Source organism: Streptomyces sp. NPDC015346, from assembly GCF_043078785.1.
In the GTDB taxonomy this organism is placed as follows: domain Bacteria; phylum Actinomycetota; class Actinomycetes; order Streptomycetales; family Streptomycetaceae; genus Streptomyces.
The window spans coordinates 173,015-229,431 of sequence record NZ_JBIBTW010000006.1 but is presented as its reverse complement, the minus strand read 5'-3'; the positions used below and the strand labels follow the sequence as shown (position 1 = coordinate 229,431).

Genomic DNA, 56,417 nt, shown 5'->3' with positions numbered 1-56,417 from the left:
CGGCCCGAACGGCAACGGCATCGGATCGAACTCCTGGGTCGTCTCCGGGCGGTACACGACCTCCGGCAAGCCGCTGCTCGCCAACGACCCGCACCTCGCGCCGATGCTGCCCTCCCTCTGGTACCAGATGGGCCTGCACTGCCGCTCCGTCTCGGCCACCTGCCGCTACGACGTCGCCGGCTACACCTTCTCCGGCACGCCCGGCGTGATCATCGGCCACAACGACACCATCGCCTGGGGCCTCACCAACCTCGGCGCCGACGTCACCGACCTCTACCTCGAGAAGGTCAGCGACACCGGATACCTCGTCGACGGCCGGACCAAGCCGTTCACGACCCGCGACGAGATCATCAAGATCGCGGGCGGTGGGACTCGTAAGATCACCGTCCGCTCGACCGGCCACGGTCCGGTGGTCTCCGACCGCTCCTCCGAGCTGGAGAAGGTCGGCCAGAAGGCCCCCGTCGGCAACGCGGCCCCCGACCGGGGCACCGGCTACGCCGTCTCCCTCCAGTGGACCGCCCTGCAGCCCGGCAAGTCCATGGACGCGATCTTCGAGCTCAACCGCGCCAAGAACTTCCAGCAGTTCCGCGCCGCGGCCGAGCACTTCGAGGTCCCCTCGCAGAACCTGATCTACGCCGACGCCGAGAACATCGGCTACCAGGCCCCCGGCAAGATCCCCGTGCGCGCCAAGGGCACCGGCACCGTGCCGGCGCCGGGCTGGGACTCCTCGTACCGGTGGAAGGGGTACGTCCCCTTCGACGAGCTGCCGTACGAGGAGAACCCGAAGCGCGGCTACATCGTCACGGCCAACCAGGCGGTCGCCGGCGAGAAGTACCCCCACTTCCTGACGGCGGACTGGGGATACGGCTCCCGCAGCCAGCGGATCAACGACCTCATCGAGTCCAAGATCAAGGACGGCGGGAAGATCTCGCCGGACGACATGCGGACCATGCAGATCGACAACCGCAGCGAGATCGCGACCCTGCTCAACCCGCTCCTGTTGAAGATCGACATCTCGGACCGGTACGTCCGCGAGGCGCAGAAGCTGCTGGAGGGCTGGGACTACACCCAGGAGCCCGACTCGGCCGCCGCCGCGTACTTCAACGCGGTCTGGCGCAACGTCCTCAAGCTCGCCTTCGGCGACAAGCTGCCCAAGGAGCTGCGGGCCGAGGGCGACTGCATCAACGTCCGTCCTGTCGACCCCACCGGTCCCGTCGACGAGCAGAACAGGCTGGTACGGGAGTGCGGCCAGCGCGACGCCGACTCGGCGCAGCCGGACGGCGGCGACCGCTGGTACGAGGTGGTCCGCCCGCTCCTCAAGGACGAGGACAGCGAGTGGTGGAAGACCGACGCCAACCGCACGGACCAGGCCACCGAGAACCGTGACCAGCTCCTCGCCCGGGCCATGGAGGACGCCCGCTGGGAGTTGACCGCCAAGCTCGGCAAGGACGTCTCCACCTGGAGCTGGGGCCGGCTGCACCAGCTGACCCTGGAGAACCAGACCCTCGGCACAGCGGGACCGGACTTCGTCAAGACGCTCCTCAACCGCGGACCCTGGAACCTCGGCGGCGGCGAGGCCGCGGTCAACGCGACCGGCTGGAACGCGGCCGGCGGCTACGAGGTCATCTGGGTGCCCTCGATGCGGATGGTCGTCAACGTCGGCGACTGGGACAGGTCCCGCTGGATCAACCTGTCCGGCGCCTCGGGACACGCGTACCACCCGCACTACACCGACCAGACCGACAAGTGGGCGAGCGGCGAGCTGCTCGACTGGTCCTTCGGCAAGGCGGCGGTCGACGCGTCGACCAAGGAGACGCTGGTGCTCAAGCCGTAGGCGCTCCCCGGGACCTACGGCGTGAAATGCCGGACGCCGTCCGGGGTCACCACCGCGTGCACGGGGTGGTCGTGCGGTTCCTCCGGGACCCGGGCGACCACCTCGTCCGCGTAGAGGAGGACGACGAGCGCCGGACGGGCGTCGGCGCGGGCGAGGCGGGCGAGGACGCGGTCGTACGAGCCGCCGCCCCGGCCGAGCCGCATCCCGCGCTCGTCGACCGCGAGGCCGGGCAGCAGCACCACGTCCGCCTCGCACACCGCCTCAGGACCGAGCCGCGGCCCGGTCGGCTCAAGGAGACCGCGGCCGGCCTTCGCCAGGCCCTCGGCGCCCTCGTACACGCCCCAGTCGAGATCGTTGTCGGGCAGCAGGACCGGGAGGAGCACGCGTACACCGCGGGCGCGCAGTACGTCGAGCAACGCGCGCGTGCCCGGCTCCCGGCCCACCGACACGTACGCGGCGACGGTCGACGCCTCCGCCAGCTCGGCCAGCTCCCGCGCCCCCCTGGCGAACAGCTCGGCCGCGGTCCGGACGTCCTCCGGGGACAGCAGCGCGCGAGCGGCGAGCAGTTGGCGCCGCAGGGCGGCCTTTTCGGACATGTCGGCCATCACCGTCGACTCACGTGAACTCACTTACCTCTCGTAATTGTCTTTATCCACACGAAGTTAATGGGAGGCCCATCTTCCTCTCATACCGAACGGCTATGGTGCTCCGCATGACTCAGTCGTCCCCCAGGATCAGCAAGGCTGTCATCCCGGCCGCCGGCCTCGGCACGCGCTTCCTCCCGGCCACCAAGGCGACGCCGAAGGAGATGCTGCCGGTCGTCGACAAGCCCGCGATCCAGTACGTCGTCGAGGAGGCCGTCGCGGCCGGACTCTCCGACGTTCTCATGATCACCGGTCGGAACAAGCGTCCTCTGGAGGATCACTTCGACCGGAACTACGAGCTGGAGGAGGTACTGGCCCGCAAGGGGGACGACGAGCGCCTCTCCAAGGTGCAGGAGCCCAGCGACCTCGCCACCATGCACTACGTCCGTCAGGGCGCCCCCAGGGGGCTCGGTCACGCCGTGCTCTGCGCGGCTCCGCACGTCGGGGACCAGCCCTTCGCCGTGCTGCTCGGCGACGACCTGATCGACCCGCGCGACCCGCTGCTCTCCCGGATGGTGGACATCCAGGAGCGGGAGGGCGGCAGCGTGATCGCGCTGATGGAGGTCGAGCCCGCGCAGGTCCACCTCTACGGCTGCGCCGCGGTCGAGGCGACGATCGACTCGGACGTCGTGAAGGTGACGGACCTGGTCGAGAAGCCGTCCCCGGAGGAAGCGCCCAGCAACTACGCGATCATCGGCCGCTATGTGCTGGATCCGGCCGTCTTCGGGATACTGCGCGAGACCGAGCCGGGCCGCGGTGGCGAGATCCAGCTGACCGACGCCCTGCAGAAACTCGCCAAGGACGAGAAGATCGGCGGGCCGGTCCACGGCGTGGTCTTCAAGGGCCGCCGTTATGACACCGGGGACCGCGGGGACTATCTGCGTGCCATTGTCAGACTCGCGTGCGAACGTGAAGATCTGGGGCCGGACTTCCGGGCCTGGCTCCGCAGGTATGTCAGCGAGGAGATGTAGCACCTTGAGCAGCAGTACGGCACCGGCGTCCAGCGACCCGTCCCACAGCTCGTCCCACGACGATCCGTCCCGGGGGGCCGGTCCGTCCCACGACCCCTGCGACGGGCCGTCCCGGGGGCTGTGGTCCGTGGACGAGCATCTGGACGACATCCTGGCGACGGTCTCCGCGCTCGAGCCCATCGAGCTGCAACTGCCCGACGCCCAGGGCTGTGTCCTGGTCGAGGACGTCACGGTGCCGGTCGCGCTGCCCCCGTTCGACAACAGCTCCATGGACGGGTACGCGGTCCGGGTCGCCGACGTCGCCGGGGCCACGGAGGAGTACCCGGCCGTGCTGACCGTGATCGGCGACGTCGCGGCCGGCGCCGGCGGCCTGCCCGTCGTCGGTCCGGGGCAGGCCGCCCGGATCATGACCGGCGCCCCGCTGCCGCCCGGCGCCGAGGCCGTCGTCCCGGTCGAGTGGACCGACGGCGGTACGGGCGGGGGAGCCGCCACCGCCATGCGCCCCGCCGGCGCCGCCCCCGAGGGGGCCGGCGGCGAGGTCCGCGTCCACCGGCCGGCCGCGGCCCGGGCGCACGTCCGGGCGCGCGGCAGTGACGTCCAGGCGGGCGACCTGGCCCTGGAGTCGGGCACGGTCCTCGGGCCGCCCCAGATCGGGCTGCTCGCCGCGATCGGCCGCGGCACGGTGCGGGTGCGGCCCCGCCCGCGCGTGGTCGTGATCTCCACCGGCAGCGAACTGGTCCAGCCCGGCGAGGAGTTGGGCGAAGGCCAGATCTACGACTCCAACAGCTTCGCGCTCGCCGCCGCCGCGCGCGACGCCGGAGCCATCGCCTACCGGGTCGGCGCCGTCACCGACGACGCCGAGACGCTCCGCGCCACCATCGAGGACCAGTTGATCCGCGCCGACCTGCTGGTCACCACGGGCGGGGTGAGCGTGGGCGCGTACGACGTCGTCAAGGAGGCGCTGACCACCGAGGGCCAGTTCGAGGGCCAGGTCGACTTCCGCAAGCTGGCCATGCAGCCGGGCAAGCCGCAGGGCTTCGGGACGATCGGCCCCGAGCACACCCCGCTGCTCGCCCTGCCGGGCAACCCCGTCTCCTCGTACGTCTCCTTCGAGCTGTTCGTGCGCCCCGCGATCCGGGCGCTCATGGGCCTCGACGACCTGCACCGCCCCCGGGTCACCGCCGTGCTCGCGGCGGACAAGGCGCTGACCTCCCCCTCCGGCCGCCGTCAGTTCCTGCGCGGCACGTACGACGCCGAGGCCGGCACGGTCACCCCCGTGGGCGGCGCCGGCTCCCACCTGATCGCCGCGCTCGCCCACGCGGACGCGCTGCTCGTCGTCCCCGAGGAGATGACCGAGGTGGCGCCCGGCAGCACACTGGAAGTGGTCCTCCTCGGCTGAGGAGGCCCTGGTGGCGGTACCGTGTCGTCCCACACAGCGACCGGGAGTGTCACGGCCATGAGCACGCAGCAAGGACTCACCCACATCGACGAGGCGGGTGCGGCCCGCATGGTCGACGTCTCCGCGAAGGACGTCACGGCGCGGACCGCGCGAGCCAGCGGCCGCGTCCTGGTCTCGCCGCGCGTGATCGAGCTGCTGCGGGGCGAGGGCGTACCCAAGGGTGACGCCCTCGCCACCGCCCGGATCGCCGGGATCATGGGAGCCAAGAAGACGCCGGACCTCATCCCGCTCTGCCACCCGCTGGCCGTCTCGGGCGTGACGCTCGACCTGACGGTCGCGGACGACGCCGTGGAGATCCTGGCGACCGTGAAGACCACGGACCGTACGGGCGTGGAGATGGAGGCCCTGACGGCCGTGTCGGTGGCCGCCCTGACGGTCGTCGACATGATCAAGGCGGTCGACAAGGGCGCGGTCATCTCCGACGTACGGGTGGAGGAGAAGACGGGCGGCAAGTCGGGCCGCTGGAGCCGGACGGATGCCGGGACCGATTCCGGGACGGAGGCCGCGTCGTGACGGTGGAGACAGGGCTGCGGGTGGAGGCGCGCGCTCGGCAGGTGGCCGGGGCGCACGAGACGCACGGACACGAGCGGGAGCCGTCCGGCGAGACCGCGCCCGCCGCGCCGGAGTCCGCGCCTTCCGTATCGGCTCCGGAGTCGGGCGGGGCGCTCTCCGCGCCCTACCGCGCCCTCGTCGTCACCGCCTCCAACCGCGCCGCGGCCGGGGTGTACGAGGACAAGGGCGGCCCGCTGCTCGCCGAGGGCCTGGCGCGGATGGGCTTCGCGGTCGACGGCCCGCAGGTCGTCCCGGACGGGGCGCCGGTCGAGGCCGCGCTGCGGGCCGGCGTAGAGGCGGGGTACGACGTCATCCTCACCACCGGCGGCACCGGCATCTCGCCGACCGACGCCACCCCCGAGGTCACCCGGCGGGTCCTCGACCACGAGATCCCCGGCATCCCCGAGGCGATCCGCGCGTACGGCCGCGAGAAGGTCCCGACCGCCGCCCTCTCCCGGGGCCTCGCGGGCGTCGCGCGGGGGACGCTGATCGTGAACCTGCCCGGCTCGGCGGGCGGGGTGCGCGACGGTCTCGCCGTCCTGGAGCCGCTGCTGCGCCACGGCGTCGACCAGATCCGCGGCGGCGACCACCCCAGACCGTCATGATCCCGTCCTGGCCCGTGGTCCTCTCCGACGGAGACGTCGTGCTCCGCCCGATAAAGCTGCGCGACCAGCGGGCCTGGCGTGAGGTGAACCGGCGCAACCGCGACTGGCTGCGTCCCTGGGAGGCGACCATTCCGCCGCCCGCCCCCGGAGCTCCGCTCGCGCAGCGCCCCACGTACCGGCAGATGGTCCGCCATCTTCGGGCGGAGGCGCAGGCCGGGCGGATGCTGCCGTTCGTGATCGAGTACCGCGGCGAGCTGGTCGGCCAGCTGACCGTCGCCGGGATCACCTGGGGCTCGATGTGCTCGGGCCATGTCGGCTACTGGGTGGACAGCGCGGTGGCCGGGCGCGGTGTCATGCCGACGGCCGTCGCGCTCGCCGTGGACCACTGCTTCCGTACGGTCGGACTGCACCGGATGGAAGTCTGCATTCGGCCCGAGAACATCCCCTCCCGGCGGGTCGTGGAGAAATTGGGATTCCGGGAGGAAGGGCTCCGTCCCCGCTACCTCCACATCGACGGGGCATGGCGGGACCACCTCGTCTTCGCGCTCACGGCGGAGGAGGTGCCGGAGGGCCTGCTGCGCCGGTGGCACCGGTCGCGTCCTTCCCACTCCACCCAATGAAATAAGTGTTCGAATTTGATCGGCAGTTGACGCTCATTGACGTCCAAGCGGTCGGAACAATCACAAAAAATTTCAGTGATATCAGCCAGATCGTGCGACACACCGGGCCAATTGGCCGATGGCTTCCCGCGAACCCCTCTACGGTGTGAGGCGTGAGCAGCAGCGGCCTCATCTACGCAGTCATCGTGGGGGCCTGGGCCGCCTACTTGGTGCCGATGTGGCTCCGCAGGCAGGACGAGCTCAACGAAGCCCGTCCGACGGAACGCTTCAGCACCGCCATCCGGCTGCTGTCCGGACGGGCGGGAATGGAGCGCCGGTACGCCAAGGAGCTGAGGGAACGGGACCGGGGGGCGGACGACGGCCAGCCCGACGTGGACCCGGACGCCGAGACGGAGCATTTGAGCTCGGTCGACGTCCGGGCCTTCTCCGCGCCCGCGGCCAGGACGGAAGCCCGCCTCGAGCTTCCCGAACCGGCCTCGGCACCGGCTCCGTCGCCCTCGTCTCCCCGGCGGCCTTCGAAGGCGGCGGCGGAGCGCGCCCGCCGAGGCAAGGTCCTCGCCCGGCGCCGGCGCACCACGGTCGTCCTCTTCCTCGCCTTCACCCTCGGCACGGTCGTCGCGGCGGTCGGCGGTCTCGCGTTCCTCTGGGCGCCGGCGGCCCCGGCGGTCCTCCTGAGCGCGTACATCGTGCATCTGCGGGCGCAGGAGCGGCGGCGCTTCGTCTACGTGATGGACCGGCGGCGCGCCGAGGCGGCGGCCGCCCGGCTGCGGGAGAGCCGTCCGCAGCGTCGGCAGCCCGCCGCGCAGGAGGACGGGGAGACGGCCCGTCCCGAGCCCGAACCCGCTCCCGCGCTCTCCCCCCAGGAGGCCGGCCGCCGGGCGCTCGTCGAGCAGACCGACCACGCCGAGTGGGTGGACCAGCAGCGCGACCGGGGCCCGGCCCGCGGCGACAGCTGGGAGCCGGTCCCGGTGCCGCTGCCCACCTACGTCACCGCCCCCGTCGCCCCGCGGGCGACCAGCGGCGTCGACATCACGGACCCGGAGACCTGGAGCTCGGCCCGCTCCTCCACGGCGGCGGACCCGACACCGGCGCCCGCGCCGACCGAGCCCCCGGCCCAGCGCCGGCGCACGGCCCCGAAGTCCCGCACGCGCGAGCACGGCCGCACCCCGCTCTTCGACCAGTACGCGGACGACGACCGCCCCCGCGCCGCCAACGAGTGACCCGGCCGGGGCCCCGGCCGGGCGCCTCGGCTGACCTGCGGGGGAGCGGATTTCCACGTACCCCGATCGGGATGCTAATGTTTCACACGTCGCAAGGGCCTGTGGCGCAGTCTGGTAGCGCACCTCGTTCGCATCGAGGGGGTCTGGGGTTCAAATCCCCACAGGTCCACAAACAATGAGGATCCCGTCCGATCGAAAGATCGGACGGGATCTTCGCGTTTCCCGGGTCGCTTCCGCTCAGTGCCGCGTCAGGAGGCCTGGGCCCGGTCGTAGAGCGCCTTCGCGTCGTTGCCGAAGTAGGGGCCGAACATGCGGTTGGGGAGGAAGGTGTAGCCGAAGCTGTTCACCGAGACCTGGAGGCCGGTGCCGGTGGCCTCGTTGAAGCCGGTGAACCAGGGGCCGCCGCTGGAGCCGCCCGTCATGTTGCAGGCGAGGCTGTGGTCCTGGGACAGGAGGAAGTCCTTCGAGGAGTTCCCCGCGCAGTGGATCAGCTTCGAGCCGTCGTACGGAGAGGCGGCCGGGAAGCCGAAGGCGTACATCGGCTTGTTGTAGCCGCCGTTGAACTGCAGGCCCTGGGCGCCGGTGACGGCGGACAGTTTCTGGCCGTTCAGCGGGGCGACGACCGCCGCGCCCACGTCGTAGTTGATGTCCTCGCTCGCCTCCCACTGCGGGGTGGTGAGCGTCTTCGTCGCCGTCCAGCGGCCGTACGGCGCGCTGCCGTTGTCGTACGCCGGGACGAAGACCCAGTCGGTGTGCCAGGAGCCCTGGTACTTCACGCAGTGGCCGGCCGTGATGACCGTGCTCGCGTTCTGGCTGGTGACCGCGTTGCCGGAGCAGGACGCCGTGCGGCCCTGGAAGGTGAAGAACACCCGGCCGGAGGTCTTCACGACTGCGCCGCCGCCCGTCCAGGGCCCGCCCGGCTGCGGGAAGGCGGTGGGGGCGACGTCGGTCGGGGCGACGGTGGTCGGCCGGGGCGAGCGGGCGACGTCCTTGAGGGCGCCCGGGGTGATCCGGAGGTCCAGCGGAGTCGCCGAGCGCATGCGGTCGGCGGTCCAGAAGGCGGAGGCCCGCCGCTGTTCCGCGGCGGTGACGGTGTGGGTGGGGGTCTGTGTCGCGTCGGCGGTGGTCTGGGCCGCTTGGGCTGTGGTGGTGGTCAGCGCGCCGGTGAGCAGGGCTCCGACGACCGACAGGACGGCCACGACTGTGCGTTGGCGTCTCACGCATGTCTCCTTCTGCCGAGGCAGGGTGGGGGATGAGAACGGTGCGGAATGACGTGCGTGAGAAGGCTGCCAGAGTGAACGGCGATTTGTCAGGGGCGCGTAAGGTGTTTCGCGAAGCAGCGGCTGTTCTCGTACGCGCGGTAGTGGCCGAATTTCGCGCACAGCTCGTAGCCGCTGGAGGTGTAGAGCGCGATCGCCTCCGGTTGGGCCGTCCCGGTCTCCAGGACCATCCGGATCCGTCCCGCCGCCCGGGCGTCCTCCTCCAGCATGGCGAGGACGCGACGCGCGAGGCCGAGACCGCGCGCCTCCGGGACGACGTACATGCGCTTCAGTTCGGCGTCGCCGTCCGCGTAGCCCATGCCGTTCGCGTCCTGCGTACGCCAGCCGCCCGACGCCACCGGGCGGTCCTCGGAGTCGTACGCGAGGAGGTAGAGACCGCGCGGCGGTACGAACATGCCGGGGTCGAGCGGGGTGACGTCGCCCTCCTCGTCGCCGTAGCGGGCGACGTACTCCAGCTGGACGGCGTCGTTGAGTTTGACGGCGTCGGGATGGTCGTAGCGGGTGGGGCGTATGCGCATGCGAAATACCGTACATGTGTGCGACAGGGTGGTGTCGGTATTCTCCCCGGATGCTCACTGTGACGTCCGTCAATGTCAATGGTCTCCGCGCCGCCGCCAAGAAGGGCTTCGTGGAGTGGCTCGCCGGCACCTCCGCCGATGCCGTCTGCCTCCAGGAGGTACGCGCCGAGGAGTCCCAGCTCCCCGTGGAGGTGCGGGCGCCCGAGGGCTGGTTCGCCGCGCACGCCCCGGCCGCCGCCAAGGGCCGGGCGGGTGTCTCCGTCTACACCCGGCGCGAGCCGGACCAGGTGCGGATCGGCTTCGGCTCCAGCGAGTTCGACGGCAGCGGCCGCTACATCGAGGCCGACCTGCCCGGCGTCACCGTCGCCAGCCTCTACCTGCCCTCCGGTGAGGTCGGCACCGAGCGGCAGGACGAGAAGATCCGCTTCATGGACGCCTTCCTCCCCTACCTGAAGGAGCTAAAGGAGCGCGCCGCCGCCGACGGCCGCGAGGTCGTCGTCTGCGGCGACTGGAACATCGCCCACCGCGAGGCCGACCTCAAGAACTGGAAGGCCAACCAGAAGAACGCCGGCTTCCTGCCCGAGGAGCGCGCCTGGCTCAGCCGCGTCTTCGACGAGACCGGGTACGTCGACGTGGTCCGCGCCCTCCACCCGGACCAGGCGGGGCCCTACTCCTGGTGGTCCTACCGCGGGCGCGCCTTCGACAACGACAGCGGCTGGCGCATCGACTACCAGGTCGCGACGGAGCGGCTCGCGGGGCGGGCCGTGAAGGCGTACGTCGAGCGGGCCGCCACCCACGCCGAGCGCTGGAGCGACCACGCGCCCGTCACGGCGGTCTACGAGCTGTAGGCGGCTCTAGTCCGGATCACGGCTGTTCACGCAGCCGCCGGTCCAGGGCCATCGACAGCTCCGCGTCGACCACGCTCTTGGCGAGCGGTCGGAGCCGCTGGATGTCCTTCTCCTCGGCGTGTTCGCGCAGCAGCTCGGTGAAGATGCCCGCCAGCGCGTCCGCGTGTTCGCGGACCGCGCGGCCCGCCTCCAGGACGGCCGCCAGCGGGATGCCCTCCTTGACCAGGGCGGCGGAGACGTCGAGGAGGCGGCGGCTGATGTGGACGATCGCGTCGCCGTCGGTGGCGAGGTAGCCGAGGTCGAGGGCGGCCAGCAGGTTCTCGGGGGTGACCTCGCCGGCGAAGTAGTCGGCCAGTTCCTGCGGGGTGAGCCGGACCGGCTCCTCCTCGGTCGGTTCGCCGAGGCCGAGGACCTCGCTGACGTCCTTGCCGCTCTCGAAGGCGGTGTTGAGATCGGCGATGCCGTTGAGGGTGTGGCCGCGCTCGAGCAGTGCCGCGATCGTGCGGAGTTTGGCCAGGTGGTGGTCGTCGTACCAGGCGATCCGGCCCTCGCGGCGGGGTGGTGCGATCAGGCCGCGCTCGCGGTAGAAGCGGAGGGTGCGCACGGTGATGCCGGCGGCCGCGGCGAGCTCTTCCATGCGGTACTCGCGTACGCCGGCCTGCCGTGCGGGCTCCCGCTCCGACTGCCGTACGGGCTCCGGTGCCGTCCCCCGCGCCGGCCGCCGCGCCGGTTCGTGTGCCGCCGCCTGCCGTCCCGCTTGTCCCGTCACGTCGTCCGATCCGTCTGCCACGTCCGCAAGCCTATGTTGTACCGCCGGTAACTTTCCCGTGCCCGACCCCTACCGCTCGGTATGCCGCTGCTCTACAGTCCCGATTGTGCCAGTGATTGCTGGCGGAATCTTGGCCGGGCGCACGGGAGGCGGCATGGCGAATCACGAGCATGTACGAGTGGCGGTGATCGGATCGGGGTTCGGTGGCCTGGGTGCCGCCGTGCGGCTGCGCCGGGAAGGGATCACGGACTTCGTCGTCCTGGAGAGGGCCGACTCCGTCGGCGGCACGTGGCGGGACAACAGCTACCCCGGCTGTGCCTGCGACGTCCCCTCGCATCTCTACTCCTTCTCCTTCGCGCCGAACCCCGACTGGCCCCGCACCTTCTCCGGACAGCGCCACATCCGCGCCTACCTGGAGCACGTCACCGACACCTTCCGGCTCCGCCCGCACCTGCGGCTGAACCACGAGGTGCGGATGATGCGCTGGGACGGCGACGCGCTGCGCTGGGAGATCGAGACCAGCCAGGGCTCCTTCAGCGCCGACATGGTCGTCTCCGCGACCGGCCCGCTCTCCGACCCGAAGATCCCCGAGATTCCCGGGCTCGCCGAGTTCCCCGGCAAGGTCTTCCACTCCGCGCGCTGGGACCACGACTACGACCTCACCGGCAAGCGCGTCGCCATGGTCGGCACCGGGGCCTCCGCCATCCAGATCGTGCCCGCGATCCAGCCGAAGGTCGGCAGGCTCACCCTCTTCCAGCGCACGCCCCCGTGGGTGATGCCGCGCATGGACCGCCCCATCACCGGTCTCGAGCGCCGGCTGCACCGCGCGCTCCCCGCCACCGGGACCCTGCGCCGCGGACTCCTCTGGGGCATCCGCGAACTGCAGGTCAGCGCCTTCACCAAGCGCCCGAACGAGCTCGGCCTCGTCGAGTCCCTCGCCAAGGCCAACATGGCCCGGGCGATCAAGGACCCGGCGCTGCGCGCCAAGCTGACCCCGTCGTACCGCATCGGCTGCAAGCGCATCCTGCTCTCCAGCGAGTACTACCCGGCGCTCGCCCGCCCCAACGTCGACGTCGTCGCCTCCGGTCTCAAGGAGATCCGCGGCAACACCGTCGTCGCGGCCGACGGCACCGAGACCGAGGTCGACGCGATCATCTTCGGTACGGGATTCCACGTCACCGACATGCCGATCGCCGAACGGGTCGTCGGCGCGGAGGGGCACACCCTCGCCGAGTCGTGGAAGGACGGCATGGAGTCGCTGCGCGGCGCCACCGCCGCCGGCTTCCCCAACTGGATGACGATCATCGGTCCCAACACGGGCCTCGGGAACTCCTCCATGATCCTAATGATCGAGTCGCAGCTGAACTACCTCGCCGACTACATGCGCCAGTTGAACCTGCTCTCGCACGACGGGCCCGGCGGGCGCGCCGCCCTTGCCGCCCGGCCGTCCGCCGTCGGGGCGTGGAACCGCAAGGTGCAGGCCCGCATGGAGCGGACCGTCTGGAAGGCGGGCGGCTGCAGCAGCTGGTATCTGGACGCCAACGGCCGCAACACCACGCTGTGGCCGGGCACGACGTCCGAGTTCCGGCGCGAGACCCGGCAGGTCGACCTGGCGGAGTACGAGGTCCTGCGCGCCCCGGCAGCCGGAATCGAGTCGGCCGCGCAGGAGCCGGCCGGAATCGAGTCGGCCGCGCAGGTGTCGGCCGCGCGAGAGTCGGCCGCGCAGGGGTTGGCCGGACCCGAGTCGGCGCCGAGCACCCCCTCCCGTAAGAAGGAGGCGGCCAAGTGAGCCGGCTCGCGAACGACGGCCGCCGGAGCCGGGCCGGCCGGGACGGCGGCGGTCGGGTGAGCCTGGTCGCGCACACCCGCGAGCTCACCGCCGTCTCCGCCGACGGCTCGCGGATCCACGTCGAGGTGTACGGGCCCGAAGGCGCCCCCACCGTCGTCCTGGCCCACGGCTGGACCTGTTCGATCGCCTTCTGGGCGGAGCAGATCCGGGCGCTCTCCACCGACCACCGCGTCATCGCCTACGACCAGCGCGGCCACGGCCGCAGCCCCGCCGTCGGCCGCTCCGGCTACTCGACGCGGGCGCTCGCCGACGACCTCGAAGCCGTGCTCGCCGCGACGCTCGCCCCCGGCGAGAAGGCGGTACTCGCCGGACACTCCATGGGCGGCATGACGCTCATGGCGGCCGCCGACCGGCCCGGCTTCCGCGCGCACGCCGCCGCCGCGCTCCTGTGCTCGACGGGCCCCGGCCGGCTGACGGCCGAGTCCCTCGTCGTACCGCTGCGCCCCGGTGGTCTGCGCACCCGCCTGACCAGGATGGTCCTGGGAGCGCGGGCGCCGCTGGGGCCGGTCACGCCCGTCTCCCGGAAGATACTCAAGTACGCCACGATGGGCCCGGGTTCGGCGCCCGAGCGGGTCGACACCTGCGCCCGGATCGTGCACGCCTGTCCCCGGGCGGCGCGGGTGGCCTGGTCGCACGTGCTCGGCGAGCTCGATCTCGACTCCGGGGTACGGGAGTTGCGCCTGCCGGTGGCCGTGCTCGTCGGCACGGCGGACCGGATGACCCCGCCCGTCCACGCGCGCGAGCTGGCGCGCTCGCTGCCCCAGTGCGTGGGGCTCGTCGAACTCGCCGGGATGGGACACATGACGCCGGTGGAGGCCCCGGAGGCCGTCACCGCGCAGATCCGCCAACTGGCCGTCACGTACCTGGGTGTGAAGGAGGACGCATGAGCAGGGTGAGTCTGGAAGGACAGGTGGCGGTCGTCACCGGAGCGGCCCGGGGCGTCGGTGAACTCCTCGCCCGCAAGCTCTCCGCCCGGGGCGCGAGGATCGCGCTGGTCGGCCTGGAGCCGGAGGAGCTGAAGCAGGTCGCCGCCCGGCTGCACACCGAGGCGGACTGGTGGCACGCGGACGTCACCGACCACGAGGCGATGGCCCGGGTGGCGGGCGAGGTCAAGCAGCGCTTCGGCAAGGTCGACATCGTCGTCGCCAACGCGGGTGTGGCGGCGGGCGGTCCGTTCGTGGACTCCGACCCGGTCGCCTGGCGCCGGGTCATCGAGGTCAACCTGATCGGCGGGGCGGTGACCGGCCGCGCGTTCCTGCCCGTCCTCATGGAGTCCCGCGGCTACTTCCTGCAGATCGCCTCGCTCGCGGCCATCACCCCGGCGCCGATGATGACGGCGTACTGCGCCTCCAAGTCGGGTGTCGAGGCCTTCGCGCACAGCCTGCGCGCCGAGGTCGGCTACAAGGGGGTGAAGGTCGGCGTCGGCTACCTCTCCTGGACCGACACCGACATGGTCAGGGGCGCCGACCAGGACGACGTCATGAAGGAGCTGCGGCAGCGGCTGCCCTGGCCGTCGAACCGGACGTACCCGCTGGGCCCGGCCGTCGACCGGATCGTGGCCGGCATCGAGCGCCGCTCGCCGCACGTGTACGCCCAGTGGTGGCTGCGCGGGATGCAGTCGGTACGCGGCTACCTGCCGGGGATCATCGCCACGGTCGGCCAACGCGAGATGAGGCGCTTCGAGCCCCGTCTGGGCAGTGTCTCCAAGGGTCTGGTGGGCGCGGGCGGGGCGGCCGACGAGCAGGCGCGTACGGAGCGTATTTGATCGAAATGCGTAGAGTGTCCGGCCGTGCCACGCTGGTCGAGGCCCCAGGGGCGACCGCCCCTTACCCCTCACACCCCATCTAGGAGTGAACCTTCATGGGCAAGGCAGAGCAGATCAAGGACAAGGCGCAGCAGGCCGCTGAGCAGGCGAAGCGGAAGATGGGCGACGCCAGGAACGAAGCGTCGCAGCGTGCCTCCCAGGCCAAGGGCCGCCCCTCCCCCGAGGAGGCGCGCCGAGCCCGCCAGGAGGAGCAGAACCGCTTCGACCGGGACTACGACGCCTGACGTCCGTCCTTCGAGGAGGCGCACCCGGGACGCCGGGTGCGCCTTCCGCGTTTCCCGGGGGATCTTGGTAATTCCGGGCCACGGTCGCGCCGCGCCCCGTAGCGTGCGGCCCATGCCCGTACTTGAGCGTCTGCGATCCGACCACGCCCCCGCCCTGCTCGCCTTCGAGCGGGAGAACCGGGGGTACTTCGCCGCCTCGGTGCCCGACCGGGGAGACGACTACTTCGCCGACTTCGAGCGGCGCCATCGGGCGCTGCTCGACGAGCAGGAGAGCGGTGCGATCCTCTTCCACGTCCTCGTGGGGGAGGACGGCGAGATCCTGGGACGCTTCAACCTCGTCGACGTCGACCCGGCGGACAGCTCGGCCGAACTGGGCTACCGGGTTGCCGAGAAGGCCGCCGGGCGAGGGCTCGCGACAGCCGGTGTACGGGAGGTCTGCCGGCTGGCCGTCGAGGTGTACGGGCTGCGGACACTGCGCGCGGCCACGACCCTCGACAACGCCGGATCGAGGGCCGTGCTCGGGCGGGTCGGCTTCGGAGCCGTCGGCAGCGTGACGCTCGACGGCCGGCCCGGCACCGCCTACGAGCTGGACCTGGGAACCGTCTTCGATCCGGCACCGCCCGGCGGCCTTCGGGCGGTGGTGTCGTCCTACGCGCCCGGCCTCGGGGGGAGTTTCGGGCGGGAGCGGTCCGGGACCGAGTCGTAGCCCGGGGGGACGGCCGCGGGGGTCTTCTCCAGCAGCGACAGGGCCACCTCGACCGCGTCGTCGAGCTGGGCGTGCCGGCCCTCGGCCCAGTCCAGCGGCGTGCGCAGGATCGCCAGGTCCGGCTCCACGCCGTGGTTCTCGACCGACCAGCCGTACTCGGGGAACCAGGCCGCGTTCATCGGCACCGTGATCTGGGTGCCGTCGCCCAGTCGGTGACGGCCCGTCATGCCGACGACACCGCCCCAGGTCCGCTGCCCGACCACCGGGCCGAGGCCGAGCAGCTTGAACGCGGCCGTGATCATGTCGCCGTCCGAGGAGGTGGCCTCATCGGCGAGGGCGACCACCGGGCCGCGCGGCGCGTTCGACGCGTACGACACGGGCTGCGCGTTCCTCGTGAGGTCCCAGCCCAGGATCTTGCGGGTGAGCTTCTCCACGACCAGCTCGCTGATGTGGCCGCCCGCGTTGCCGCGCACGTCCACGATCAGCGCCGGCCGGGAGACCTCCATCCGCAGGTCCCGGTTGAACTGCGCCCAGCCCGAGCCGCCCATGTCGGGGATGTGCAGGTAGCCGCACTTGCCGCCGCTGACCTCCCGTACCACCGCACGGCGCTTGGTCACCCAGTCCTGGTAGCGCAGCGGCCGTTCGTCGATGAGCGGCACGATCGCGACCCGGCGCGCCCGGCCCTCGCCCTCGGCCGGCTGGAAGGTCAGCTCGACCGTCGTACCGCCCGAGGCGGCGAGCAGCGGGTACGGGCCGCAGACCGGGTCCACCGGCCGGCCGTCGACGTGGGTGAGGATCGCGCCCTCGCGGATCCCGGTGCCCGCGAGCGGTGAACGCGCCTTGGAGTCGGAGGAGTCGCCGGGGAGGATCCGCTTGACCATCCAACCGCCGTCGCGCGGCACGAAGTTGGCGCCGAGCAGGCCCATCGGCCGCTGGTAGTGCGGCGGGCCCTCGTTGCGGCGCGCGGGCGAGACGTACGCGTGGGAGGTGCCCAGCTCGCCCAGGACCTCCCGGAGGAGATCGGCGAACTCGTCCGGGGAGGCGACCCGTTCGACCAGCGGCCGGTACTGGTCCAGGACGGCCGTCCAGTCCACGCCGCACATGTTCGGCTCCCAGAAGTAGGCGCGGATGATCCGGCCCGCCTCGTCGTACGCCTGGCGCCACTCCGCCTCCGGGTCGACCTCGTGCAGGATGCGGCGCAGGTCCATGAAGACGGTCGAGTCGCTGTCGCCGATCTCGGTCGACGGCACCGCCCGCAGGTCGCCCTCGTCGACCACGACGAGCCGGGTCCCGTCCCCGCTGACCGAGAACCAGTCCAGGTGCTGCACGAGTTCGCTCTTGCGGGCCTTCGTGATGTTGAAGTACTCCAGCGTCGGCCGGCCCGTGGTGTCGGCCGGGTTGGCGAAGGTCTCGCCGAGCGCGCCCGAGATCGGCCAGCGCAGCCAGACGAGCCCGCCGCCGCTGACCGGACGCAGCGCCGAGTACTTGGAGGCGGCGACCGGGAACGGCGTGACCCGGTCGGGCAGCCCTTCCACCTCGACGATCACGGTCCCCTCGCCGCTCTCCGGCTCGCTCTCGCCCGGGTCCAGGCCACCCGCCGCCGGGCGCCCGTCGGGCAGCAGCGCGAACGGGGACGGGGTCGCCGACGACAGCGGTACGAGGTAGGGGCGGCAGCCCAGCGGGAAGGAGAGGTCGCCGGTGTGCACGTCGTACACCGGGTCGAAGCCGCGCCAGGACAGGAAGGCGAGGTAGCGGCCGTCCCGTGTGAAGACCGGGTTCTCGTCCTCGAAGCGGCCGTTGGTGACGTCGATGACCGTGCGCGGGCCGGGGCCGGAGATCCGGGCCATCTTGATCTGGCGCAGCGAACGGCCGATCCCGGGGTGCGACCAGGTGAGCCAGGCGCCGTCCGGGGAGAACGCGAGATCGCGGACGGGCCCGTTGATCGAGCGGATCAGCTCCGTGACTTCGCCGTTGGAGTCCTCGGTGGCGTCGATGAGGAGGAGGCGGCCGTCGTGGGAGGCGAGGGCCAGGCGCTCGCCCTCCGGGTCGGACACCATCTCCTCGACCCGGCCGAGTTCACCGGAGGCGAGCCTTCGGGGCTCGCGGTCGCCGCTCGCCCGGGGCAGGTACGCGACCTCGATCGCGTCCTCGCCCTCGGCGTCGGTGACGTAGGCGACCTGGCCGCCGCTGCCCAGCATCTCGGGCAGCCGGACCCGTACCCCCGGCGTGTCGGTGATGGTGCGGGCCGGGCCGTCCCGGTGGGTGAGCCAGTACAGGCTGCCGCGCACCGAGACCGCGCTGGCCCTGCCCGTCTCGTCGACCGAGATCGCGTCGACGTGGTTGGCGGCCGGGACCTGGTAGCGGCGCCGGCCGGCGCGCGGGCCGCCGAGCCGTACCTCCAGCTTGCGCGGGACGGAGTCGCCGGTCAGCGCGTCGACGATCCACAGGTCGCCGGCGCACTGGTAGACCACCCGCCGGCCGTCGCTGGAGGCGTGCCGGGCGTAGAAGGCGTCGTGGTCGGTGTGGCGGCGCAGGTCGGTGCCGTCGGGCAGGCAGGAGTAGAGATTGCCGACGCCCTCGTGGTCGGAGAGGAACGCGATCCGGCCGGAGACGAACATCGGGGCGTCGAGGTGGCCGCCGATGTCCGGCAGCAGCTGCTCCCCGTGCAGCCACAGCCGCCCCATGGCGCCGCCCCGGTACCGCTTCCAGGCCGCCGGCTCGTGCGGCGGTTTTCCGGTGAGCAGCAGGGTGCGGCGCTCGGCGGAGGACGTGCCGGACGCGTGCGCCGTGCCGGACGCGTGCGCCGCGCCGGGCTCGGAGGACGCGCCATGCGTGCCGGGCGCGCCATACGTACCGGCCGCGCCATACGTACCGGACGCGCCGTCGAAGTCGGCGACCTCGATGTCCGAGACCGGGCCCCAGGGCAGGCGTTTGCCGGGGGAGCCGTCGGTGGGGACGGTGTAGGCCCAGGAGAAGTACGAGAAGGGCTGGCCGTGCGAGGACACGGCGAGGATGTCGGACCTGCCGTCCTTGTCGGGGGGCGACCAGCCGCACACGCGGGTGTCCGTCGAGCCCCAGTAGGTCAGCCGCCGTGAGGGCCCGCCGTCGACCGGCGCGAGATGGATCTCGGGGTCCAGACTTCGCCAGCTCGTGTACGCGATGCGGGTCCCGTCGGGCGAGAAGCGCGGGTGCCCGACCCGGGTCCGGTCGACGGTGAGCCGCCACGCCCGGCCGGGGCCGTGGCCCTCGGGCACGAGGGGGGCGACCCAGAGGTCGTCCTCGGCCGCGAAGCACAGCAGGTCGTCGTGGAGGTGCGGATAACGGAGATACGCGACGTCACTCACCTCCTCATGCTTTCCGCGTCAGGGGGCCGCGGCAACTCGTACGCGCGTGCGTGTGTGGTTCACGCCACGTACGAAACGGTTTCGTTTCGCTGAGCGCGCGGGTATCTTCGTACTGTACGAAACCGTTTCGTTCGGATGGAGACCGGTCATGGCTCGCAGCAGGCTCACCCCAGAGCGTGAGTCCGAGCTGTACGAAGCCGTGCTCGACCTCCTCCGTGAGGTCGGCTACGACGCCCTCACCATGGACGCCGTCGCCGCCCGCACTCACTCCAGCAAGGCCACCCTCTACCGTCAGTGGGGGAGCAAGCCGCAGCTCGTCGCCAGGGCCCTGCGCCACAACAAGCCCGTCAGTCTCGGAGAGATCGACACCGGCACGTTGCGCGGCGACTTCCACGCGATGCTGGAGCGGACCGACGACTGCCAGATGGAGAAGGACTCCGCGCTGATGCGGGGTCTGGCCCATGCCGTCCACGACAATCCCGACCTGCACCGGGCGCTGCGCGAGCTGCTCATCGAACCCGAGATGACCGGACTCGACGAAGTGCTGCGCCGAGCGGTGGACCGAGGCGAGGTCAGCGCCGACAACCTGGCTCTGAAGCTCGTCCCCCACATGCTGATCGGGGCGTTCGTCGCCCGCCCGCTGATCGAAGACCAGCCGGTCGACCACGCCTTCCTCAGCGCCTACGTCGACGCCGTCGTGCTCCCCTCACTCGGCGTCTCGCCCGGCGGCTGACCCGCAAGCCGCAAGCCGCAATCCGCAACCCGTACCGGCTCCCCGGCCGGTGTCACCGATACGTCCTCACCCGCACCCTCCTCATCCCGCACCCTCCTGACGCTGCGCACCGCTCACGCCGTCGGGCCGGCTCCCCATGCCCTGTCCCACTCACCAATGGGAGTACGCCCCCGTGGCCACGTTTCTCTACAAGCTGGGTCGCTCCGCCTTCCGGCGCCGACGGCTCGTCGCCCTTCTCTGGGTCGCGCTGCTCGCGCTCGCCGGAGCCGGTGCCACCACCGCGCCCGCCGCGACCTCCAGCTCCTTCTCGATACCCGGCACCGAGGCCCAGAAGGCCTTCGACCTGCTTGAGCAGCGCTTCCCCGGCGGCAACGCCGACGGGGCCACCGCCCGCGTCGTCTTCAAGGCCCCCGACGGCCAGAAGATGACCGACGCGCCGAACAAGGCCAAGGTCGAGAAGGTCGTCGGCGAGCTGAAGTCGGGCTCCGACCAGGTCGCCTCCGTCACCGACCCCTACACCGCCCGGGCGGTCTCCAAGGACGGCTCGACCGCCTACGTCTCCGTCAGCTACAAGGTCTCCGGCATGGAGCTGAGCGACGCGACCCGCGAGGCGCTGCAGAAGACCGGCCACGACGCCCAGGGGCGGGGACTGACCGTCGAGATCGGCGGCGACGCGCTCCAGACCGTCCCGGCGACCGGCGCGGGCGAGATCGTCGGCGTGGTCATCGCCGGCATCGTCCTGGTCATGACCTTCGGCTCGCTGGTCGCGGCCGGACTGCCGCTGCTCACCGCCATCATCGGCGTCGGCATCGGCGTCTCTTCGATCACCGCGCTCGCGAGCGTCCTGGACCTCGGCTCCACCACCTCCACGCTCGCGATGATGATCGGCCTCGCCGTCGGCATCGACTACGCGCTCTTCATCGTCTCCCGCTACCGCGCCGAGCTGGCCGAGGGCCGGGAGCGCGAGGACGCCGCGGGCCGCGCGGTCGGCACGGCCGGCTCCGCCGTCGTCTTCGCCGGTCTGACCGTCGTGATCGCGCTGGTCGGCCTGGCCGTCGTCAACATCCCGATGCTGACGAAGATGGGCTTCGCCGCCGCCGGTACGGTCCTGATCGCCGTCCTCATCGCGCTCACCCTGATCCCGGCCCTGCTCGGGTTCGCGGGCTCCAAGGTCATGGGCCGCAAGCAGCGCAAGAGCGCTGTCGACGTGACGAAGGCAGACTCCAAGCCGAACGCGGGCACCCGCTGGGCCCGGTTCGTGATCCGCCGCCCCGTCATGGTCCTGCTCGTCGGTGTCCTCGGCCTCGGCGCGATCGCGCTGCCCGCCGCCTCGCTGGAGATGGGCCTGCCCGACGACGGTTCCGCGCCCACCTCCACCAGCCAGCGGCGCGCCTACGACCTGCTGTCGGACGGGTTCGGTCCCGGGTTCAACGGGCCGCTGATGGTCGTCGTCGACGGGGACAGGGCCGCCGCCGACTCCACCGTCGAGAAGATCAAGGTCCTGGACGGGGTCGTGGCCGTCACGGCGCCCACACCCAACAAGGCCGGCGACACGGCGATGATCACGGTGGTCCCCAAGGACCGGCCCTCCTCGGTCGAGACGGAGGAGCTGGTCCACGACATCCGCGACGCGACCGGCGACAACGTCCTGGTCACCGGCGCCACCGCGATGAACATCGACTTCTCGCAGAAGATGAACGACGCGCTGCTGCCCTATCTGGCGCTGGTCGTCGGTCTCGCCTTCCTGCTCCTGATGGTGGTGTTCCGCTCGATCCTGGTGCCGCTGAAGGCGGCCCTCGGCTTCCTGCTCTCGGTGGTCGCCGCCCTCGGCGCGGTCGTCGCCGTCTTCCAGTGGGGCTGGCTCGGCGGCCTCTTCGGGGTCGAGCAGCCCGGACCGATCATGTCGATGATGCCGATCTTCATGGTGGGCGTCGTCTTCGGCCTGGCCATGGACTACGAGGTCTTCCTCGTCACCCGGATGCGGGAGGCGTACGTCCACGGGGAACGCCCCGGCGAGGCGATCGTCACCGGCTTCCGGCACAGCGCCCGGGTGGTCACCGCCGCCGCGGTGATCATGATCGCGGTGTTCTCCGGATTCATCGGCATGGACGACCAGATGATCAAGATGATCGGCTTCGGTCTGGCCATCGCGGTCCTCTTCGACGCCTTCGTGGTCCGGATGGCGATCGTCCCCGCGGTGCTCGCGCTGCTCGGGCACAAGGCCTGGTGGCTGCCGAAGTGGCTGGACAAGGTGCTGCCGAACGTGGACGTGGAGGGCGAGGGGCTGGCGAAGGCCACCGGCTCCCCGGACGCCACGCGGCGGGAACTGATCAACGTGTGAGCCCCGGGGCGGCCTCTTGAGCGGAGGGGCACACCCCGGAACGCGCCGGAACCCGTGGGGACGGGGAGCCGACGCGGCCCTACGCCGTCATCGTGTCGACGAGCTCGATGAGCTCGACGCGGTGACGGCGTAGGTGTGCCGGAGGAAGCGCACGAGGGCCGTCGAGTCGAACTGGACGACCGCGACACCGTCCGCCGTGTGGAACTCGACGATCGTCTGCACCCGTCCGCACGGCCAGATCCCGATGTCCCCGCGGCGGGCGGGGGCGCGCATCCCGGTTTCTAGGAGGGCGCGCGGAAAGGACCACTCGATGTTGCCGGGGAAGACGAAGCGCACGGTGGCGGGGGCGGCGTCCGCGTCGTAGCGCAGGGCGACCGGGACGGGTCGGGAGAGGGGGGCGTCGGTGATGATCCTGCCTTTGGCGTGATCCTCGATGGCGTGGTCTTCCGCGGCGGGCTGCATCGGCCGACTCCTCACACTCGTATTACTAGTCCCTAATGTCCCATATTTCGCGGACCATGCGTCGATCTCATGTGAGACGCCTCACGACAGGCCGACGCGTACGCGCCTCATCGCGACTCTCATCGCGCACTTCATCGCGACCTCATTTGTGATGTGTGCGCTCTTGCAAGCTCTTTGCAGGTGGCGCTTATCATCAGTGCCGTGCATGTACCCGACGGATTCATCAACGCCCCCGTGTCGGCCGCTGCCGGAGTCGTCGCCGCGGGCGCCGTCGCCGTCAGCCTGCGCGGAGCCCGCAGGGAGCTGGACGAGCGGACGGCTCCGCTCGCCGGTCTCGTCGCGGCCTTCATCTTCGCCGTGCAGATGCTGAACTTCCCCGTGGCCGCCGGGACCAGCGGACATCTGCTCGGCGGCGCGCTCGCCGCCATCCTGGTCGGGCCGTACACGGGTGTGCTCTGCATAGCCGTCGTCCTGCTGATGCAGGGCATCCTCTTCGCGGACGGCGGTCTGACCGCGCTCGGCGTGAACATCACCGTCATGGGTGTCGTCACGGCCGTCGTCGCGTACGCCCTCTTCCGCGGACTCGTCCTCGTCCTGCCCCGGACCCGCCGCTCGGTGACCGTTGCCTCCTTCGTCGCCGCGCTCGTCTCCGTGCCCGCCGCGGCCGCCGCGTTCACCCTGGTCTACGCGATCGGCGGCACCACCGACGTACCGATCGGCAAGGTGCTCACCGCGATGGTCGGCGTGCACACCCTGATCGGTATCGGCGAGGCCGTCATCACGATGCTGACCGTCGGCGCGGTCGTCGCCGTCCGCCCGGACCTCGTCCACGGCGCCCGGGGCCTGACGGCCCCGCTCAAGCTGCGCGTCGGCGGCGAGCTGGTCGACGCGGCCCCGGCCACCGCCGCGACGCCCGCCCCGGCCACCACCGCGACGCCCGCCCCGGCCGGCTCCCCGAAGAAGGTGTGGATCGGCGGCCTGATCACCGCCCTCGTCCTGGCCGGCTTCGTCTCCTTCTACGCCTCCGCGAACCCCGACGGCCTGGAGAAGGTCGCCGCCGACAAGGGCTTCGACAAGAACGTCGAGGAGCACGCGGCGGCCGGCTCCCCGCTCGCGGACTACGGCGTCAAGGACGTCGAGGACGCCCGCCTCTCGGTCGGTCTGGCGGGCGTGATCGGCGTGGGTGCGACGCTCGCCGTCGGCACCGGCGCCTTCTGGGTGGTGCGCCGCCGCAAGGCCGCCGCCACGGGCGCGCAGGTCTGACATGGGGGCGGGGCACGCCCACAAGCTGTACCGGCGGGAAGACTCGCCGGTCCACGCGCTGCCCCCGCACACCAAGCTCGTGGCCGTCCTCGGCTTCGTCGTGGTCGTGGTCTCCACACCCCGCGAGGCGGTCTGGGCCTTCGCGCTCTACGCCGTCCTGCTCGGCGCCGTGGCGGCGGCGGCCCGCCTCCCGGCCGGTTTCGTGCTGCGGCGCCTCGTGATCGAGGTCCCGTTCGTGGCCTTCGCGTTCCTCATGCCGTTCGTCGTCCCCGGCGAGCAGACGACCGTCGCCGGCGTGTCGCTCTCCGTCCCCGGCCTCTGGGGCGCCTGGAACGTCCTCGCCAAGGGCACCCTCGGCGTCGCCGCCTCCGTGATCCTGGCCTCGACCACCGAGCTGCGGGCGCTTCTCCTCGGCCTCCAGCGGCTCCGGCTGCCCCCGCTCCTCGTCCAGATCGCCTCCTTCATGATCCGGTACGGCGATGTGATCACCGACGAGATGCGCCGCATGTCCATCGCCCGTCGCTCACGCGGCTTCGAGGCGAGGGGCGTCCGCCACTGGGGCGTCCTCGCCAAGTCGGCCGGCGCGCTCTTCATCCGCTCGTACGAACGCGGTGAACGCGTCCATCTGGCGATGGTCAGCCGGGGGTACGAGGGGTCCATGCCGGTCATCGACGAGGTGACCGCGACCCGGGCCCAGTGGACCTACGCCGCCGCGCTTCCGTTCACCGCCCTCCTCATCTGCCTCGCCTGCCTCATCGGACGGATGCCATGACTCCTCCTTCGCTGGACGTGCGCGGCCTCGCGTACGCGTACCCCGATGGCCACCAGGCGCTCTTCGGCGTCGACCTGACCGTCGAGCGCGGCGAGCGGGTCGCGCTGCTCGGCCCCAACGGCGCCGGCAAGACCACCCTCGTCCTCCACCTCAACGGCATCCTCACCGCCGGCGCGGGAACGGTCGCCGTCGCGGGGCTCCCCGTCGAGAAGCGGAACCTGGCCGAGATCCGGCGCCGGGTCGGGATCGTCTTCCAGGACCCGGACGACCAGCTGTTCATGCCGACGGTGCGCGAGGACGTGGCGTTCGGCCCGGCGGCGGCCGGGCTGCGTGGGCCGGAGCTGGAGGCGGTGGTGCTCCGGGCCCTGGAGCGGGTCGGCATGGCGGAGTACGCGGACCGGCCGCCGCACCACCTCTCCTTCGGCCAGCGGCGCCGGGTGGCGGTGGCGACCGTGCTCGCGATGGAGCCGGAGATCCTCGTCCTGGACGAGCCCTCCTCCAACCTCGACCCCGCCTCGCGCCGCGAACTCGCCGACGTCCTGCGCTCCTTGGACGTCACGGTCCTCATGGTCACCCACGACCTTCCGTACGCCCTGGAACTGTGCCCGCGCTCGGTGATCCTCAGCGACGGGGTGATCGCGGGGGACGGGCGTACCGGGGACGTCCTGGCGGACGCCGACCTCATGGCCCGCCACCGCCTGGAACTCCCCTTCGGCTTCGTCCCCCAGTCCGTCTGACCGCACCCGGAATCGGTCGCGGCACCCCCCACGTTGCACCATGGGGTCGGCATCAGTGGATCGAGAAGGAGTGTGGAGCGCGTGGACGTCCGGGGCACGGTGGCGGCGGGATTCGAGCCGGTCAGGGACGCGTTCCTGCGCAACTTCGAGCAGCGGGGCGAGCGGGGCGCCGCCGTCGCCGTGTACCGCGACGGCGTCAAGGTCGTCGACCTGTGGGCGGGCACCCGGGACGTCGACGGGGAGACCCCGTGGGCCGTGGACACCGCCCAGGTGGTCCGCTCGGCGACCAAGGGCGTCGCCGCCGCCGTACCGCTCCTGCTCCACCAGCGCGGACAGCTCGACCTGGACGCCCCGGTCGGCACGTACTGGCCGGAGTTCAAGGCGGCGGGCAAGGACCGGGTGAGCGTACGGCAGCTCCTCGCGCACCGGGCCGGGGTGCCGGTCCTCGACCGGCCGCTGACCCTCGCCGAGGCCGTCGACCTGGAGACCGCGACGGACGCGATCGCCGCGCAGGCGCCCGTCTGGGAGCCCGGCACGGCGCACGGCTACCACGCCCACACCTTCAGCTGGCTCCTCAGCGGCCTGGTCCACCGGGTCACCGGCCGCACCATCGGCCGCTGGGTCGCCGAGGAGATCGCCCGCCCCCTCGGCCTCGACCTGTGGATCGGGCTGCCGTCCGAGGAGGCCCACAGGGTCGGCCGCCTGGGCCCCGTCGACGAGATCGAGCCGCCCGGAAGCGGCGCCCTGAAGCTGCGCCCGAAGCGCTCGGTGACCGAGGCGTACAGCGACCCCGAGTCGCTGACCCGGCGCGCGTTCGGGGCGATCGACCCCAAGCCGGACGAGAACGACCCCGTCTACCGGGCCGCCGAACTGCCCGGCTCCGCCGGCGTCTCGACCGCCCGGGCGCTGGCCCGCTTCTACGCCTCGACCCTCGGCCCCGTCGACGGCGGCGTCCGCCTCTTCGCCCCGGCGACCCTGACCCTCGCCCGCACGGAGGAGTCGGCGGGCCCGGACCGCGTCCTGATGGTCGGCACCCGCTTCGCCCTCGGCCACATGCTCCACGGCCCCGCCTCCCCCCTCCTGGGCCCCACCTCCTTCGGCCACCCGGGCCGCGGCGGCTCCCTGGCCTTCGCGGACCCGGAGTCGGGCATCGCCTTCGGCTACGTCACGAACGGCATGCGCAAAACGGTCACGGCAGACCCCCGCGCCCAGTCCTTGGTCCGCTCGCTGCGCACGGCCCTGGAACGGGAGTCCTGAGCCGCCGCCCTCACACGCTCGGGGCCAGACTGAAGACGATCAGCGGGAACATGCCGCGCCGGTACAGGCCGACGGTCACATCGGGCACCCCCAGGTCGTGGCTGCCCAGTCCCTGGTGCGAGCCTGCCCGCCGCGCCGGGTTTCGGCGTGCCGCTCGCTGAACGCTGGTGCGTTCCGGCCGGGCGGTGTTGTGATCAGGGCATGGACAGATTCGAGGGGTACGCGGCGCTGATCACGGGTGGGGCGCGCGGGATCGGGGCCGCCACGGCTCGCAGGCTGGCCGGCGAGGGGGCGCGGGTGATGGTCGTCGATGTGGATGAGGAGGCGGCGCGGGAGGTGGCCGAAGGGCTGCCGGGGGCGTGTGCCGTGCGGTGCGATGTGGGGGATCCGGAGTCGGTGGCGGCGGCGGTCGCGTACGCCGCCGAGGCGTTCGGGCGGCTCGACGTGCTGGTCAACAACGCCTTCGCCCGGGACCTGCCGGACACGGCTCGATTCGAGGACGAACCCGAGGACGGCTGGCGGGATCAGTTCGGCGTCACGCTGATGGGCGCGGTCCGCTGCGCCCGCGCCGCGCTGCCGTTGCTCGCGGCGGGCGGGCGCGGCGCGATCGTCAACATCGGCTCGGTCAACGCCGAGGCGGACTTCGGCGGCCACGCCTACAGCGCCGCCAAGGCGGGCCTCGCCTCCTTCACGCGGACCCTGGCGGGGGACGCGGCCCCGCGCGGGGTCCGGGTCAACCTGGTCACCCCGGGCACGATCGCCACCCGCGCCTGGGAGACCCGGCAGGCCCAGCTGGCCGCGCTCGCCGACCGCGTCTACCCGCTGGGCCGGGTCGGCACCCCCGAGGACATCGCGGCCGCCGTCGCCTTCCTCGCCTCCCGGGACGCGGCCTGGATCACCGGCACGGCCCTTCGGGTCGACGGCGGGCTGCTCGCGGTCAACACCCACTTCGCCGAGGTGCTCGGGGAGTTCGGAGAGTAGCCCGGTGTCAGGAGGTGGTGTGCAGCATCAGGCCAATGCCCACCACCATCAGTCCGGCCGCCGCCACCCGCGCACCCCCGAACCGCTCCTTGAAGAAGAGGGCACCGATCGCCGCCCCCACGATGATCGAGGACTCGCGCAGCGCCGCGATGGGAGCCAGGGCCGCCCTCGTCTGCGCCCACAGGACCAGGGCGTAGGCGGCGACCGAAAGAGCCGCCCCGAGCAGGCCCCGGACGGCGTGGGGGCGGAGTTGGGCAAGGAGGGCGGATCGACGGCGGACGAGGGCGTACGCCGGGATCGCCAGGCCCTCCAGGACCATCAGCCAGGCGATGTAGCCGAGCGGGGTCCCCGAGGCGCGCACCCCGACGCCGTCGACGACCGTGTAGCCCGCGATCGCCAGGCCCGTCGCGCCGGCCGCCAGCAGGGCCGGCCAGTCGGGGCGCCGGCCGGAACCCCGGATCCCCCACAGAGCCAGCCCCGTCAGGCCCGCGCAGGCGAACGCGACGCCGGTGAGCTGCCAGCCGTCCGGGATCTCGTCGACGAAGACGGCGGCGAGGACGGTCACCGCCAGCGGAGCCGTACCGCGCGCGATCGGATACATCTGGCCGAAGTCGCCCAGCGTGAACGACCGCATGAGCAGGGCGTAGTAGCCGATGTGGAGCAGGGCGGAGGCGATGAGGTACGGCCACGCCCCGGCCGCCGGCAGCGGTACGAAGAGGGCGAGGGCCCCGCCGATCAACGCCCCGCCGCCGGATATGAGCGTGAAGGAGAGCAGCTGGTCGCGGATGGTGTGGGCGATCGCGTTCCAACTCGCGTGCGTGACGGCGGCGATCAGGACGGCCGCCGCGACCAGCGGTGTCACGTCGTCCGCTCGCGCACGTCCACCAGGGCGCCGCCCGCGTGGGCGATCAGCTGCTTCGGTTCGAGGGCGAACACCGTGTGCGGGTCACCGGCCGCCGCCCACACCACGTCGTGGTCGAGCAGCCCCCGGTCGGCCAGGACCCGGGTCGGGGTGCGGTGTCCAAAGGGCGGGACGCCGCCGATCGCGTACCCCGTGGTCTCCCGTACGACCCGGGCGTCGGCCCGCGTCACGGCCTCGGCGCCGAGCTCCTGCCGCACCCGCTCCACGTCGACCCGCGAGGAGCCGTCCATCAGGACGAGGACCGGGTCCCCGTCCGCCGCGAAGATCAGCGACTTGACGATCTCGGAGACCTCGCAGCCGATGGCCTCGGCGGCCTGGGCGGCGGTGCGGGTCTCGTCGGGGAAGCGGCGGATCTCGACGTCGAGACCCAGGTTCCGCAGGGCCTCGGCGAAGAGCGGATGCGCGAACGATTCGGTCATGGCCCGCACGCTAGCGGTACGTGTACGGGCCACGCGAGCGCGTTTCCCGCCGCCCCGTGCGCCCGCCGTCGGCTCACGGGTGCGCGCCGCGTCGAGCCCCCGCGCGCCGCGCCCCCGCGCGCCGAGCCCGCCGCGCCGCCGCGCGCCGAGTCCCGTCGGCTGCCGAGTCCCCGCCTCCGCCGCCGCTTCCGCGCGCGCCGAGCCCGCGCCCGCCGCGCCCGCGCCGCGCCCCGCCCCCTCACCCCGCCTTGAGCACGCTCGCGACCACCGGGCCCGCCGCGTCCCCGCCGTGTCCGCCCGACTGGACGACGGCGGCGGCCGCGAGGTCCCCGGCGAAGCCGGCGAACCAGCTGTTGGAGGTCTCCTGCCCGCCCACCTCGGCCGAGCCCGTCTTCGCGCCCTTGTCGCCGCGCACGCCCGCCATGGCGTCCGCGCCCGTGCCGCTGGTCGCCGTGAGCCGCATCATGTCGCGCAGCTGGCGGGCGACCGGCCCCGGCAGCGAGCGGGTGGCGGTGGCGAACGGCCGGTCGTCCAGGCTTTGGGCGACGAGGAACGGCTGCTTGAAGGTGCCGTTCTTCGCGGTGGCGGTGATCGAGGCGATGTTGAGCACGTTCATCTGGACGGTGCCCTGGCCGATGTACTGGGCGGCCGCCTCGCCCCGCGTCTCGGCCGGGATGCTGCCGTCGAAGGAGTCGATGCCCGTCTTCCAGTTGTTCAGGCCGATGCCGAAGACGTCCCGGGCCTCCTTGCCGAGCGCCGCGTCGTCGCCGACCTCGTCGATCTTCTTGATGAAGGCGGTGTTGCAGGACTCGGCGAAGCTCTTGGAGAAGGGCACGTTCCCGAGCTCGAAGTAGTCCAGGTTGCGGAAGGTGGTCCCGTAGTACATGGCGTGCTTCGAGCACTCGGCGGGCCGGTCGGCCGCGACCAGGCCCTTCTCCAGGAGCAGCGCCGCCGTGACGATCTTCAGGGTCGAGCCGGGCGCCTGCTTGCCGAGGAAGGCCGTGTTGTAGCCCTGCGCCGGGGCGTTGGCGACCGCGCGTATCTCCCCGGTGCTCGGCTTGATCGCGACCACCGAAGCCTGCCCGAACCGCTTCACCGCCTGCTCGGCCGCCGCCTGCGCGCCGGCGTCGATGGTGGTCTTCAGCGTGCCCGGCCTGCCCGGGGCGAGGGTGAGGAGCGTCGTGTTCGGGACGCCCTCGGTCTCGCTCTCGACCCAGGTCTCGACGCCGGGCCGCCCGCCGGTCCCCGCCCCGTACTTCTCCCGCAGCTGGTCCAGGATCGGCCCCAGCGAGGGGTACTTCTCCTTCGTCAGCTCCCGGCCCTTGTGGTCGACGGCCTTGATGGCGGCGGTCTTCGCGGCACCCGTCCGAAGGGAAGCGCCCTTGGTGAGCTTCGGGTGGATGACGGCCGGGGCCCAGTCGACCAGCGGCCGGCCGGTGGTCAGCCCGCGCACCACGGTCAGTTCGGAGGTGTACGTCCAGGGCTTCGACGTCCCCTCGTACGTCACGGTGGCGCTGACCGTGAACGGCACCTTCGCGCCGACCGGCCGCCCGGGGGTGATGACGGCCTTGGAGACCTTCGCCCCCTCGCGGTGGCCGAGCACGGCGGGCCCGGCCTCGACCGGGTTGTTGGTCAGCTGGGCGGCCCGGTCCGACTCCCCGGCGGCCCACGCGGCAAGGAACTCCTCGGCGGTCCCCGTCACCTCGTCTTCGGTGACCGGACCGGACCGTTTCTCCCCGGCCCCCGGACCGGCCCCCGAACGGGAGCCCACGTCCACGCCCCCGTTGATCCCGTTCCAGAGGTTGTAGCCCCCGTATCCCACTCCGCTCGCGATGACGACGAAGACGCCCCCGACGATCGCGACCTTGACCCCACTGCGCATGGCTGCGCCTCCCCTCCCCAGGCGATCCCTCCAACCTAGGTGACAGGAGTGACAGCCGAGACGGTTGTTACCGGAAAGCGACCGGCGTCTCACTGCCCGACTATTCAATGTTTTCTGAATTCAGGATCCGGTGTACTTTCATGGCATGCTGACAGTCGCCCCCGACATCGAGGTGCTGGCCCGCTTCGGCCGCGCGCTCGCCGACCCGATCCGCTGCCGCCTCCTGCTGGCGCTGCGGGAGGCCCCGGCCTATCCCTCCGAACTCGCCGACGCCCTCGGCATCTCCCGCACCCGGCTGTCGAACCATCTGGCCTGCCTGCGGGACTGCGGCCTGGTCGTCACCGTCCCCGAGGGCCGCCGCACCCGCTACGAGCTGGCCGACGCACGTCTCGGCCACGCCCTTGACGACCTGCGCGCCGCCGTCGTCGCGGTGGAGAGCGACCGTACGTGCGCGGACGCCGAGACCGAGGGCTGCTGCTGAGATGACCGCGATGTCCCTGGGACCGTCCCCCGCCCGCCGGGACGCTCTGGCGAGGCGCATACGGCTGCTCGTCGCGGCGACGATCGTCTACAACGTGATCGAGGCGGCCGTCGCCCTCACCGCCGGCGCCCTCGCCTCCTCCACCGCGCTGATCGGCTTCGGCCTCGACTCGGTCATCGAGGTGTCCTCCGCCGCCGCCGTGGCCTGGCAGTTCTCCGCGACCGACCACGCGGTCCGGCAAGCGCGCGAGAAGACCACGCTGCGGATCATCGCGGTCTCCTTCTTCGCCCTCGCCGCCTACGTCACCCTCGACGCGGTCCGCGCCCTGACCGGGGCCGGCGAGGCCGGACACTCCACCCCGGGCATCGTGATCGCCGCCCTCTCCCTGCTGGTCATGCCGTTCCTGTCGGCCGCCCAGCGCAAGGCCGGCCGCGCACTCGGCTCCGCCAGCGCGGTCGCCGACTCCCGGCAGACGCTGCTCTGCACCTACCTGTCGGCCGTCCTCCTGGCCGGCCTGCTCGCCCACAGCCTCCTCGGCTGGACCTGGGCCGACCCGATCGCCGCCCTCGCCATCGCCGCCATCGCCGTCAAGGAAGGCCGCGACGCCTGGCAGGGCAAGGGCTGCTGCGCCCCTGCCCCGGCAACCAGGACACCCGTTGCAACCAGGTCCCCCGCTGCAACCGGGTCCCCCGCTGCAACCAAGTCCCCCATTACACCCACGTATCCAGCCACATCCTGCTGCGCCACTGATCCAGCGGGATCGACGTGCCCGTGTAGATCGGCCAGAAGTAGATGAAGTTCCAGACGATCAGCAGCACCAGCGCCCCGGCGCCCACCGCGCCGAACGTGCGGCGCCGTTCCGAGGAGCCCGGTGGGCCGATGATCGCGCCGATCATCATCGTCACCGCGAGACAGAGGAACGGCACGAACACCACCGCGTAGAAGAGGAAGATCGTGCGTTCCTGGTAGAGGAACCACGGGACCCAGCCCGCCGCGATGCCGCACGCGATCGCGCCGGCGCGCCAGTCGCGGCGGAAGAACCAGCGCCACAGGATGTACAGGATCGCGACGCAGCCCGCCCACCACAGCAGGGGCGTGCCGAGCGCGAGGACCTCCTGGGCGCACTTCTCCGTCGCGGTCGTGGGGCAGCCCGCCTCGCCCGGGGACGGGCTCTCGTAGAAGTAGGAGACCGGGCGGCCGAGGACGATCCAGCTCCACGGGTTCGACTGGTACGTGTGGTGCGAGGTCAGATTGACATGGAAGTTGTAGACCTCGGTCTCGTAGTGCCACAGGCTCCGCAGCCAGTCCGGCAGCCACGCCCAGAAGCCGCCGCCGGTCAGCTTGTCCTGCTCGGCCGCCCAGTTGCGGAAGTACCCCTTGTCCGAGGCGATCCAGCCCGACCACGTGGCCACGTACGTGACCACCGCGACCGGCACCACCGAGACGAACGCCGGGACCAGGTCCCGCCTGAGGACCGCCAGATACGGATGGACCGCGCCGGCCGTGCGCCGTCCGCCCGCGTCCCAGAGCACCGCCATCAGACCGAACGCGGCCATGATGTAGAGGCCGTTCCACTTCGTCGCGAAGGCCAGGCCCAGCATCACCCCGGCCGCGAGCCGCCACGGCCGCCAGCCGAGCCGCAGGGTCTCCGCCACGCCCGCGTCCGGCCGCAGCACCCCCTCCTCGTCCTCGGGCAGCGCCGCCGCCAGCCGCCGCCGCGCCCAGTCCCGGTCCACCAGCAGACAGCCGAAGGACGCCAGGACGAAGAACATCAGCACCTGGTCGAGCAGCGCCGTGCGGCTCATCACGAAGTGCAGGCCGTCCACCGCGAGCAGCAGCCCCGCCAGACACCCCAGGAACGTCGAGCGGAACAGCCGCCGCCCGATCCGGCAGAGCATCAGCACGGACAGCGTGCCGAGCAGCGCCACCATGAAACGCCAGCCGAACGGCGTGAAGTCGAACATCTTCTCGCCCAGGCCGATGACCCACTTGCCCATCGGCGGATGGACGACATAGCCGGGCTCGGTCGGGATCATGACCGAGTCCGGATTCGTCAGGATCGTCTTGTCGATGTCCTTCGGCCACGCCCCCTCGTACCCCTGGTTGATCAGGGCCCAGGAGTCCTTGGCGTAATACGTCTCGTCGAATATCACCGCGTGCGGCTTGTCCAGCCTCCAGAACCGCAGCAGCCCCGCGAGCAGCGCCACCAGCAGCGGACCGCCCCAGGCCGCCAGCCGCCAGATCCGGTGCGCGAGGCCGGAGGATACCCCGAGCAGCGCCCACATCCGCTCCGACGGGCGGGTGTACGGCGGTACGAGACGCTCCCGCAGCCCGGGCCCCGCGGCGCTCCTGGCGGGGGGTACGTAGCCGAAGCGCCGCAGACGCTGCTGCCACGAAGGGGGCTCTTCCACGGCGTGCTGACCCTGCAGGGCCTCGGGTGCGGTACTGGTCACCGCGCCATCGTAGGGAACGCGCCTGTGCGAGTCGCCTGTCCGGGCTGGGAGGATGACCCATGTGACAGGAACGCTGGTACTTGCAGGGACCCCCATCGGGGACATCGCGGACGCCCCGCCGCGGCTCGTGGCCGAGCTGGAGGGCGCCGACATCGTCGCCGCCGAGGACACCCGGCGGCTGCGCGGCCTGACCAGGGCCCTCGGTGTGCACACCACGGGCCGGGTCGTCTCCTACTTCGAGGGCAACGAGTCCGCCCGTACGCCCGAACTGGTCGAGGCGCTCGTGGGCGGCGCGCGCGTGCTGCTCGTCACCGACGCGGGCATGCCGTCCGTCTCCGACCCCGGCTACCGCCTGGTCGCCGCCGCCGTCGAGCGGGACATCAAGGTCACCGCCGTCCCCGGCCCCTCCGCCGTGCTCACCGCGCTCGCGCTGTCCGGGCTGCCCGTGGACCGCTTCTGCTTCGAGGGCTTCCTGCCCCGCAAGGCCGGGGAGCGGCTCGGACGGCTCCGCGAGGTGGCGCAGGAGCGCAGGACGCTCGTCTACTTCGAGGCCCCGCACCGGCTCGACGACACCCTCGCCGCGATGGCCGAGGTCTTCGGCGCCGAGCGGCGCGCCGCCGTCTGCCGCGAGCTGACCAAGACGTACGAGGAAGTGAAGCGCGGCGGCCTCGGCGAGCTGGCCGCCTGGGCCGCGGAGGGTGTACGCGGCGAGATCACGGTCGTCGTCGAGGGCGCCCCGGAGACCGGGCCCGCCGAACTCGACGCCGAGGAGCTGGTCCGCAGGGTGCGGGTGCGCGAGGAGGCGGGGGAGCGGCGCAAGGAGGCCATCGCGGCGGTCGCCGCGGAGGCGGGTCTGCCCAAGCGCGAGGTGTTCGACGCCGTCGTCGCGGCGAAGAACGCGGCGGCGCAGGGGCATGTGGCGGCGCCGGCGCAGGGGCCCACGAACGGGTAAAGGTTTATCGTGAAAGGCAAAGCGAAACCCGCGTGGCAGGCCTTCTGAGGGCCTCAGAGCAAGGGGAGGCCCAAGGGCTTCCCATTGTTTCACCGGCGCTGATGCGCTCCGGCCGGATAAGGCGTCCACTGGTTCGGTGGAGAGGAGCTGGCATGAGTGAGATCACCGGCACCGGAGTACCCGTCGCCCATGAGGCGTACGCCTTCGCCTGCATGCGCTGCGGATACGGCTGGGAGCAGGCGTACGACATCGAGCATCACGTCGATCCGGCCGGCCAGGAGTTCATCATCTACCGGGCCGGTGGCGAGCGGGTGCCCTCGCCGCTGTCCAGCCCGACCTGCCTGAACTGCGGCGGCCATGTCGTCCGCATCATGCGCGCGGGCCAGGTCTCGTCGGCGGTGAGCTCCTGGGAGGAGGTCTACCACCCGCGCGAGACCCGGGAGGGCAGGCCGTTCGCCCCGGCCGGGCCGATCGGGCCCGCGGGACCGATCGGGCAGGACCTGGAGCGCAACCAGGGCATCGAGCGGGCCGAGAGCGCGCGGAAGCACGTCCCCAAGACGGGCGGCCCGCAGGGGGACGCGCCGGGCCCGGTCCATGTGGAGGAGCCCCGCAAGCCCCACCGCCGCCTGTCGGACCTGTTCCACCGCAAGCCCCCCGCCGCATAGCGTCCTGCCGCCGCACGGCGTCCCGCGTACGCGTCCCGCTCGGGCCGCGCTCGTAGGCCGTCGCGAGTGAACTCATGGCCCCTCGTACGATCGGGGCCATGAGTTCCAAGGACGCCCCGCCGCCGCTGCCCGAGCCCCTCCTCGTGGAGGTGGCGGACTCGCACACCCACCTGGACATGCAGTCCGGCACCGTCGAGGAGGCCCTCACCAAGGCCGCCGCCGTCGGCGTCACCACCGTCGTCCAGGTCGGCTGCGACATCAAGGGCTCCCGGTGGGCCGCCGAGACCGCCGCCGCGCACGAGAACATGCACGCGGCCGTCGCCCTGCACCCCAACGAGGCGCCGCGGATCGTCCTCGGCGACCCCGACGGCTGGTCCCGGCAGGGCGCCCGGGAGGCGGGCGGGGACGCGGCGCTCGACGACGCGCTCGCCGAGATCGACCGGCTCGCCGCCCTGCCGCAGGTCCGCGGCGTCGGCGAGACCGGCCTGGACTACTTCCGTACCGGTCCCGAGGGGATGGCCGCCCAGGAGCGCTCCTTCCGCGCCCACATCGAGATCGCCAAGCGGCACGGCAAGGCGCTCGTCATCCACGACCGCGAGGCCCACGCCGACGTACTGCGCGTCCTGGACGAGGAGGGCGCGCCCGAGCGGACCGTGTTCCACTGCTACTCCGGCGACGCCGACATGGCCCGGATCTGCGCCGACAAGGGCTACTACATGTCCTTCGCGGGCAACGTCACCTTCAAGAACGCCCAGCCCCTGCGCGACGCCCTCGCCGTCGCCCCGCTGGAGCTCGTCCTGGTGGAGACGGACGCCCCGTTCCTCACCCCGGCGCCGTACCGCGGACGGCCGAACGCGCCGTACCTGATCCCGTTGACCGTCCGCGCGATGGCCGAGGTGCGCGGGATCGGCGTGGACGACCTGTGCGCGGCGATCGCCGCCAACACCGCCACCGCCTTCGATTACTGATGAATAACGGTTACGGCATGTAGTCGAGGCGCTTTGGAGAGTGACCGGCGATCCCGCTAGGGTCCCGGCCTCGTGAGCAACTCGCAGGGAAGCCACCGGGCCGCACGGGGCGGGCGCCGGCCGGACCCCTCCCTCCATGAGCAGCCGACCCTCGCGGCGCCCCTCGTGCCGGGCCAGGGCGCGCCGCCCGCCACCACGCCCGCCACCACGCCCGCCACCACGCCCGCCACCACGCCGGCCGTGCCCGCGACGCGCGCCGAGGCCCGGCGCGCCGCGCGGCGCCGCAAGTCCTCCGCTCCCGCCGCCGACAGCCTGCGGCGCCTCCTCCCGCAGGCCCTGGTCGTCGCCTTCCTGGCCGGCGGCACCAGCGCCTTCGTCGCCAACGACAAGGCCGTCCGGCTCTCCGTCGACGGCGTCCCGCGCACCCTGCACACCTTCGCCGACGACGTCGACGAACTCCTCGCCGACGAAGGCCTGACCGTCGGCGCCCACGACATCGTCGCGCCGGCCCCCGACGCCGAACTGGCCAACGGCGACGAGATCGCCGTCCGCTACGGCCGGCCCGTCGCCCTCACCCTCGACGGGCAGCGCCGCCAGGTGTGGACCACGGCCAGGACCGTCGACGACGCCCTGCGCCAGCTCGGCGTCCGCGCCGAGGGCGCGTACCTCTCCGTCTCCCGCTCCGCCCCCATCTCCCGCAGCGGCCTCACCCTCGACGTACGGACCGAACGGACCGTCACCTTCCTCGCCGACGGCCGCGAACGGACCCTGCGCACCAACGCCGCGACCGTCCGCGAGGCCGTCGAGGAGGCCGGGATCACCCTCTCCGGGCAGGACACCACCTCCGTACCGCCCGGCTCCTTCCCGCGCGACGGCCAGACGATCACCGTCCTGCGGATCACCGGCACCAAGGAGGTGCGCGAGGAGCCGATCCCGTACGCCGTCGAGCGGACCCGCGACCCCGGACTCTTCGCCGGCACCGAGGTCGTCGAGGAGCAGGGCGTCCAGGGCGTGCGCCGGGTCACGTACGCGCTGCGGACCGTCAACGGGGTCCGGCAGAAGCCGAGGAGGATCCGCGAGGAGGTCGTCCGCGAGCCCGTCACCCGGAAGGTGAAGGTCGGCACCCGGCCGCTGCCCTCGTCGGTGGCGGGCGCGGACGGGCTCGACTGGGCCGCGCTGGCGGCCTGCGAGTCCGGCGGGCGGCCGAACGCCGTCGACCCCTCGGGGACCTACGGCGGGCTCTACCAGTTCGACCCCGGCACCTGGCGCGCGCTCGGCGGCCGGGGCGTCGCCCAGAACGCGCCCGCCTCGGAACAGACGTATCGGGCCAAGAAGCTCTACGTGCAGCGGGGGGCGAGTCCGTGGCCGCACTGCGGCCGTAGGCTGTACCGGTGAGCACCGCCACTGGCCCCGAAAGCCCCGACGCCCTCCTCGGCCCCGCCGACATCCGTGAGCTGGCCGCCGCCCTCGGCGTGCGCCCCACGAAGCAGAAGGGCCAGAACTTCGTCATCGACGCCAACACCGTCCGGCGCATCGTCCGCACGGCGGAGGTGCGCCCCGACGACGTGGTCGTCGAGGTGGGCCCCGGGCTCGGCTCGCTGACCCTGGCGCTGCTCGAGGCCGCGGACCGGGTGACGGCCGTCGAGATCGACGACGTCCTGGCCGCCGCCCTGCCGGCGACGATCGAGGCCCGCCTGCCGGGGAAGAAGGACCGTTTCGCTCTCGTCCACTCCGACGCCATGCACGTCCAGGAGCTGCCGGGCCCGCCGCCGACCGCGCTGGTCGCGAACCTTCCGTACAACGTGGCCGTGCCCGTCCTGCTGCACATGCTGGACCGCTTCCCGACGATCGAGCGGACGCTGGTGATGGTCCAGGCGGAGGTCGCGGACCGGCTCGCGGCCCGGCCGGGGAACAAGGTCTACGGCGTGCCGTCGGTCAAGGCGAACTGGTACGCCGAGGTGAAGCGGGCCGGCTCGATCGGCCGCAACGTCTTCTGGCCCGCGCCGAACGTCGACTCGGGCCTGGTCTCGCTGGTGCGACGCACGGAGCCGGTGGCGACGACCGCCTCCAAGACCGAGGTCTTCGCGGTCGTCGACGCGGCCTTCGCCCAGCGCCGCAAGACCCTGCGGGCCGCCCTGGCGGGGTGGGCGGGCTCCCCGGCGGCGGCCGAGGAGGCCCTGGTCGCGGCGGGCATCTCGCCCCAGGCACGTGGCGAGGCGCTGACGGTGGAGGAATTCGCCCGGATCGCGGAGGAGAAGAAGTGACCAGTACGGACCACACGGGCCCCACCCGCGACGCGGCCGCCGACCTGGCGGCCGTCACCGTGCGGGTGCCCGCCAAGGTGAACGTGCAGCTGGCGGTGGGCGGGGCGCGGGCCGACGGGTTCCACGACCTGGCCAACGTCTTTCTCGCGGTGTCGCTGTACGACGAGGTGACGGCGGCCCCGGCCGACGAGCTGCGCGTCACCTGCGAGGGCCCGGACGCCGACAAGGTGCCGCTGGACCGGACGAACCTGGCGGCGCGGGCGGCCGAGCTGCTCGCCGCGCGCCACGGCATCTCCCCGAACGTCCACCTGCACATCAGGAAGGACATCCCGGTCGCCGGCGGCATGGCCGGCGGCAGCGCCGACGGCGCGGGCGCGCTGCTCGCCTGCGACGCGCTGTGGGGCCTGAACTCCTCGCGCGCCGAACTCCTCGACATCTGCGCCGTCCTCGGCAGCGATGTGCCGTTCAGCCTGGTCGGCGGCGCCGCCCTCGGCGTCGGGCGCGGCGAGCGGCTGACCGAGCTGCCGGTGGGCGGCGCGTTCCACTGGGTCTTCGCCGTCGCCGACGGCGGGCTTTCGACCCCGGCGGTGTACGGCGAGTTCGACCGTCTCCACGAGGGCGTCGACGTCCCCGAACCGGTCGCCTCCCCGGCGCTGCTCGACGCCCTGCGCACAGGGGACGCCACCGCTCTGGCCGGCGCGCTGGTCAACGACCTGCAGCCGGCCGCCGTCTCCCTGCGGCCGTCCCTCGCCGCCACCCTGGAGACGGGCACGACGGCCGGCGCGCTGGCCGCCCTGGTCTCCGGCTCGGGCCCGACGACGGCGTTCCTGGCCAAGGACGCCGAGTCGGCCGAGGCGGTGGCGGCCGCCCTGATCGCCTCCGGCACCTGCCGCACCGCCCACGTGGCCACCTCCCCGGCCCCCGGCGCGACGGTCCTGGACCAGCCCTTCTCCGACTAGCCCTGCCGGCCCAGCCGGGCCAGGAGCAGGTTCGGGTCCTTCACGGGGGCGAAGTAGGACGCGCTCGGGACGTACACCTTCCGGTCGCGTACCGCCACGGAGGTCGGGTTGGACAGCCCGTCCCGCGCGGTCAGGACGATCTTGTGTGTGCCGTCGGGGCGGACGAGGGCGACTTCGTGGTCCGCGATCAGGGCGGCGAGGACCATGTCGCCGTGGCGCCCGTCGCCGTGGCGCCTGTCGTCGTGGCGCCCGTCGTCGAGGCGCCCGTCGTGGTGGTGCCCGCCGTCGGGGCCCGTGAAGGTGAAGTCGTCGATCCAGTCGAGCCCGGTCGCCCGGGTCTCGATCGGGCCGGCGCTCTGGTCGGGCCGTACCGGGATGCGCAGCAGCGTCTTCCGGTCGGTGTTGGACACCCACACGGCGCCGTCGTGGACCTGGACGCCGTTGGCGCCGACGCCGAACCCGGCGGGGGCGGCGAGCGGCTGGAGCGCCGCTCCGGTGGCCCAGGCCGTGGGCGTGCCCCCGTCCCGGGGAACGCGCCAGACGGTACCGCGCACCGAGTCGGCGACGTAGAGCGCGTCGCACTCCTCGTCGAGGGCGAGGCCGTTGGGGAACCCGTCGGCCGGCAGTGGCGCGATCAGCTCTGGCGCGCCGCCCTCGGGGTCGATCCGGTAGATGCCGGTCGCGTCGGTGCCGGTGGCGTAGTTGACGTACAGCGTGCCGTCGTCGGCGCGGGCGAGGCCCATGGCGACGGCCGCGCCCACGATGGGGGTGTTCGGATTCGCCACGGCGGGCAGGGTGGCGAGCACCCGCCGGTTGCCCTGCTTGTCGACGTTGACGACCTGCCGGGTGAAGGAGAAGGACAGGTCTGCGGAGCCGTCCGGTTCGAGGGCGATGCTCTCCGGCGTCTGTCCGGCGGCGAAGTCGAAGCGGGCGACGACGCGGGGGTCGGAGACGGTCGGTTCTCCCCCGGCCTTCGGCCGGGCGGACCCCGCTCTCGCTTCGTTCGCCGAGGTGGGGCCTGACACGAGCAGGGTGAGGGCGACGGTGGCCGTGGCGGCGGCGACCAGGCGGGGGAGTCGGGACATGGGCCTCTCCTTGGGCGGGCGCGGGGGGTTGCGCCGAGGTACGCGGCACGTGACGAACTTGACGACGTGCCGGCCCCGGGCGGCGGCAGCCAGGGCCGGGAGATCGCCCGCGTGGCCGAGGTCATGCGGCCAGTTGGCACGGCCACCTCGGTGACCGGGTCGCGCTCGTCACAAAGAGTGACCGCGTCCCTCTGTGCGGCGCTCGAACGTTCCGTCGAGCGATCGCCGCGTCCGGGCACCGGCCCCGCCGTCTACCCTTGGACGTCGATCGTCCCCCCGTACAGGAGTCAAAGTGGCCGTCAATCTGGTCAATGTCGAGGCCGTCAGCAAGGTGTACGGCACACGTGCCCTGCTCGACGGTGTCTCCCTCGGCGTCTCCGAGGGGGACCGGATCGGAGTCGTGGGCCGCAACGGCGACGGCAAGACCACCCTGATCCGGATGCTCGCCAAGCTGGAGGAGGCCGACACAGGACGGGTCACCCACAGTGGCGGCCTGCGCCTCGGCGTCCTCACCCAGCACGACTCGCTCGATCCGAAGGCCACCATCCGGCACGAGGTCATCGGCGTCATGGCCGACCACGAGTGGGCCGGCAGCGCCAAGATCCGCGACGTGCTCACGGGGCTCTTCGGCGGGCTCGACCTGCCCGGCTTCGAGCACGGCCTCGACACCGTCATCGGTCCGCTCTCCGGTGGCGAGCGGCGCCGGATCGCGCTCGCCAAGCTCCTCATCGACGACCAGGACCTGATCGTCCTCGACGAGCCCACCAACCACCTCGACGTCGAGGGCATCGCCTGGCTCGCCCAGCACCTCCAGACGCGCCGCTCGGCCCTCGTCTGCGTCACCCACGACCGGTGGTTCCTCGACCAGGTCTGCACCCGCATGTGGGACGTGCAGCGCGGCGACGTGCACGAGTACGAGGGCGGCTACTCCGACTACGTCTTCGCCCGGGCCGAGCGCGAGCGCATCGCCGCCACCGAGGAGACCAAGCGCCAGAACCTGATGCGCAAGGAGCTCGCCTGGCTGCGGCGCGGCGCCCCCGCCCGTACCTCCAAGCCCCGCTACCGCATCGAGGCCGCCAACGAGCTCATCGCCGACGTGCCGCCGCCGCGCGACACCTCCGAACTGATGAAGTTCGCCAACGCCCGCCTCGGCAAGACGGTCTTCGACCTGGAGGACGTGACCGTCACCGCGGGGCCCAAGGTGCTGCTGCGCCACCTCACCTGGCAGCTCGGCCCGGGCGACCGGGTCGGCCTGGTCGGGGTCAACGGCGCCGGCAAGACCTCGCTGCTGCGCGTGCTCGCCGAGGCCGCCCGCACCCAGGGCGAGGCGCAGCCCGCCGAGGGGAAGGTCGTCGTCGGCAAGACCGTGCGGCTCGCCTACCTCTCGCAGGACGTCACCGAGCTGCCCCCGACGCTCCGCGTCCTCGAGGCGGTGCAGCAGATCCGTGGCCGCGTCGACCTCGGCAAGGGCCGGGAGATGACCGCCGGTCAGCTGTGCGAGCAGTTCGGCTTCTCCAAGGAGAAGCAGTGGACGCCGGTCGGCGACCTCTCCGGCGGCGAGCGGCGCCGGCTCCAGCTGCTGCGGCTGCTGATGGACGAGCCGAACGTCCTCTTCCTCGACGAGCCCACCAACGACCTCGACATCGAGACCCTGACCCAGCTGGAGGACCTCCTCGACGGCTGGCCCGGCTCCATGATCGTCATCTCCCACGACCGGTTCTTCATCGAGCGCACCACGGACCGCACCTTCGCGCTGCTCGGGGACCAGACGCTGCGGATGCTGCCCCGTGGCATCGACGAGTACCTGGAGCGGCGCCGGCGGATGATCGAGGCGTCGGTCCCGACGCCCGCACCGGCCGCCGCCTCCGCCCAGCAGAAGGCCGGTGTCTCCGCCGCCGACTCCCGCGCCGCGAAGAAGGAACTGCAGAAGGTCGAGCGTCAGCTCGACAAGCTCTCCGACAAGGAGAGCAGGCTGCACGCCCAAATCGCCGAAAGTGCCACAGACTTCGAGAAGGTGGCGAAGCTGGACGCCGAGCTGCGGGAACTGGCGGGCGAGCGCGAGGAGTTGGAGATGCGCTGGCTCGAACTCGCGGAAGACGCGTAGAGAACCCGTGCGGAACGCGTAACGACGGCATCACGGGCCGGTCCTCCCTTGGGAACAAGGGGTGGACCGGTCACTTTTGCGCCATGCCCCGAGTGGTAGAAAGAAAACCCGCTCACATCAAGGGGGAAGCGCTGATGACCCAGCCGCCCAGCAACCAGCCGCCGGGCTTCGGCGCACCGAGCCCGGGCCAGGGCTCGAACCAGGGCTCGAACCAAGGCCCGAACCAAGGCCCGAACCAAGGCCCGAACCAGGGTGTCCCGCCGATGCCTCCGGCTCCGCCGCAGGCCCCGCAGGCTCCGCAGGCCCCGCAGGCTCCGCAGACGCCGCCGCCCGCCACGCCCGGCCCCTACGGCCAGGCCCCGCAGCCCGGTTACGGATACCCGCAGCAGGCGCCGCCGCCCGGGTACGGATACCCCCAGCAGCAGCCGGGGCCGTACGCCCAGCAGCCCGGCCCCTACGGCCAGCAGCCGGGTCCCTACGGCGGCTACCCGGCCCAGCCCCCGTACCCGGCGGCCCCCACCCCGCCCGGCGGAGGCGGCCCCTTCAAGGGCAAGACCGGCGTCATCGCGGCCGTGGCCGTCGCCGTGGTCCTCGTCGTCGGCGCGGGCACCTGGTTCGCCGTCAGCGGCGGCGACGACGAGAAGGACCCGGTCGCCCAGCCGACCGCCACCGGCTCCGCCCCGAAGCCCACCGAGTCCGTGGACCAGGGAGACGGCAGCGGCGACGGTCGCAACTCCGAGGACGACCTCAACGCCGGCCGCAAGCCCGGCGAGGCGAAGGTCAACTGGCTGCTCAAGAACAACGTCGACCTGCCCCGCAACGGCGCCGACGTCTTCGGCCCGTGGATCGTCGGCGACATCGTCGTCAAGGGCATGTACAAGAGCCTCGACGGCTACAGCCTCAGCGACGGCTCGGCGAAGTGGCACCTGGACCTGCCCTTCGAGCTGTGCGCGACCCCGCCGGAGCCCGCCGCCGACGGCAGCTTCGTCATCGGCGTCAACGACAGCGCGGGCGACCGCGCCAAGTGCACCCAGCTGCAGAAGATCGACCTCAAGACCGGCAAGGTGGGCTGGAAGAAGGCCGTCCCCAAGGGCACCGGCTTCAACTCGCTCTCCGACACCACCCTCGCCATCAGCGGCAACACGGTGACGGCCGCCGGCACCGGCAGCTCCTACGGCTACTCCCTCGCCGACGGGCGCCAGCTCTTCACCGGGCCGACCAGCGGCTGCAAGCCCTACGCCTTCGCGGGCGGGGCGAAGCTGATCGCCGCCGCCAGCTGCCCCACCAGCGACTACAAGAACAAGCAGGAGCAGATCAGCGAGGTCGACCCGGCCACCGGCAAGGCCCGCTGGACCTTCAAGCTCCAGCCCAACTGGGAAGTCGACAAGGTCTACTCGGTCAACCCGCTCGTCGTCTCCGCGCAGCAGCGCGACGAGAAGAAGTGGTCCGTGTTCGCCCTCACCCCGCAGGGCAAGCTCCGTTCGCAGATCCAGGGCGGCACGGACAAGTACGCGCCCAACTGCGGCGGCGCGTTCGTCGTCTTCGGCCGTAACCTCCAGGGCTGCACCGGCGTCGCCGCCGACGCCAACACCTTCTACATGGCAACGGAGTCCGACAACTACCGCACCGCCAACGCGGTCGTCGCCTTCGACCTGAACACCGGCAAGTCCAAGTGGCGCGCCGCGGCCCCCGCCGAGCGGACCATCACCCCGCTGCGCATGGAAGGCTCCGACGTCCTGCTCTACATGGACGCCTCCTACGACACGGGTGGCGCGGTCGCCACCCTCGCCCCGACCGGCGGTGCGCCGAAGATCATCCTTCAGCACCCGGCGTCGACGGCGCAGATCGAGAACACCTTCTACGACCCGGGCTTCGCCTACGGCAACGGGACGTTCGTCGTCACCAGCGGGCGGGTGAGCGCCTCGAACGACAAGGAGGAGAAGGAAGTCAAGACGATGATGGCCTTCAGCAAGTGAGGGTTGTCCGACTCCGATGACGACACCTCGACAGCCCGGCACACCCCCGCCGCCGCCCCAGACACCGCCCTCGCCGCCGTCCTCGGTACCGCCGCCGCCGTACGGGCCGTACGCCCGGCTCAATCCGTACGGCGGCGGTCAGCCCGGCCCCGAGACGCCACCGCCCCCGCCCCCGCCCCCGCCCCCGTCCGGCCGACGCCGGGCGAAGGGCGTGGTCGCGGCCGTCGTGGCGGCGCTGCTCGCCGTCGGCGGCGTGACCTGGTACGCACTCGGCGGCGGCGAGGACCGCACCGACGACAGGGCGAAGACGGGGAGCACGAGCCCCGCCCCGACCGCGCCTTCGACCGGACCGGCCGTCGCGCCGGCGCCCGACGCCGTGGACGCGGCCCGCTACAACGCGGGCCGCGCCCCCGGCGACGCCTCCGTGCTCTGGGTCCGGAAGAACGACATCGACGTCACCACGCTCAACGGCGACGTCTTCGGCCCCTGGCTGGTCGGGGACACCGTCGTCACCGCCATGTATCGCACGGTCACGGCCCATTCGGCCGTCGACGGCACGGTGAAGTGGCGGCTGACGCTGGACACCGAGATCTGCCGGGCGTCCCAGTCGGCCTCCGCCGACGGCAGGATCGTCCTCGCCGTCAAGAGCGTCCTGCACGCGGAGATGGACGAGTGCCGCCGGCTCCAGATGATCGACCTGCGCACCGGAAAGAAGGGCTGGCAGCAGAAGATCGTCAAGGAGGGGAAGTTCGACTTCTTCTTCGAGTACTCGATCGCGATCAGCGGCGACACCGTCACCGCGGGCCGGCACGGCTACTCGACCGCCTACCGGCTCAGCGACGGCAAGCAGCTGTTCGGCCGATGGGAGGGGAGCGACTGCCAGCCGTACGCGTACGCCGGCGGGCCCAAGCTCGTCGCGGCCGTCTCCTGTCCCACGCCGCATCAGGACAATCCGCAGGAGGAGATCCACGAGGTCGACCCGGTCACCGGGAAGTCCCGCTGGAAGTACCGTCTCCCGATGGGCTACCGGGTCAGCCACGTCTACTCCGTCCGACCGCTCGTCGTCTCGGCCAGGAAGCGCCTGACGGGCGAGTACGGCGTCGTCGTCCTCAACGAGGACGGCACCAAGCGCACCTCGCTCAAGGGCCAGGGCCAGTACGGCGACGGGTGCTCGGACGACGTCGCCCACGAGGGCAACCTGCGGCGCTGCAAGGTCGTCGCGGACGACACCACGCTCTACCTGGCCACCGCCTGGACCAAGGACAAGGGCAACGACATCGTCGCCTTCGACCTCGACACGGGCACCGAGGTGCGGCGCATCCGGGGATCCGCGCGGCATGTGACGACACCGCTGCGGATGGAGGGCGGCTCGCTCGTCGTCCGGATCGCCTCGATGTTCGGTGAGCCGGGTTCGCTGGCCACCGTCGCCCCGGGCACGACGAAGCCCGTCGAGATCCTCCGGGTCCCCCGCTCGGCGGCCCGGGCGGAGGCACGCTTCACCGACTCCCCGGCGCTGTACGCCGACGGCCGGTACATCCTCGTGAGGGGCGTCGTCGTCGGCTCGACCGACGCCGAGGAGCGGGAGGTGCAGACGCTGTTGGCCTTCGGCAAGTGACACCGATCCCGCCCGCCTTTCGACACCCAGAGGTACCCACGCCATGACCCAGCCACCTCCGCCCCCGCCGAACCAGCCGCCGGGCCCGCCCCCGGGCGGCTTCGGCGCGCCGCAGGACCAGCCGCAGGGCGGCTTCGGCGCACCCCAGGACCCGCCCCCGGGCGGGTTCGGCGCCCCGACGCCCCCGCCGCAGCAGCCGCCGGGCCAGCCGCCGTACGGCTACCCGCAGCAGCCGCCGACGCAGCCGCAGTACGGGTACCCCCAGCAGCCCCCGGCCCAGCCGCAGTACGGCTACCCGCAGCAGCAGCCCCCGCAGCCGCCGTACGGGTACCCGACCGCGCCGCAGTACCCGCAGGCGCCCACGCCGCCGCCGTCCGGTGCCAAGAAGCTGTCGGCGCAGATGCAGATCGTGATCGCCGCCGTGGTCGCCGTCGTCCTGATCGTCGGCGCCGGCGTCTGGTACGCCACCTCCGGCGGCGGCGAGGAGAACGACAACGCCAAGGGCGGCAGCACCGGTTCGGCCCAGGGCAAGGACGGCAGCGGCGGCAGCGGGCTCGGCGGCAACGGCAAGGAGAAGGTCCCGGCCGACACCCAGGCCAAGCTCTCCTTCCAGCTCCCGCAGCCCAAGGTCCCCGACATCACGGACGTGTCCGGTTCCTGGGTCACCGACAAGGCGTATGTGAAGACGGGCGTCAACTCGATCGTCGGCTACGACCTGGACAAGGGCACCCCGTCCTGGACCCTGCCCCTGCCGGGCCAGGTCTGCGGCACCTCGCGCCATGTCACCGCCGACAAGAAGACGGCCATCCTCTTCGAGGCGACCAAGCGGGTCGGGCCGCGCTACTACCAGCCGTGCACCGAGGTCGGAGTCGTCGATCTGAACACCGGCAAGCTGGTGTGGTCCACGTCGGTGACCGGCGGCAACGCCGGTGACAGCAAGGCCAGGTTCAACGAGGTCACGCTGAGCGGCACGACCGTCGCGGCCGGCGGCACCGACGGCGGCGCCGCCTTCGACCTGGCCAACGGCAACCCCCGCTGGAAGCCGCAGGCCAACGCCCAGGACTGCTACGACATGGGGTACGGCGGCGGCGAGGGCCTGGTCGCGGCGCGAAAGTGCGGGCCGTACGACAGCCAGTACGTCGTCATCCAGAACCTCAACCCGCTGACCGGTGCGCCGATCTCCCAGTACAAGATGCCCACGGGCGTGAAGTACGCCGCGATCGTCTCGACCAAGCCGCTCGTCGTCGCGGCCGACGTCGGCGAGACCGCCGGCGACGGCAGCGGCATCTCGGACTTCTTCTCCATCGACGAGAAGACCGGCAAGCTCAAGGTCAAGATCGCGGCGGACGCGGACCGTTACGCGGCCCGCTGCCGCTCCACCGAGGTGGAGAACTGCTCGAAGGTCGTCGTCGGCAACGGCCGGCTCTACCTGCCGACCGAGGAGCACGAGGGCTCCACCGGGGAGTACGGCGACGAGACCAACGAGATCGTGTCGTTCGACCTGGCCACCGGGAAGCCGACCCCCGAGAAGGCGGACGCGGGCGACCGCTACACGCTGTTCCCGCTGCGGATGGACGGCGGCAACATCATCGCCTACAAGGCCCCGCCGTACGACAAGGGCGGCCAGATCGTCTCCATCGACGGCGGCACCATGAAGTCGACGGTGCTGCTCGAGAACCCCGCGGACGAGGCGGTGCGCGACGCGGAGGGCAGCTTCTCCGCGGACTACAGCGAGATCGTCTACGCGGACGGCCGGATGTTCATCTCCGCGGTGATGATCAGCAAGCCCCGCGAGTCCTCCTCGACGAACGACAAGGAGTACCTGGCGCTCGCCTTCAGCACGCACTGATCCCCTGCGGACGGTCCGACAGCCCGGCGCATCGATGCACAGCGATGCGCCGGGCTGTTTGCATGTGCCCCATTGAGCGAAGAATTCGACAGTCCTGGGGGACAGGCGTGTAGTTTGCCGGGTCATCGGAGTGGCTGGAGCCGGGGGACGGCTCCGGGGGGACTAAGGGGTTGCTCGATGGGCGTGCGGCTCATGGTGGTCGACGACCACCGACTGCTCGCCGAGGCGCTCGCCTCGGCACTGAAACTGCGCGGGCACCGGGTGCTCGCGGCGACCGCGCCGGTGGCCGGCGCGGCGGAACTGGTGGTCAGCCGGGCGCCGGAGGTGTGTCTCCTCGGTACGGCGGCCCCGGCGGAGCCGGGCGCCTTCGACCCGATCGTACGGATCAAGCGTGAGCGGCCGCAGGTGGCGGTGGTCGTGCTGGGCCCGGTTCCGTCACCGCGGGGCATCGCGGCGGCCTTCGCGGCCGGGGCGTCGGGGTACGTACGGCACGACGAGCGCATCGAGGGGGTCGAGCGGGCGCTGATCAAGGCCCGGGCCGGGGAGGCGGCGGTGGCGCCGCAGCTCCTCCAGGGGGCCTTCGCGGAGCTGCTGAACCCGGCGGCGCAGCCGGACGACGAGGGGCAGCGGCTGCTGCGGATGCTGACCCCGAGGGAGGTCGAGGTCCTCGTCCGGGTGGCCGAGGGGGAGGACACGCGGCTGATCGCGGCGGGAATGGGGATCGCGCCGAGCACGGCGCGGACGCATGTGCAGCGAGTCCTTATGAAGCTTTCCGTGGGCTCGCGCCTTGAGGCGGCCGCCCTTGCCGCGCGGACGGGGCTGTTGGACCGCGCGCCGTGCCCGCGGGGGCCGCAGGGGCCCTGAGATCGGGCGCCTGGACGGTCGCCGGCCTCCTTGCGTTCCGCCCAGCGGAACAGTTGCCGCAACGAGGTCACGTGGTGAGTGTTGACTGTCGATGTTTGATTATGGTTCTTTGTGTGTGGTTCTGTTTGGATCCCCTTGAGGACACCCCGTGAAGAAGACCGTCACCACCCTCGCCGACGGGCGCGAGCTCATCTACTACGACGCGCGCGACGACGCCGTCCGCGACGCCGTCGACACGCGGCCGCTCGATCCCGTCTCCTCCAGCTCCGAGATCCGGTACGACGCGCTCCTCGGGGACTCCGTCGTCATCGCCTCGCACCGCCAGGGGCGGACCTACCACCCGCCCGCCGACGCGTGCCCGCTCTGCCCCTCCCGTGACGGGCTGCGGAGCGAGATCCCCGCCCCCGACTACGAGGTCGCCGTCTTCGAGAACCGCTTCCCCTCGCTCGCCGGGGAGGCCGGGCGGTGCGAGGTCGTGTGCTTCACCTCCGACCACCAGGCGTCCTTCGCCGACCTCACCCCCGAGCGGGCCCGGCTCGTGCTCGACGCCTGGACCGACCGGACCGCCGAACTCGCCGAGCGGCCCGGCGTCGAGCAGGTGTACTGCTTCGAGAACCGGGGCGCCGAGATCGGCGTCACCCTCGGCCACCCCCACGGCCAGATCTACGCGTTCCCCTACACCACCCCCCGTACCGCCCTCATGCGGCGCCAGGCCGCCGAGCATCGGGCGCGGACCGGGCGGAACCTCTTCGACGACGTCGTCGAGCGGGAACGGACCGACGCCGTACGGGTGGTCCTGGAGAGCGAGCACTGGATCGCCTTCGTGCCGTACGCCGCGCACTGGCCGTACGAGGTGCATCTGTACCCCACCCGCCGGGTGCCCGACCTCAGGGGCCTCGACGAGGCGGCCCGCACAGAGTTCCCACAGATCTATCTGGAACTCTTGAGGCGCTTCGACCGGCTCTTCGGGCCGGACGAGCCGCCCACGCCGTACATCGCCGCCTGGCACCAGGCGCCGTTCACCGGCGAGGACCGCGAGGAGTTCGGGACGCACCTGGAGCTCTTCACCGTCCGCAGGGCGTCCGGCAAGCTGAAGTACCTCGCGGGCACCGAGTCCGGCATGGGCGCGTTCATGAACGACGTGCCGCCGGAGGCGGCGGCCGAGCGACTCCGAGAGGTGGCGGGCAAGTGAAGGCTGTGACATCCAGGTACCTGGTCACAGGGGGCGCGGGCTATGTGGGCAGCACGGTCGCCCGGCATCTGATCGAGGCGGGGCACGAGGTCACCGTCCTCGACGACCTCTCCACCGGCTTCGCCGACGCCGTCCCGGCCGGCGCCGAGTTCATCGAGGGCCGCGTCCAGGACGCCGCCAGGTGGCTCGACGGGTCCTACGACGGCGTCCTGCACTTCGCCGCCTTCTCCCAGGTCGGCGAGTCGGTCGCCAAGCCCGAGAAGTACTGGGAGAACAACGTCGGCGGCACGATGGCGCTGCTCGCCGCCATGCGTACGGCCGGCGTGCGCAGGCTCGTCTTCTCCTCCACCGCCGCCACCTACGGCGAGCCGGTGTCCGTCCCGATCACCGAGTCCGCGCCCACCGCGCCGACGAGCCCGTACGGAGCCTCCAAGCTCGCCGTCGACCACATGATCGCCGGCGAGTGCGCCGCCCACGGCCTCGCCGCCGTCTCGCTGCGGTACTTCAACGTGGCCGGCGCGTACGGCGCGTGTGGGGAGCGGCACGACCCCGAGTCGCACCTCGTCCCGCTCGTCCTCGAGGTGGCCCTCGGCCGGCGCGAGGCGATCAACGTCTACGGCGACGACTACCCGACCCCCGACGGCACCTGCGTCCGCGACTACATCCATGTCGCCGACCTCGCCGAGGCCCATCTGCTCGCCCTGGACGCCATGACCCCCGGCGAGCACCTCGTCTGCAACCTGGGCAACGGCAACGGCTTCTCCGTGCGGGAGGTCGTCGAGACGGTCCGCAAGGTCACCGGTCACCCGGTCCCCGAGGTGATCGCCGCCCGCAGGTCCGGCGACCCGGCCGTGCTCGTCGCCTCGGCCGACACCGCCCGCGAGCGGCTCGGCTGGCATCCGTCCCGCCCGGACCTGGCGGACATCGTGCGGGACGCGTGGGCGTTCGCGAGAGAGCGGGAGAGGGGACGCGCATGAGCGTGGCCGAGGAGAGGGCGGCCGGGCGGGGCGTGGCCGAGGAGTTCGCGGCCTTGTACGGGGCGGCGCCGGAGGGCGTCTGGGCCGCTCCCGGGCGGGTCAACCTGATCGGTGAGTACACCGACTTCAACGACGGTTTCGTGATGCCACTGGCCCTGCCCCACACGGCGGTCGCGGCGGTCTCGCGCCGTACGGACGGGGTGCTGCGGGTCCACTCCGCCGATGTCGAGGGCGGCACCGTCCAACTCGACGTGGACGCGCTCGAACCGCTCTCCGGCGGCGGCTGGGCCGCCTACCCGGCCGGTGTCGTCTGGGCCCTGCGCGAGGCGGGCCACCCGGTCACCGGCGCCGACATCCACCTCGCCTCGACCGTCCCGACCGGTGCGGGGCTGTCGTCCTCCGCCGCCCTGGAGGTCGTCACCGCGCTCGCGCTCGACGAGCTGTTCGGTCTCGGTCTCGGCCGCCCCGGGATCGCGGTCCTCGCCCAGCGCGCGGAGAACGCCTTCGTCGGCGTGCCCTGCGGGGTGATGGACCAGATGGCGTCCGCCTGCGCCGTCGAGGGGCACGCGCTCTTCCTGGACACCCGAGACCTGTCGTACCGTCAGGTGCCCTTCGATCTGGCCGAGCGGGGGCTGCGGCTGCTCGTCGTGGACACCCGCGTGCGGCACGCGCTCGGGGACGGCGCGTACGCGGAGCGGCGCGCCGGGTGCGAAGCGGGTGCGCGGGCGCTCGGCGTGCGCACGCTGCGCGACGTGCCGTACGTGCAACTGCCCGAGGCCCTCGGTCGGTTGAGCGAGGAATCGGTTCGCTCCTACGTCCGGCACGTCGTCTCCGACAACCACCGGGTCGAGCGGACCATCGCGCTCCTGGACTCCGGGGACGCCCGGGCGGTCGGCCCGGTCCTCACCGAGGGCCATGCCTCGCTCCGGGACGATCTGCGGGTCTCCTGCGCCGAGTTGGACCTCGTGGTCGAGGCGGCCAACGGAGCGGGCGCGCTGGGGGCGCGGATGACGGGCGGCGGTTTCGGCGGCTCGGCGATCGTGCTCGTGGAGGAGCGGGCGGCGGATTCCGTGGCCGCCGCCGTCGAGAAGGCCTTCGCCGGGGCGGGGTTCAGTGCCCCGGGGATCTTCCCGGCCGTTCCCTCGCAGGGCGCGCGGCGTCTCTGAGCGGGGCCTGTCGCCCCGGGGGACGGGCCACCAGTTCCGCCAATACCCTTCCGTCGCGGCGCCCCGCCCGTACTCTGATGCACAGCGCCGGTGGGGGCCGGTGCTGCTCAGGGGGCGAGACCAGTCGGGTACGGCGCCCGGGACGGGGTATCAGTCACCGCACGGCGGCGGCCGCGCGACCGACGGACCCCCCATTCCCGGCGCCGTATCCGCGCCGGTCCGTTCCTCGACACTTGGGGGTGTCCGTGGTCCGTATCCGGGTCCTGGTGGTGGACGACCACCGCATCTTCGCCGAGTCGCTGGCCGCCGCCCTCGCGGCGGAACCCGACGTCGACGTCTCCGCGGCGGGCAGCGGCCCCGCCGCGCTGCGCTGTCTGGACCGCGCCGCCGCCGACGGCCGCCGGTACGACGTGATGCTGGTCGACGCCGACCTGGGCACCGCTACCGGCAGCGGCACCGGTGCGACCGGCTCCGTGCCGGCGGCGCGCGCCGTGCCGGACCAGGGCGAGGGCGTGGTCGACGGGATCTCCCTGGTCGCCGGGGTCACCGAGGCCCGGCCCGGCGTCCGGACGGTCGTACTCGCCGAGAAGGACGACCCGCACCGGGCCGCGCTGGCGCTCCAGGCCGGGGCGTCGGGCTGGGTGGCGAAGGACTGCTCGCTGCAGCGGCTCCTCGCGGTGATCCGGGGTGTCCTGCGCGACGAGACGCATCTGCCGCCCGCCCTGCTGACCGGGGTCCTGCGGGAGCTGACGGCGGCCCGCAGGCACCGCACCGAGAGCGAGCGGCTCGTCGAGTCGCTGACCCCGCGCGAGCGGGAGGTGCTGCGCTGCATGGTGGCGGGTCTGGGGCGCAAGGCGGTGGCGGAGCGGCTGTTCCTGTCCCCGCACACCGTCCGTACGCACATGCAGAACGTGCTCGGGAAGCTGGGCGTCCACTCCACGCTGGCCGCGGTGGCCCTGGCCCGCCGGGCCGGGGTGGGTCCGGCGGAGCTAGCCGGGGATGTTGTCGAACGGGGCGGTCAGCTGGCGTAGCAGGCCCGCCAGTTCGCCGCGCTGGGTGCGGGAGAGCTGGGCCAGGATGGCGCGTTCCTGCGCGAGCAGTCCGGCGAGCGCCTGGTCGGCCCGGTCGCGGCCCTCGGGGGTGAGGCGGACCAGGACCCCGCGCCGGTCGCTGGGGTCGGGCAGCCGCTCGACGAGACCCTTCTTGGTGAGCCGGTCGATGCGGTTGGTCATCGTGCCCGAGGTGACGAGCGTCTGGGTGAGGAGCTGGCCGGGGGAGAGCTGGTACGGGGCGCCGGCGCGGCGCAGCGACGTGAGGACGTCGAACTCCCAGGGCTCCAGCTGGTGCTCGGCGAAGGCGAGCCGACGGGCGCGGTCGAGGTGCCGGGCGAGCCGCGAGACGCGGCTGAGCACCTCGAGCGGTTCCACGTCGAGGTCCGGGCGCTCTCGGCGCCATGCAGCGACCAGCCGGTCGACCTCGTCCTCCATGTCGATCAGTGTAGAGGGTCTGTTGACATAAAGTCTCTTGACGTCAAGATATAGTCGGCTGGACTATGGGGAAGTACGGGGCCGGAACCTATTCCGCTTCGGTCGCTCGTTCCAGCAAGGGGGCTCGAACATGCATTCCGCACCAACCTCTGCTTCCACCTCAGCCGCACCGACATGGGACCCGCAGCAGTACCTCCGCCACTCCGGCCACCGCACCCGCCCGTTCCTCGACCTGCTCGCCCGAATACCGCGACTTCCCGCCGACCGGCCCGCCCGCATCGCCGACCTCGGCTGCGGCCCCGGCAATGTGACCGTCCTGCTCGCCGACCGCTGGCCCGACGCCCACATCACCGGCTTCGACCTCTCGCCCGAAATGCTGGAACGGGCCGAGAAGGACTGGGCCGGCACCACGGCCGGGGGCGGCTGGATCGACTTCCGGCCGGCCGACGCCGCCCACTGGACACCCGATGAGCCCTACGACCTGATCGTCTCCAACGCCGCCCTCCAGTGGGTCCCCAACCACCCCGAGTCCTTCGCCGCCTGGATCGACGGCCTGCGCCCCGGCGGGACCCTCGCCTTCCAGGTCCCCGGCAACTTCACCTCGCCCAGCCACGCCCTCCTCGGCGAACTCTGCGACACCCCGCGCTGGCACAGCCGCCTCGCCGGCGAGGGCCGCCGCTTCGTCCACGTCCTCGACCCCGCCGACTACCTCACCCGCCTGGTCGACCTCGGCTGCGAGACCGACACCTGGGAGACCACCTACTCCCAGCTCCTGCCCGGCGAGGACCCGGTCCTCGACTGGGTCAAGGGCACGGCGCTGCGCCCCGTACTGACCGCGCTGGAAGGGGACCAGGAGGCGACGGACGCCTTCCTCGCCCAGTACCGCGACCTGCTGCGGGAGGCCTATCCCCGGGGGCCGCACGGCACGGTCTTCCCCTTCCGCCGCATCTTCGCCGTGGCGAGGAAGCCGGCATGACGCGGGAGCGCCCCGCACCGGAGATCCGGTGCGGGGCGCCCCCGCTCGCGCGTGCGTGCTTCCTGGTGCTTCCTAGTACACGCCGTTGTAGATCTGGAAGCCGGTACCGATCTTGGTCCGCGGGCCGAAGGCGCCCGTGCCGGTGCTGTAGTAGCGGTACAGGTCACCGCCCGACGTGACCGCCAGCAGGTCGCCCTTGCCATCGCCGTTGAGGTCACCGGGCGCGACCAGCTTGCTGTACGCGTTCCAGCCGCTGCCGACCTTCGCCCGCGCCGCGAACGGCGCGGGGGCCGAGCCGGTGCCGCGGTACAGGTACAGGTCGCCGGCGCCGTCACGGGCCAGGATGTCCGTACGGCCGTCACCGGAGTAGTCACCGGCACCGACGATCCGGTTGAAGGCGCCCCAACCGCTGCCGATCTTGATCCGGGAGGCGAAGCCCTCGCCCGTGCCGTGGCCGCGGTACAGGTACAGCTCGCCACCCGACGTGCGGGCGAGCAGGTCGCCCTTGCCGTCGCCGTTCAGGTCACCGGGGCCGACGAGCAGGTTGTAGATGCCCCAGCCCGAGCCGTAGTCGCCGTACGGGCCGTACAGGGTCCCCTCGTACGTCTCCAGCAGGTACGGAAGACCGGCCGAGTCGAGCGACGAGGCGAGGGCGAGGTTCGCGCCGCCCCAGATGCCTGCTTCGCCCACCTGGTCGCGCGGCGACAGGCGGCCGTTGTTCATGGACCCGTACCACCAGAGCGTGCCCGCCCCGTCCCGGGCCATGAAGGCGTTCTTGCCCGAGACCGGGTTGCTGCCGGCGTTGCCGAACTGGTCGACGCCCTGGAAACCGCCGGTCGCGCCGATCTGCACACGAGGGCCGAGGCGCCCGTCGCCGAGGCCGGTGTAGCCCCAGAGCGTGCCGGTCTGCTGGTCGCGGGCGAACAGATCGGCCGCGCCGTCGCCGTTCACGTCGTCCACCGCGATCAGCTGGTTGAAGATGCCCCAGCCGGTGCCGACCTGCCGGGGCGCCTTGAACGGCGCCGACGTGCTGCCGGTGCTGCCGTAGAAGAACAGGCGGCCGTCGAGGGAGCGGCCGATGACGTCGCCCTTGCCGTCGCCGTCGTTGTCGCCGATGCCCACGATCTGGTCGTAGACGTTCCAGCCGGCGCCGATCTTCGTGCGCGCGCCGAACGGCGAGGACCACGTCGAGCCGTTGGCGAGGTAGAGGTACAGGTCGCCGTTGTGCTGGCGGCCGATCAGGTCCGCGCGGCCGTCGCCGTTGACGTCGCCCGGCGAGAAGACCTTGTTGTAGAGGGTCCAGCCGTTCCCCTGCCAGCGGTGCTCGCCGTAGGTCGCGGTGGCGTT

General features: G+C 72.3%; 51 protein-coding genes, 1 tRNA gene and 1 pseudogene (2 of these 53 running past the window's edge). 39 read left to right on the top strand and 14 right to left on the bottom strand.

Annotated features, from left to right (window positions below; all coding sequences use genetic code 11):
- Positions 1 to 1,834, top strand: partial view of a penicillin acylase family protein gene (locus ACF06X_RS23325; RefSeq protein WP_392289208.1) — the 3' portion only. The gene continues 911 nt to the left of window position 1, outside the view; the window shows 1,834 of its 2,745 coding nt (coding positions 912-2,745); the start codon falls outside the window, past its left edge; its stop codon occupies positions 1,832 to 1,834.
- Positions 1,835 to 1,848: 14 nt separating this feature from the next.
- On the opposite strand, the gene ACF06X_RS23320 is transcribed toward ACF06X_RS23325, so the two are convergent.
- Entirely contained in the window at positions 1,849 to 2,430 is a 582-nt protein-coding gene (locus tag ACF06X_RS23320) for a 5-formyltetrahydrofolate cyclo-ligase (RefSeq protein ID WP_392289422.1), read from the bottom strand.
- A 116-nt stretch (positions 2,431 to 2,546) separates the two neighbouring features.
- On the opposite strand from ACF06X_RS23320, the gene galU reads away from it, so the two are divergent.
- From galU to ACF06X_RS23285, 7 genes are all read left to right on the top strand, one after another.
- Complete coding sequence (gene galU / locus ACF06X_RS23315; protein WP_392289207.1) at positions 2,547 to 3,449, top strand: UTP--glucose-1-phosphate uridylyltransferase GalU; 903 nt, start codon at positions 2,547 to 2,549, stop codon at positions 3,447 to 3,449.
- 127 nt (positions 3,450 to 3,576) lie between these two features.
- Positions 3,577 to 4,848 carry a gephyrin-like molybdotransferase Glp gene (gene glp / locus ACF06X_RS23310; protein WP_392289421.1) on the top strand — a complete coding sequence of 424 codons (1,272 nt, stop codon included), beginning with the start codon at positions 3,577 to 3,579 and terminating at the stop codon, positions 4,846 to 4,848.
- A 57-nt stretch (positions 4,849 to 4,905) separates the two neighbouring features.
- On the top strand, positions 4,906 to 5,421 hold the full coding sequence (gene moaC / locus ACF06X_RS23305) for a cyclic pyranopterin monophosphate synthase MoaC (protein WP_392289206.1): 516 nt from the start codon (positions 4,906 to 4,908) through the stop codon (positions 5,419 to 5,421).
- Positions 5,422 to 5,462: 41 nt separating this feature from the next.
- The gene (locus ACF06X_RS23300) at positions 5,463 to 6,065 is read left to right on the top strand and encodes a molybdenum cofactor biosynthesis protein B (RefSeq protein ID WP_392289420.1); all 603 of its coding nucleotides are present in this window, start codon (positions 5,463 to 5,465) and stop codon (positions 6,063 to 6,065) included.
- Positions 6,062 to 6,685 carry a GNAT family N-acetyltransferase gene (locus ACF06X_RS23295; protein WP_392289205.1) on the top strand — a complete coding sequence of 208 codons (624 nt, stop codon included), beginning with the start codon at positions 6,062 to 6,064 and terminating at the stop codon, positions 6,683 to 6,685. Before ACF06X_RS23300 ends, ACF06X_RS23295 begins: the two co-directional genes overlap by 4 nt.
- A gap of 152 nt (positions 6,686 to 6,837) precedes the next feature.
- Entirely contained in the window at positions 6,838 to 7,905 is a 1,068-nt protein-coding gene (glpR, locus tag ACF06X_RS23290) for a gephyrin-like molybdotransferase receptor GlpR (protein ID WP_392289204.1), read from the top strand.
- A gap of 95 nt (positions 7,906 to 8,000) precedes the next feature.
- Positions 8,001 to 8,074 (top strand) — tRNA-Ala (locus tag ACF06X_RS23285).
- Positions 8,075 to 8,153: 79 nt separating this feature from the next.
- Here the strand turns inward: ACF06X_RS23285 and ACF06X_RS23280 are convergent.
- Positions 8,154 to 9,125: a trypsin-like serine peptidase gene (locus ACF06X_RS23280; RefSeq protein WP_392289203.1), complete on the bottom strand. Its 972-nt coding sequence runs from the start codon at positions 9,123 to 9,125 to the stop codon at positions 8,154 to 8,156.
- An 89-nt stretch (positions 9,126 to 9,214) separates the two neighbouring features.
- Positions 9,215 to 9,703: a GNAT family N-acetyltransferase gene (locus ACF06X_RS23275; RefSeq protein ID WP_392289202.1), complete on the bottom strand. Its 489-nt coding sequence runs from the start codon at positions 9,701 to 9,703 to the stop codon at positions 9,215 to 9,217.
- 50 nt (positions 9,704 to 9,753) lie between these two features.
- Here ACF06X_RS23275 and ACF06X_RS23270 point away from each other — a divergent pair, with 50 nt between their 5' ends.
- Entirely contained in the window at positions 9,754 to 10,551 is a 798-nt protein-coding gene (locus ACF06X_RS23270) for an exodeoxyribonuclease III (protein ID WP_392289201.1), read from the top strand.
- 16 nt (positions 10,552 to 10,567) lie between these two features.
- Here ACF06X_RS23270 and ACF06X_RS23265 read toward each other — a convergent pair whose 3' ends face one another.
- Positions 10,568 to 11,188 carry a MerR family transcriptional regulator gene (locus ACF06X_RS23265; RefSeq protein ID WP_392289419.1) on the bottom strand — a complete coding sequence of 207 codons (621 nt, stop codon included), beginning with the start codon at positions 11,186 to 11,188 and terminating at the stop codon, positions 10,568 to 10,570.
- Between the two features lie 286 nt (positions 11,189 to 11,474).
- Between ACF06X_RS23265 and ACF06X_RS23260 the strand changes: the two genes are divergently transcribed.
- The 5 genes from ACF06X_RS23260 to ACF06X_RS23240 all read left to right on the top strand — a co-directional run bounded on the left by ACF06X_RS23260 (position 11,475) and on the right by ACF06X_RS23240 (position 15,924).
- Positions 11,475 to 13,109, top strand: coding sequence for a flavin-containing monooxygenase (locus ACF06X_RS23260; RefSeq protein WP_392289200.1), 1,635 nt, complete (start codon positions 11,475 to 11,477; stop codon positions 13,107 to 13,109).
- Between the two features lie 56 nt (positions 13,110 to 13,165).
- Positions 13,166 to 14,056: an alpha/beta fold hydrolase gene (locus tag ACF06X_RS23255; RefSeq protein ID WP_392289418.1), complete on the top strand. Its 891-nt coding sequence runs from the start codon at positions 13,166 to 13,168 to the stop codon at positions 14,054 to 14,056.
- Positions 14,053 to 14,934: an SDR family oxidoreductase gene (locus tag ACF06X_RS23250; RefSeq protein ID WP_392289199.1), complete on the top strand. Its 882-nt coding sequence runs from the start codon at positions 14,053 to 14,055 to the stop codon at positions 14,932 to 14,934. Before ACF06X_RS23255 ends, ACF06X_RS23250 begins: the two co-directional genes overlap by 4 nt.
- Before the next feature lie 95 nt (positions 14,935 to 15,029).
- The gene (locus ACF06X_RS23245; protein WP_392289198.1) at positions 15,030 to 15,218 is read left to right on the top strand and encodes a hypothetical protein; all 189 of its coding nucleotides are present in this window, start codon (positions 15,030 to 15,032) and stop codon (positions 15,216 to 15,218) included.
- 112 nt (positions 15,219 to 15,330) lie between these two features.
- Complete coding sequence (locus ACF06X_RS23240) at positions 15,331 to 15,924, top strand: GNAT family N-acetyltransferase (RefSeq protein ID WP_392289197.1); 594 nt, start codon at positions 15,331 to 15,333, stop codon at positions 15,922 to 15,924.
- On the opposite strand, the gene ACF06X_RS23235 is transcribed toward ACF06X_RS23240, so the two are convergent.
- The gene (locus ACF06X_RS23235) at positions 15,867 to 19,268 is read right to left on the bottom strand and encodes a S41 family peptidase (RefSeq protein WP_392289196.1); all 3,402 of its coding nucleotides are present in this window, start codon (positions 19,266 to 19,268) and stop codon (positions 15,867 to 15,869) included. The genes ACF06X_RS23240 and ACF06X_RS23235 overlap by 58 nt on opposite strands.
- A 148-nt stretch (positions 19,269 to 19,416) precedes the next feature.
- Here ACF06X_RS23235 and ACF06X_RS23230 point away from each other — a divergent pair, with 148 nt between their 5' ends.
- Together ACF06X_RS23230 and ACF06X_RS23225 are read left to right on the top strand one after the other, a co-directional pair.
- Positions 19,417 to 20,001 (top strand): TetR/AcrR family transcriptional regulator, encoded by a 585-nt coding sequence (locus ACF06X_RS23230; protein ID WP_392289195.1) that lies wholly within the window; start codon positions 19,417 to 19,419, stop codon positions 19,999 to 20,001.
- 172 nt (positions 20,002 to 20,173) lie between these two features.
- Complete coding sequence (locus ACF06X_RS23225) at positions 20,174 to 22,342, top strand: MMPL family transporter (protein WP_392289194.1); 2,169 nt, start codon at positions 20,174 to 20,176, stop codon at positions 22,340 to 22,342.
- Positions 22,343 to 22,429: 87 nt separating this feature from the next.
- Here ACF06X_RS23225 and ACF06X_RS23220 read toward each other — a convergent pair whose 3' ends face one another.
- Entirely contained in the window at positions 22,430 to 22,804 is a 375-nt protein-coding gene (locus tag ACF06X_RS23220) for an SsgA family sporulation/cell division regulator (RefSeq protein WP_392289193.1), read from the bottom strand.
- Between the two features lie 201 nt (positions 22,805 to 23,005).
- On the opposite strand from ACF06X_RS23220, the gene ACF06X_RS23215 reads away from it, so the two are divergent.
- From ACF06X_RS23215 to ACF06X_RS23200, 4 genes are all read left to right on the top strand, one after another.
- Positions 23,006 to 24,067: an energy-coupling factor ABC transporter permease gene (locus tag ACF06X_RS23215; protein ID WP_392289192.1), complete on the top strand. Its 1,062-nt coding sequence runs from the start codon at positions 23,006 to 23,008 to the stop codon at positions 24,065 to 24,067.
- Between the two features lies 1 nt (position 24,068).
- Positions 24,069 to 24,839 (top strand): cobalt ECF transporter T component CbiQ, encoded by a 771-nt coding sequence (gene cbiQ, locus ACF06X_RS23210; protein ID WP_392289191.1) that lies wholly within the window; start codon positions 24,069 to 24,071, stop codon positions 24,837 to 24,839.
- A complete protein-coding gene (locus ACF06X_RS23205) occupies positions 24,836 to 25,576 on the top strand; it encodes an energy-coupling factor ABC transporter ATP-binding protein (protein ID WP_392289190.1) in 741 nt (246 codons plus the stop codon). Before cbiQ ends, ACF06X_RS23205 begins: the two co-directional genes overlap by 4 nt.
- A gap of 81 nt (positions 25,577 to 25,657) precedes the next feature.
- Positions 25,658 to 26,833, top strand: a complete 1,176-nt coding sequence (locus tag ACF06X_RS23200) for a serine hydrolase domain-containing protein (protein WP_392289189.1) — start codon at positions 25,658 to 25,660, stop codon at positions 26,831 to 26,833.
- Between the two features lie 16 nt (positions 26,834 to 26,849).
- Here the strand turns inward: ACF06X_RS23200 and ACF06X_RS23195 are convergent.
- Positions 26,850 to 26,945, bottom strand: a pseudogene (locus tag ACF06X_RS23195) (YdcF family protein); the annotation flags it as partial.
- Positions 26,946 to 27,034: 89 nt separating this feature from the next.
- Here ACF06X_RS23195 and ACF06X_RS23190 point away from each other — a divergent pair.
- On the top strand, positions 27,035 to 27,814 hold the full coding sequence (locus tag ACF06X_RS23190) for an SDR family NAD(P)-dependent oxidoreductase (protein ID WP_392289188.1): 780 nt from the start codon (positions 27,035 to 27,037) through the stop codon (positions 27,812 to 27,814).
- 7 nt (positions 27,815 to 27,821) lie between these two features.
- Here ACF06X_RS23190 and ACF06X_RS23185 read toward each other — a convergent pair whose 3' ends face one another.
- The 3 genes from ACF06X_RS23185 to ACF06X_RS23175 form a co-directional block, all read right to left on the bottom strand.
- Complete coding sequence (locus ACF06X_RS23185) at positions 27,822 to 28,676, bottom strand: EamA family transporter (protein ID WP_392289187.1); 855 nt, start codon at positions 28,674 to 28,676, stop codon at positions 27,822 to 27,824.
- On the bottom strand, positions 28,673 to 29,155 hold the full coding sequence (locus tag ACF06X_RS23180; protein ID WP_392289186.1) for a YbaK/EbsC family protein: 483 nt from the start codon (positions 29,153 to 29,155) through the stop codon (positions 28,673 to 28,675). Before ACF06X_RS23180 ends, ACF06X_RS23185 begins: the two co-directional genes overlap by 4 nt.
- A gap of 238 nt (positions 29,156 to 29,393) precedes the next feature.
- Positions 29,394 to 31,037: a penicillin-binding transpeptidase domain-containing protein gene (locus ACF06X_RS23175; protein ID WP_392289185.1), complete on the bottom strand. Its 1,644-nt coding sequence runs from the start codon at positions 31,035 to 31,037 to the stop codon at positions 29,394 to 29,396.
- A gap of 145 nt (positions 31,038 to 31,182) precedes the next feature.
- On the opposite strand from ACF06X_RS23175, the gene ACF06X_RS23170 reads away from it, so the two are divergent.
- Both ACF06X_RS23170 and ACF06X_RS23165 read left to right on the top strand, forming a co-directional pair.
- Positions 31,183 to 31,518, top strand: a complete 336-nt coding sequence (locus ACF06X_RS23170; protein WP_392289184.1) for an ArsR/SmtB family transcription factor — start codon at positions 31,183 to 31,185, stop codon at positions 31,516 to 31,518.
- Between the two features lies 1 nt (position 31,519).
- Positions 31,520 to 32,314, top strand: a complete 795-nt coding sequence (locus ACF06X_RS23165) for a cation transporter (protein WP_392289183.1) — start codon at positions 31,520 to 31,522, stop codon at positions 32,312 to 32,314.
- On the opposite strand, the gene ACF06X_RS23160 is transcribed toward ACF06X_RS23165, so the two are convergent.
- Entirely contained in the window at positions 32,229 to 33,971 is a 1,743-nt protein-coding gene (locus ACF06X_RS23160; protein ID WP_392289182.1) for a dolichyl-phosphate-mannose--protein mannosyltransferase, read from the bottom strand. The genes ACF06X_RS23165 and ACF06X_RS23160 overlap by 86 nt on opposite strands.
- Positions 33,972 to 34,023: 52 nt before the next feature.
- On the opposite strand from ACF06X_RS23160, the gene rsmI reads away from it, so the two are divergent.
- From rsmI to ACF06X_RS23130, 6 genes are all read left to right on the top strand, one after another.
- The gene (rsmI, locus tag ACF06X_RS23155; protein WP_392289181.1) at positions 34,024 to 34,923 is read left to right on the top strand and encodes a 16S rRNA (cytidine(1402)-2'-O)-methyltransferase; all 900 of its coding nucleotides are present in this window, start codon (positions 34,024 to 34,026) and stop codon (positions 34,921 to 34,923) included.
- A gap of 152 nt (positions 34,924 to 35,075) precedes the next feature.
- Complete coding sequence (locus ACF06X_RS23150) at positions 35,076 to 35,588, top strand: hypothetical protein (RefSeq protein ID WP_392289180.1); 513 nt, start codon at positions 35,076 to 35,078, stop codon at positions 35,586 to 35,588.
- A gap of 98 nt (positions 35,589 to 35,686) precedes the next feature.
- Positions 35,687 to 36,556, top strand: coding sequence for a TatD family hydrolase (locus ACF06X_RS23145; protein WP_392289179.1), 870 nt, complete (start codon positions 35,687 to 35,689; stop codon positions 36,554 to 36,556).
- Between the two features lie 72 nt (positions 36,557 to 36,628).
- Entirely contained in the window at positions 36,629 to 37,951 is a 1,323-nt protein-coding gene (locus tag ACF06X_RS23140; protein WP_392289178.1) for a ubiquitin-like domain-containing protein, read from the top strand.
- Positions 37,948 to 38,820 (top strand): 16S rRNA (adenine(1518)-N(6)/adenine(1519)-N(6))-dimethyltransferase RsmA, encoded by an 873-nt coding sequence (gene rsmA, locus ACF06X_RS23135; RefSeq protein ID WP_392289177.1) that lies wholly within the window; start codon positions 37,948 to 37,950, stop codon positions 38,818 to 38,820. Before ACF06X_RS23140 ends, rsmA begins: the two co-directional genes overlap by 4 nt.
- Positions 38,817 to 39,779, top strand: coding sequence for a 4-(cytidine 5'-diphospho)-2-C-methyl-D-erythritol kinase (locus ACF06X_RS23130; RefSeq protein ID WP_392289176.1), 963 nt, complete (start codon positions 38,817 to 38,819; stop codon positions 39,777 to 39,779). Before rsmA ends, ACF06X_RS23130 begins: the two co-directional genes overlap by 4 nt.
- Here the strand turns inward: ACF06X_RS23130 and ACF06X_RS23125 are convergent.
- Positions 39,776 to 40,864, bottom strand: a complete 1,089-nt coding sequence (locus ACF06X_RS23125) for a hypothetical protein (RefSeq protein WP_392289175.1) — start codon at positions 40,862 to 40,864, stop codon at positions 39,776 to 39,778. The genes ACF06X_RS23130 and ACF06X_RS23125 overlap by 4 nt on opposite strands.
- A 292-nt stretch (positions 40,865 to 41,156) precedes the next feature.
- Here ACF06X_RS23125 and ACF06X_RS23120 point away from each other — a divergent pair, with 292 nt between their 5' ends.
- From ACF06X_RS23120 to ACF06X_RS23080, 9 genes are all read left to right on the top strand, one after another.
- Positions 41,157 to 42,968, top strand: a complete 1,812-nt coding sequence (locus ACF06X_RS23120; RefSeq protein WP_392289174.1) for an ABC-F family ATP-binding cassette domain-containing protein — start codon at positions 41,157 to 41,159, stop codon at positions 42,966 to 42,968.
- 134 nt (positions 42,969 to 43,102) lie between these two features.
- Positions 43,103 to 44,944 (top strand): PQQ-binding-like beta-propeller repeat protein, encoded by a 1,842-nt coding sequence (locus ACF06X_RS23115; RefSeq protein ID WP_392289173.1) that lies wholly within the window; start codon positions 43,103 to 43,105, stop codon positions 44,942 to 44,944.
- A 16-nt stretch (positions 44,945 to 44,960) separates the two neighbouring features.
- Positions 44,961 to 46,559, top strand: coding sequence for a PQQ-binding-like beta-propeller repeat protein (locus ACF06X_RS23110; protein WP_392289172.1), 1,599 nt, complete (start codon positions 44,961 to 44,963; stop codon positions 46,557 to 46,559).
- A gap of 43 nt (positions 46,560 to 46,602) precedes the next feature.
- On the top strand, positions 46,603 to 48,408 hold the full coding sequence (locus ACF06X_RS23105) for a PQQ-binding-like beta-propeller repeat protein (RefSeq protein ID WP_392289171.1): 1,806 nt from the start codon (positions 46,603 to 46,605) through the stop codon (positions 48,406 to 48,408).
- 177 nt (positions 48,409 to 48,585) lie between these two features.
- Entirely contained in the window at positions 48,586 to 49,272 is a 687-nt protein-coding gene (locus ACF06X_RS23100; protein WP_392289170.1) for a LuxR C-terminal-related transcriptional regulator, read from the top strand.
- Positions 49,273 to 49,420: 148 nt separating this feature from the next.
- Positions 49,421 to 50,464: a galactose-1-phosphate uridylyltransferase gene (gene galT, locus ACF06X_RS23095; RefSeq protein WP_392289169.1), complete on the top strand. Its 1,044-nt coding sequence runs from the start codon at positions 49,421 to 49,423 to the stop codon at positions 50,462 to 50,464.
- 5 nt (positions 50,465 to 50,469) lie between these two features.
- Entirely contained in the window at positions 50,470 to 51,441 is a 972-nt protein-coding gene (galE, locus tag ACF06X_RS23090; RefSeq protein WP_392289168.1) for a UDP-glucose 4-epimerase GalE, read from the top strand.
- Positions 51,438 to 52,607, top strand: coding sequence for a galactokinase (gene galK, locus ACF06X_RS23085; RefSeq protein WP_392289167.1), 1,170 nt, complete (start codon positions 51,438 to 51,440; stop codon positions 52,605 to 52,607). The genes galE and galK overlap by 4 nt, the downstream gene beginning before the upstream one ends.
- Before the next feature lie 245 nt (positions 52,608 to 52,852).
- A complete protein-coding gene (locus ACF06X_RS23080; protein ID WP_392289166.1) occupies positions 52,853 to 53,638 on the top strand; it encodes a LuxR C-terminal-related transcriptional regulator in 786 nt (261 codons plus the stop codon).
- Here the strand turns inward: ACF06X_RS23080 and ACF06X_RS23075 are convergent.
- The gene (locus tag ACF06X_RS23075) at positions 53,597 to 54,094 is read right to left on the bottom strand and encodes a MarR family winged helix-turn-helix transcriptional regulator (protein ID WP_215070583.1); all 498 of its coding nucleotides are present in this window, start codon (positions 54,092 to 54,094) and stop codon (positions 53,597 to 53,599) included. The two genes, ACF06X_RS23080 and ACF06X_RS23075, sit on opposite strands and share 42 nt — an antisense overlap.
- A gap of 130 nt (positions 54,095 to 54,224) precedes the next feature.
- Here ACF06X_RS23075 and ACF06X_RS23070 point away from each other — a divergent pair, with 130 nt between their 5' ends.
- Complete coding sequence (locus ACF06X_RS23070) at positions 54,225 to 55,070, top strand: trans-aconitate 2-methyltransferase (protein WP_392289165.1); 846 nt, start codon at positions 54,225 to 54,227, stop codon at positions 55,068 to 55,070.
- 72 nt (positions 55,071 to 55,142) lie between these two features.
- Here ACF06X_RS23070 and ACF06X_RS23065 read toward each other — a convergent pair whose 3' ends face one another.
- Positions 55,143 to 56,417, bottom strand: partial view of an FG-GAP-like repeat-containing protein gene (locus tag ACF06X_RS23065; protein WP_392289417.1) — the 3' portion only. The gene runs 447 nt beyond the window's last position; 1,275 of the gene's 1,722 nt are visible here — the last part of the coding sequence; its start codon lies off the right edge, out of view — the gene reads right to left on this strand; it ends in the stop codon at positions 55,143 to 55,145.

Coding starts and splice junctions, on each gene's coding strand:
- ACF06X_RS23320 (WP_392289422.1), bottom strand. CDS start 2,430: ATGTCCGAAAAGGCCGCCCTGCGGCGCCAACTGCTCGCCGCTCGCGCG.
- galU (WP_392289207.1), top strand. CDS start 2,547: ATGACTCAGTCGTCCCCCAGGATCAGCAAGGCTGTCATCCCGGCCGCC.
- moaC (WP_392289206.1), top strand. CDS start 4,906: ATGAGCACGCAGCAAGGACTCACCCACATCGACGAGGCGGGTGCGGCC.
- ACF06X_RS23295 (WP_392289205.1), top strand. CDS start 6,062: ATGATCCCGTCCTGGCCCGTGGTCCTCTCCGACGGAGACGTCGTGCTC.
- ACF06X_RS23275 (WP_392289202.1), bottom strand. CDS start 9,703: ATGCGCATACGCCCCACCCGCTACGACCATCCCGACGCCGTCAAACTC.
- ACF06X_RS23270 (WP_392289201.1), top strand. CDS start 9,754: ATGCTCACTGTGACGTCCGTCAATGTCAATGGTCTCCGCGCCGCCGCC.
- ACF06X_RS23265 (WP_392289419.1), bottom strand. CDS start 11,188: ATGGAAGAGCTCGCCGCGGCCGCCGGCATCACCGTGCGCACCCTCCGC.
- ACF06X_RS23260 (WP_392289200.1), top strand. CDS start 11,475: ATGGCGAATCACGAGCATGTACGAGTGGCGGTGATCGGATCGGGGTTC.
- ACF06X_RS23250 (WP_392289199.1), top strand. CDS start 14,053: ATGAGCAGGGTGAGTCTGGAAGGACAGGTGGCGGTCGTCACCGGAGCG.
- ACF06X_RS23245 (WP_392289198.1), top strand. CDS start 15,030: ATGGGCAAGGCAGAGCAGATCAAGGACAAGGCGCAGCAGGCCGCTGAG.
- ACF06X_RS23240 (WP_392289197.1), top strand. CDS start 15,331: ATGCCCGTACTTGAGCGTCTGCGATCCGACCACGCCCCCGCCCTGCTC.
- ACF06X_RS23230 (WP_392289195.1), top strand. CDS start 19,417: ATGGCTCGCAGCAGGCTCACCCCAGAGCGTGAGTCCGAGCTGTACGAA.
- ACF06X_RS23220 (WP_392289193.1), bottom strand. CDS start 22,804: ATGCAGCCCGCCGCGGAAGACCACGCCATCGAGGATCACGCCAAAGGC.
- cbiQ (WP_392289191.1), top strand. CDS start 24,069: ATGGGGGCGGGGCACGCCCACAAGCTGTACCGGCGGGAAGACTCGCCG.
- ACF06X_RS23205 (WP_392289190.1), top strand. CDS start 24,836: ATGACTCCTCCTTCGCTGGACGTGCGCGGCCTCGCGTACGCGTACCCC.
- ACF06X_RS23190 (WP_392289188.1), top strand. CDS start 27,035: ATGGACAGATTCGAGGGGTACGCGGCGCTGATCACGGGTGGGGCGCGC.
- ACF06X_RS23180 (WP_392289186.1), bottom strand. CDS start 29,155: ATGACCGAATCGTTCGCGCATCCGCTCTTCGCCGAGGCCCTGCGGAAC.
- ACF06X_RS23175 (WP_392289185.1), bottom strand. CDS start 31,037: ATGCGCAGTGGGGTCAAGGTCGCGATCGTCGGGGGCGTCTTCGTCGTC.
- ACF06X_RS23170 (WP_392289184.1), top strand. CDS start 31,183: ATGCTGACAGTCGCCCCCGACATCGAGGTGCTGGCCCGCTTCGGCCGC.
- ACF06X_RS23165 (WP_392289183.1), top strand. CDS start 31,520: ATGACCGCGATGTCCCTGGGACCGTCCCCCGCCCGCCGGGACGCTCTG.
- rsmI (WP_392289181.1), top strand. CDS start 34,024: ATGACCCATGTGACAGGAACGCTGGTACTTGCAGGGACCCCCATCGGG.
- ACF06X_RS23150 (WP_392289180.1), top strand. CDS start 35,076: ATGAGTGAGATCACCGGCACCGGAGTACCCGTCGCCCATGAGGCGTAC.
- ACF06X_RS23145 (WP_392289179.1), top strand. CDS start 35,687: ATGAGTTCCAAGGACGCCCCGCCGCCGCTGCCCGAGCCCCTCCTCGTG.
- ACF06X_RS23125 (WP_392289175.1), bottom strand. CDS start 40,864: ATGTCCCGACTCCCCCGCCTGGTCGCCGCCGCCACGGCCACCGTCGCC.
- ACF06X_RS23115 (WP_392289173.1), top strand. CDS start 43,103: ATGACCCAGCCGCCCAGCAACCAGCCGCCGGGCTTCGGCGCACCGAGC.
- ACF06X_RS23110 (WP_392289172.1), top strand. CDS start 44,961: ATGACGACACCTCGACAGCCCGGCACACCCCCGCCGCCGCCCCAGACA.
- ACF06X_RS23105 (WP_392289171.1), top strand. CDS start 46,603: ATGACCCAGCCACCTCCGCCCCCGCCGAACCAGCCGCCGGGCCCGCCC.
- ACF06X_RS23100 (WP_392289170.1), top strand. CDS start 48,586: ATGGGCGTGCGGCTCATGGTGGTCGACGACCACCGACTGCTCGCCGAG.
- galK (WP_392289167.1), top strand. CDS start 51,438: ATGAGCGTGGCCGAGGAGAGGGCGGCCGGGCGGGGCGTGGCCGAGGAG.
- ACF06X_RS23075 (WP_215070583.1), bottom strand. CDS start 54,094: ATGGAGGACGAGGTCGACCGGCTGGTCGCTGCATGGCGCCGAGAGCGC.
- ACF06X_RS23070 (WP_392289165.1), top strand. CDS start 54,225: ATGCATTCCGCACCAACCTCTGCTTCCACCTCAGCCGCACCGACATGG.